Genomic DNA, 57671 nt, shown 5'->3' on the forward strand with positions numbered 1-57671 from the left:
CATCGTCCTGCAACGCAGTGCCGATCGTCACGCCGCGTGACAGGTGCGAGCGGAACTTCACCCACTCGAACAGCGCGCCCGGATTGCTCACGGCCTGACCGGACTGGCTCCGTTCGTTGAATTCGAGCCAGGTGTCGTTGATGGTTTCCCACCATTCGGTCGTCAAGGTGCCGCGTACGGCGCGGGCGTTTTCGCGCGCGGCCTGCAAACACGAGTGAATGCTCGACGGATTGGTCGCATCGGCCACCATGAAATCGAGCACATGTTCGCGGGTCGGTTCGTCGTAGCGCTGCGCGAACGCGCTTTCGAGCTCGGAAATGCGCAGCACCGAGCGTTGCGCGCGCGCTTCCTGTTCGGGCGTTTGCGGCAACAGCAGCGCCTTCAGGTTGATGTCGAGCATGCGGGCGGTGTTCTCCGCGCGCTCCATGTAGCGGGCCATCCAGAAGAGGTGATCGGCGGTTCGGCTTAGCATGACGGCGTTCCGTATCTGATGACGCGAGACCCTGGTAAAAGTAAAAAGGCTCGCGCTGGTTATCCGTGTGCACCGGCGGCGGTTCGACTACTTCGCCGGCACGTTGGGTTGCGGGCGCGGTTGCATGAAATGCTGCAATAACTCCAGCATGAGCAACCGCATTGGCAACCGCGTCAGTCGACCATCCACGTATCTTTGGTCCCGCCTCCCTGCGACGAATTGACGACGAGGGAGCCCTCCTGCAACGCCACGCGCGTGAGACCACCTGCGCACATCGTCACGCTCTTGCCGGACAGCACGAACGGCCGCAAGTCGATATGGCGCGGCGCGATGCCGGATTCGACAAAGGTCGGACACGCCGACAACGCGAGCGTAGGCTGCGCGATATAACCCGCGGGCCGCGCAATCAGGCGCTCCCGGAACGATTCGATTTCGGCTTTCGTCGATGCCGGTCCCACCAGCATTCCGTAGCCGCCCGCGCCGTGCACTTCCTTCACGACCAGCTCGGGCAGATGCGCGAGCGTGTACGCGAGATCGTCAGGCTTGCGGCACTGGAACGTGGGTACGTTGTTGAGGATCGGCTTCTCGCCGAGGTAAAACTCGATCATTTCCGGCACGTACGGGTAGATCGATTTGTCGTCGGCGATACCGGTGCCCATGGCGTTCGCCAGCGCCACACGTCCGGCCCGATAGGCGGTCAACAGACCCGGCACGCCCAGCGCCGAATCGTTGCGGAAAGCGAGCGGATCGAGAAAATCGTCGTCGACGCGGCGATAGATCACGTCGACACGCTTCGGTCCCTGCGTGGTGCGCATGAACACATAGTTGTCGTCGACGAACAGATCCTTGCCTTCCACCAGTTCGACACCCATCTGCTGCGCAAGGAAGGTGTGCTCGAAGTACGCGGAGTTGTACATGCCCGGCGTGAGCACCACCACGACCGGATCGTCGACGCCTTCGGGCGCCACCGAGCGCAGGGTGTCGAGCAGCAGATCGGGATAATGCGCGACCGGCGCAATGCGGTTCTGCACGAACAGCTCGGGGAAAAGCCGCATCATCATCTTGCGGTTTTCCAACATATAGGACACGCCCGACGGCACCCGCAGGTTGTCTTCGAGCACGTAGAACTCGCCCTCGTCGCCTGCGCGCACCACGTCGACGCCGGCGATATGCGCGTAAACACCGAGCGGCACGTTGACGCCCTGCATTTCAGGCCGGTATTGCGCGTTGGTATAAACCTGTTCGGCCGGCACGATGCCGGCACGCACGATGTTGCGATCGTGATAGACGTCGTGGATAAACAGATTGAGCGCCTGCACCCGTTGGCGCAAACCGGCTTCCAGCGTCTGCCATTCGCTGCGCGGAATGATGCGCGGAATCAGATCGAAAGGGATCAGCCGCTCGGTGCCGGACAAATCGCCGTTCACCGCGAAGGTGATACCGACCCGGCGGAACAGCAGGTCGGCTTCCGCACGCTTGCGTGCGATCGCCTCATTGCCCTGCTTCACCAGCCACCGCTCAAAGCGCGCGTAGTGTGGCCGCACGGCATCGTCATGATGACGCATCTCGTCATAGCATCGCATGTCACGCCCCGCTCTTGTTGTCGGATAGAAGGCGAATGCGCTGCGCATTCGGTGTTCGACAATCGTTGAAGCAAGCGCTATGCCATTGAGCTTTTCGCGTGCCAAATACAGTGCATGCACGCCAACAGCGCATCCCGACCGGCATGGCCTCGCTGCCATCGTACTGCGGCGGCTCATGATGCGCTAGTACGGTGCATAAGCGGCACCTTGGCGGGCAGCGGCGAGTTCGCCAAACCACGGCAGGCGCGCATAAAAAATCCCCGCGGATTCGCATCCACGGGGATTCGGACAACTCGCACTGCGGGTCGGCTCAAACGTTAACCAAGGTTAAAAGCGCACGGTTAAAAACGCACCGTTAAACAACCACGCTCAAAAACCGCGGCAACGCATGAAGCACGATTAGCCTGCTGCTGCGTCTTTCAGCTTCTTCAGCGGACGTGCCTTGATGCGCACGCTAGCCGGCTTGGCCGGGAACCAACGCTCTTCGCCCGAGAACGGGTCTTTGCCGAAGCGCTTCTTCTTCGCCGGCACAGCTTGCACGACGATCTTCAGAAGACCCGACAGCGTGAATTCGCCAGCGCCCTTCTTGTGCACAGCGCCGAGGATCGTGTCTTCGAGCGCGGCCAGAACGGCCTTGGCGGTCTTCGGTTCCACAGCAGCGCGTTCAGCGACGTGTGCAGCCAGCGAGGCCTTCGTGAAGGTGTCCTTGATCGGCGACGGAGCGCTGGACGCCTTCACGGCGACCTTCTTAGCTGCGACGGCTTTCTTCGCAGGGACTTTCTTTGCAGCAACCTTCTTGGTCGGTACCGGGGCAGCAGCCTTCTTGGCCACCTTTTTTGCGGAAGTCGGCATGTTTCTCCTACCTGTAGTGGTCAGTAAATTGCACGAAGCGCACACGGTATGCGCACGCTTCAACGCCGGATTCTACAAGCGCTAATACGATTTGCGCGACTCTTTTGTGTATAACAGCGAAGGTTTGTTGCGCGGCGCAGACTGCGCAACACATTTTGATCCTTGTTTTAGCGGGTAAACGTGCGGCGGCGCGCGTCGGACCGGTCTGCAACACGAACACGTAACGTGCGTTACAAGCCATTTCGACGCCTGAATTGAGGCACTTTCGGCACCGGGCGATCGTCGACGGATAGCGACTCGATGGCGAAACCGTGACTCGCCGACGCGTTCGCCACGCCGATTCACGCGACGGAAAAAACACGCCCCCTGCAGCGAAAGTCTCCGCAAGGGGCGGCTAACATTGCTCTGCGACAGAAAATCGCAGGCCGTTTCAAGGATAGGCTTAAGTAATCTTCGAGCGTGTTTTGAGTCGTCAGCGGGCGAGCCGCGGCAGAATGTCGGCGAGCCTGGTAAGGGCCGCGTCGATATGTTCGACCGCAATGCTGCCGTAACCCAACATCAAACCGGGCTGCGGCTTCGCACGCTGATAAAACGGCGCGAGCCCATACAAACCGATCGACGCTTCACGCGCGGCGCTCACTAGCGCCTCCTCGGTCAACGGCGCCTTCAGCCACGTCGCCATATGGATGCCGGCGGTCGGCACAATCGGTTCGAACCACGGCGCGAGGTCGCCCTGCAAATGCTTCAGCAGCATCGCGCGGCGCGCCGCATAGGTCTTGTGCATGCGCCGCAGATGTTTGGCGAAGTCGCCGTTGAGCATGAAGGTCGCGAGCGCGGTTTGCGTGAGGGTGCAGCCGTGACAGTCGGCAATCTGTCGGGCCTTGAGAAGCGGGCCATAGAGGGAGGCCGGCGGCACCACGTAGCCGACCCGCAGTTCCGGAAAAATCGTCTTCGAAAACGTCCCCACGTATGCGACCAGACCGGCGCGGTCGAGACTCTTCAGCGGCTCCATCGGCCGGCCTTCGAAACGGTACTCGCAGTCGTAGTCGTCCTCGATGATCACGGCGCCGCGTTTCTGCGCCCATTCGAGCAACTCGACGCGCCGCTCCAGACTCATCGGCATGCCGAGCGGGAACTGATGCGAGGGCGTCACGTAGACGATCCGCGCCTTGTCCGGGAGCTTGCTCACGATCAGGCCTTCGGCGTCCACCGGCACCGGCACCACGCGTGCGCCCGTAGCCGTGAAGCACGCCTGTACCGGCGGATAGCCTGGGTCTTCGAGCGCCGCGATCTCGCCGGGCCGCAATGTGATGCGCGCGATCAGATCGAGCGCGTGCTGCGCGCCTTGCGTGACGATCACGTCGTCCCAGTTGCTCGTGACCGCGCGGTTGAACGCCAGGTAGCGCGAAATCGCGAGGCGCAATTCCTGTTCGCCGGCCACGTCGCGATACGTGCCTGGGCCGCGCGCCTGCACACGCAATGCGTGGTTCACGCAACGGCGCCAGACGTCGAAGGGGAACAGCGATTTGTCGGTCGCGCCGCCGACGAAATCGTGCGGCGAGGCCACCGTGGGCCGCGGCAATGGCAAAGTCTCGGGCATCTCTTCCCACAGCGGTTGGGCACGCGCTGCCGCTTTCGGCTTCGCCTTCGCCCGCTCGCGCGCCGACTCAACCGCCAGTGCATGCGACGAGCGCTCCGCCGGCAGACGCTCCAGACCATCGGCGACGAAGGTGCCCGAACCGGCGTGCGCGCTCAAATAGCCTTCAGAGAGCAAGCGTTCGAATGCTTCGAGTGTGGTCTTGCGCGAGACGCCCAATTGCGTGGCGAGATCGCGCGTGGACGGCAAACGCGTGCCGCCGGCGAGGCGCCCTTCGAGTATGCCGGCACGCAACTGCCGGTAGATCTGTCCGGACAGATCGTGACGCCCGTCGACCGCGATATGGATGTCCATCCGAGTGGCTACCTTAAATATCCGGGAAATGCTTATTCCGAAAGACCAATACCGACCGTAAGCTTACCTCCGTCGGCGCCATCGGAGCAGAAACGTACCGGACATTTACGACAAGGAACCGCGCATAAAACGCAAAATGGCGCGCCTCTGTAATACGAGGCGCGCCATCTTTGTTGCACTACCGGGAAGCGATTACTCCACCACTGCCCCATTCAATGCAGCCGCTTGCCGCGCGTTCTCACGCGCTTCATCGCCGCAACGCTGATGCTCACGCGAGAGCTTGCGCATCAGCGGCAACAGCAGCACGGCGATCAGCGCGCCCAACGCCGCAAGCCAACCCACGCCGTTAAACAACTTGGTGTACAGCGGCAGCGATTCGAGCGGATCGAGATTGCCCGCAGGCATTTGCGCGAAGTTCGCCACCACGCTGCCCAGATACTGCGAAACACCGGTCGCCACGAAGTAAGCACCCATCATGAAGCCGCTCATCCGCGCCGGCACGTAGCGCGCGATCATCGCGAGGCCGAGGCCGCTCACCAGCAATTCGCCGAGCGAATACAAACCGTAGCCGCCCACCATGAACCACGACGACACGCGGCCGTTCACCGCGTAGTTACCGCTCGCCGCATAGACGAAGAAGCCGGCCGCCACCACCGCGAAGCCGAACGCGTACTTCACCGCGACCGGCACGTCCTTGCCGCTCTTCGCGAGCTTCGTATAGAGCAGCGCGAGCACCGGGCTCAGCAACATGATCCAGATCGGATTGAGCGCCTGGAACTGCGCGGCGCTCCATGTGAACCACGTCTGGCCGAACAGAATGAAACGCGGATCGACGTTGCGCAGCGCGAACAGCGTGAGCGACGTCGACATCTGCACGTAGAACACGAAGAACAGGATCACCTGCGCGGTCAGGATCAGCGCCGCCACCAGGCCCGAGCGCTCTGAGCGTTCGCACTTCACCAGCATGTAGCCGAAGATCGCCAGAATCGCGACGCCCGCCGTGTACACGCAAGCCACCGCAATCGCCTTGTGCTGCAGCACGAACATCGTGACCGTGCCGAGCACGATACCGCCCAATGCAACCGCGCCGACGCGTTTCCAGCGGATCGGTTCGGCGTCCGGCGTGGAGCCGATATGCGCGAGCGTGCGGAACATGATGAAGTAATTCAGCACCGACAGCAGCATGCCGGCGCAGCAGACCGCGAATGCCGTATGCCAGCCCCAATGATCCTTGATCCACGGCGTCGCGAGCATCGACACCGTCGAGCCGATATTGACCGCCATGTAATAGATCGTGAATGCGCTGTCGATGCGCGCGTCGTCGCCTTCGTAGATGCGACGCACGAGATTCGCGGCGTTCGCCTTGAACAGCCCGTTGCCCACCACGATCACGCCGAGCGACGCGTACATGTAGCTCAATTGCTCATTAGGTAACGCCAGCATCAGATAGCCGGCTGCCAGCACGCCGGCGCCGAAGATCATCGTGCGGCGCGCGCCGAGAATCTTGTCGCCGATCCAGCCGCCGATCGACGGCGAGGCATACACCAGTGCCGTAAACGCGCCCCACGTGAGGGTGGCGTGGCTGTCGGTGAAGTTCAGCTTGTCGATCATGAACAGGACCAGCAGCGCGGCCATCCCGTAGTAGCCAAAGCGCTCCCACATCTCGATCAGAAAGACCGTCGAGAACGAACGGGTCTGCGAGACCGGTGCGCTGGCGGGATTGGACGAAGTCATCATGTACCTCATGTTCTTACGGTTGCAGCGGCGCGCGGACAGGCCACGCGGCGCGAAAAACTGGATCTGGGAAAACGGTCGGCGGAGCCCGCGCGACGCGGCACAGGCATTTGCATAGGCATGTGCGTAGCCAGCGGCACGCTCAGCTACGCGCTCATCTGCAAGCCAGGTTGCAAAGTGAGGCGCCTGTACCAGCAGAAAAACCAGGGAATGGGATGGAGGCCCGCCACGCGGGACGTCCCGAAGGAACTGCCCTTGGGGGACGCTGCGCCACATCGGGCTCGGGTTCCGGCAAGCGGAACGGGCTCAATGATAAAGCATTGTGGGGAACGGCTATCCGGCGAGCGGCAGATGACGGCCGCGCCGGGCGGCGGGCACACAGCCCACGGCGGGAAAAATCGGCAGTGATAGTCATGTCCTCATGCCGGCGAGCGTTCTGATGGAACGTGCCGGACAATGCTCCGCCGCGCAGGATCGCTGCGCGCGGAATAAAAAACAGCGGTTGGCGTCGCGTCTGATACAAACACGTGCGCCCATCCGCCAAGCGGGCCTGATTCTGCAAACAGAAACACGGTTCGTCACTCAGGGAATTCACTGATGCCACGCCAATTACCTGTTCTTACGCGCCATATTCCTTCATTCCCCAGTCGGGTGCGGCTGAAAATAGTCTTTGATGTCATGCCTTTAACGTCTCCTGATACTCAATTTGCATCAATGCCGACACCCATTGCATACAGCAGTCTTTACCGCATCCGCTTTCAGTTTCTCGCCGATTGCCGGTCAAAACGGCTGGCGCGGATTTCGGTTCTGGCAACATAGAGCGTTGTCTCGAAATTGCGGCCCCTTGCACGACCGAGCGCTGAACGGCCCGCCACCCCGGCCTGGACCGCAATCAAACCATATTTACTTATATCAAACAAATTTTGACGGGCTAATTTCCTCCTGCTATGGTCACGACAATTCAAAAGAACAACCCGGCACTCGAACTTGGGAGCAAGATCCGCGCGCTGCGGCAACGGCTGAAGCGCACGCTGGATGAAACGGCAACAGCGGCGGGGATTTCCAAACCGTTTTTGTCGCAAGTCGAACGCGGTCTGGCGTCACCGTCCATCACTTCGCTGGCCGGGATTGCCCACGCACTCGGGGTGACGGTGCAGTATTTCGTCGACACGCCAAGCGAAGAACGCTCGATGTGCCGCGGCGATCAGTTGAAGTTTTTCGGTTTTGCAGACTCAGCCAATCTGTTTGCACGGTTGACTAATCTGACGGGCGGCCGTCAGCTCGAAGCGATCCTCGTGAGGATGCCGCCCGGGCAGAAACGCTCGGAAGTCACCACGCATGCCGGTGAAGAGTTTATGTATGTGATCAGCGGCGAAGTGTCGTTGACGCTGGAAGGTAAGACGTTCGTGCTGCACGCGGGAGACAGCGCGCATTACGAATCGACGGTGCCTCATAGCTGGGCGAATACCGCGCGTATCGAGACGGTGGTCGTCTGGGTGGGTACACCGAGACTGTTTTAAAAAGCAGGCACCTTTTCCGGTTGATCCGGCCAGGGTTTGCCTGCATTACGAAATGTAAGGAATCCTGCATGTCGCGCAACCAACACGGGCAACAAGGGCCGCCCTGCCCCGAGCACCGCAGATAACCGGGCGCCCTGGCGCCAGCGCGTTCTTCTCTCGACCTTTCCTGCGACCTCAACCGATGAAAACCCCGTTTGCTTACGCGACGGCGCTGACCGCGCTCGTCCTTACGATTCAGCCCTCCGCCTTCGCCGTCAACGTGCCCGCAGGTGTCACCCTCGCAGCCAGCCAGGAAATGACCCGCCAGGTGCCGTCCGAAACCGAATCGCTCGACCCCGCGCATATCGAATCCTGGACCGGCGACACGATCGCGCTCGACATGTTCGAAGGTCTGACGCGCATCGACGCGGCTGGCGCGATCGTGCCGGGCGTCGCGCAATCGTGGACGCGCACCGGGCCGACTACGTGGGTGTTCAAGCTGCGCCACGACGCGCGCTGGAGCAATGGCCAGCCGGTCACGGCGGCTGACTTCATCTATGCATGGCAACGCGTGCTCGATCCGAAAACCGGTTCGAAATACACCGTGCTGGTCGAATTCGTGAAGAACGCCAAGGCGATCCTCGCCGGCAAGGCGCCGCTGACGAGCCTCGCCGCACGTGCCGTCGATCCGTACACGCTCGAAGTCACCACCGAAGTGCCGGCCGCCTTCTTCCCGCAACTGACCGCCATGCCGGCCATGGCCCCGGTCAATCGTGAAACCGTGACCAAATTCGGCGGCGACTGGACTCGTCCGGGCAACTTCGTCGGTAACGGCCCGTATGTGCTGACCGACTGGCAGCCGAGCAACCGGCTGGTGGCGTCCAAAAGCAGTACGTACTGGAACGCCAGCAAGGTCGTGATCACGAAAGTGACCTATCTGCCGATCGAAAACGACGAAACGGCGATGCGCATGTATCAGGCCGGCCAGTTCGACTACACGTATTCGATTCCGTCGGGCATCTATGCGCAGGTCAGCAAACAGTTCGGCTCCGAACTGAAAACCGGCCTGCAGATCGCCACCTACTACTACAGCCTGAACAACGAAGACCCGGCATTCAAGGACAAGCGCGTGCGCCAGGCGCTGGCGATGGTGCTGGATCGCGACCTGCTGACCAAGCGTATAACGGCCGACGGCGAGGTGTCGATGTACGGCCTGATCGCCAAGGGCACGGAAGGCTCGAACGTCTTCACGCCTGACTGGGCAAACTGGCCGATGGCCAAGCGCGTCGATTACGCGCGCAATCTGTTGAAGGCCGCAGGCTATTCGGACGCGAAGCCGCTGACGTTCACCCTCACCTACAACACCAACGACCTGCACAAGAAGGTCGCGCTGTTTGCCACCTCGGAATGGCGCACCAAGCTCGGCGTGACCGCCAAGCTCGAAAACGTCGAATACAAGGTCCTGCTCAAGCAACGCCACGACGGCAAGGTGCAGGCCTCGCGCGACGGCTGGTTCGTCGATTACAACGACGCCAACTCGTTTTTCGATCTGATACGCTGCAACAGCGTGCAGAACGATCAGCGCTACTGCAACCCGCAAGTCGACAAACTGGTCGATGAAGGCAACCTGCAGCTCGACGACGCGAAGCGCACTGCCCTGCTCACGCAGGCGCACGATCTGGCCATGAACGACTACCCGCTGGTATCGCTCTTCCAGTACTCGGCGGACCGGCTGGTCAAGTCGTATGTCGGCGGCTACACGTCGACCAATTACGTCGACCAGCGCGCCACGCAAGACATGTATCTGATCAAGCACTAAGCGCGGGAGCACCGTCATGCTGGCCTATACGCTGCGCCGCACGCTCTGGGCGATCCCGACGATTCTCGCCGTGATCACCGCGTGCTATCTGCTGCTGCACCTCACCCCCGGCGGGCCGTTCGACACGGAGAAACACCTGTCGGCGGCCGTGCTCGCGAACCTCAACGCCAAGTATCACCTCGACGAACCGTTGTGGCTGCAGTACCTCCACTACCTGGGCTCGCTGCTGCACGGCGACCTCGGCCCGTCGTTCCGCTACGCCGACTGGAGCGTCAACGATCTCGTGTGGAAGGCGTTGCCGGTGAGTCTCGGCGTCGGCGGCGTATCGGTGCCGATCGCACTGGTGATCGGCGTCGCGCTCGGCACGCTGGCCGCGGTGCGGCGTGACCGCTTCGTCGATCACTTCGTGATGGTGCTCGGCAATATCGGCAACGTGGTGCCGCCGTTCGTGCTCGGGCCGGTGCTGGTGTGGATCTTCGCGATCCTGCTGAAGACTTCCGAAGGCCACGGCTGGCTGCCGGCCGGCGGCTGGGGCGAAGGCGAGTGGCGCTATCGCGTGCTGCCGATCGTGCTGCTCGTCATCATCAACGTTGCCGGGATCGCGCGCGTGATGCGCGGCAGCATGATCGAAGTGCTGTCGGGTAACTTCATCCGCACTGCGCGCGCCAAGGGCCTGCCGGGCCGCACGATCGTGTTGCGCCATGCGATGAAGCCCGCGCTGATGCCGGTCGTGTCGCTGCTCGGCTCGATCTGCATCTCGTCGATCACCGCGGCCGTGGTCACCGAATCGGTGTTCGCGCTGCCGGGTCTCGGCCAGCTGGTCGTCAACGGCGCGATCAATCGCGACTACACCCTCGTGCTCGGCCTCGTCGTGCTGACGACCGCCGTCGCCGTGCTGTTCAATCTGCTGGTCGACCTCGCGTATGCATGGCTCGATCCGCGCATCCGGTACTGATCCATGGCCCGCTCATTTCAAACGACTGCCGCGGCGCTCGATCCGCTCGCGGCCATTGCCAACGCGCCGCGTTCGCGCGGCCCGCTCGCCACCGCTGCCGCGCGCTTCGTGCGCAACCGCGCGGCGTTCGCCGGCTTTGTCGTCTTGCTGCTGATCGTGATTGCCTGCGTGGCCGGTCCGTGGTTCCTGCCGAATAATCCGATCGATAGCGACTGGAGCGCGATCAGCCTCGCGCCCACGCTGCAAAACATGCACTGGTTCGGCACCGACGAACTCGGCCGCGACCTGCTCGCGCGCACGCTGCAAGGCGGTCGCGTGTCGCTCGAAGTCGGCTTGCTCGGCACACTGGTGTCGGGACTGATCGGCGTGGCGTATGGCGCCACCGCCGGCTATCTGGGTGGCCGCGTCGACGCGGTGATGATGCGTATCGTCGACATGATGTACGCGATCCCCTACATGCTGATCGCCATCCTGATGATGACGCTGTTCGGCCGCGCGTTCTATCTGGTCGTCCTCACCATCAGCGCGTTTTCGTGGCTCGACATGGCGCGCGTGGTGCGCGGTCAGACGCTGTCGCTGCGCTCGCGCGAATTCATCGACGCCGCCCGTGCGATCGGCGTGAGTTCGCGTTCGATCATCGCGCGCCACATCGTGCCGAATCTGTTCGGCGTGGTGGTGGTGTACGCGAGCGTGACGGTACCGAATATCGTGCTGACCGAATCGGTACTGTCGTTCCTCGGCCTCGGGGTGCAGGAACCCATGACGAGCTGGGGCGTGCTGATCCAGGACGGCGCGCAGAAACTCGATTCGATGCCCTGGCTGCTGCTGTGCCCGGCCGTGATGTTGTGCATCACCCTGTATTCCGTGAATTTCGTCGGCGATGGTCTGCGCGACGCGTTCGACCCGAAGGACCGCTGACATGCCGCTACTCGAAGTCAAAGACCTGAGCGTGCGCTTCACGCGCCGCGAGGGCGCACCCGTCGACGCGGTGCAGCGCGTATCGTTTTCGCTCGAAGCGGGCCGCACGCTTGGCATCGTCGGTGAATCGGGTTCGGGCAAAAGCCAGACGGTGATGGCGCTGCTCGGCCTGCTGGCCGGCAACGGCAAGGTGTCCGGTGCCGCGACCTATCGCGGCGAAAACCTGCTGACGATGAACGAGGCCGAGTTAAACAAGATTCGCGGCGACCGCATCGGCATGATCTTCCAGGACCCGATGACCTCGCTCAATCCGTTCCTGACAATCGAACGGCAGATGACCGAGACGCTGCAACTGCATCGCAAGATGTCGCGCCGCGAAGCGCGCCGCCGCGCCATCGAAACGCTCGAAACGGTGCGTATTCCCGATGCCGCACGGCGCATCAATATGTATCCGCACGAGTTCTCCGGCGGCATGCGGCAACGCGTGATGATCGCCATGGCTCTCCTCTCCGAGCCGGAAATCCTGATCGCCGACGAGCCGACCACCGCGCTCGACGTGACCGTGCAGGCGCAGATCATCGAACTGCTGCGCGAACTGAACCGCGAACGTGGCACCGCGATCATTCTGATCACGCACGACATGGGCGTCGTGGCCGGTTTGTGCGACGACGTGATGGTGATGTACGCCGGCCAAACCGTCGAGCAGGCGAACGCCGCCACGCTGTTCGCCGCACCGACGCATCCGTACACAATCGGTCTCCTGAACGCACTGCCGCGCCTGACCGACGACGATGACCGTCCGCTGCAAACCATTCCCGGCAACCCGCCGTTACCCGGCGAAGTCGGCGAAGGCTGCGCATTCGCACCGCGCTGCACGTATTGCTCCGACCGGTGCCGCGAGTCGCGGCCTGCGCTTATCGCGTCGCCTACGGCTGTCGATGCGTTGCGCGCGTGCCACCGGCCGGTGCAGGAAATCATGGAGGTACAACACGTATGAACGCCACTTCCATTGCAAGCCAGGGCCAAAGTCCGGCAACGCTGTTGTCAGTCGACGATCTCAAGGTGCAGTTCGGCGTGCCGCGCGGCGGCTTTCCATGGTCAGGCAAAGCGACGCTGCGCGCGGTGGACGGCGTGTCGTTCAGCGTGCGGCGCGGCGAAACCGTAGGACTCGTCGGCGAATCGGGCTGCGGCAAGTCCACACTCGCGCGCGCCATCATCGGGCTCGCACCGGTGGCGAGCGGCAGCGTGCGCTGGCTCGACAAGGAAACCGTACTGACGGGCGCGCAGCGCGATACCTCGCGCTTGCGCCGCGACGTGCAGATGATTTTCCAGGACCCGCTCGCCTCGCTCGATCCGCGCATGACGATCGAACAGATCGTCGCCGAACCCTTGCGCACGCATGGCCAGGACATTGCCCGCGCCGACGTGCAACGGCGCGTTCTGACCATGCTCGAACGCGTCGGTCTCAACGCGCAGCATCTGCGCCGCTATCCGCATGAGTTTTCCGGCGGCCAGTGTCAGCGCGTCGGGATTGCGCGCGCGTTGATCGGCGAACCGCAACTGGTAATCTGCGACGAGCCGGTGTCGGCGCTCGACGTCTCGATCCAGGCGCAAATCGTCAACCTGTTGCGCGATCTGCAGCGCGAGTTGTCGCTGTCACTGCTGTTCGTCGCGCACGATCTCGCCGTCGTCAAGGCGATCAGCCACCGCGTGCTGGTGATGTATCTGGGTCGTGTGATGGAGTTCGGCGACAAGCGCGACGTATATGGCACGCCGCGTCATCCGTACACGCGTGCGTTGCTGTCGGCCGTGCCGGTGCCCGATCCGGTGGTTGAACGCGCCCGCCGTCATCTGCTGTTGCGCGGCGAGATTGCGTCGCCGCTCAGCCCACCCTCCGGCTGCGCGTTTCGCACGCGCTGCCCGGATGCGATCGAGGCCTGCGCCAGCGAGATTCCACAGGCTGTCACGCATGGTGCGAGCGCGACACGCGTCGCGTGCATTCGCGTGAACGACGCCCCCATAGCAGTCCCCTTGGGGCATCGCTAAAGAGATCAGTCTGAAAATTTAAACCGTATTCCCCGGCGCGGCGGGCCGCCGCGCCGTTGGATTCGTTCGTCCTGCCATCAGCGGGACAAACGATACGCGTGGAGTGGCTAAACGCCAGCCAAAGACTCACCAAAATAACAGAGACGTACTACATGAAAGATAGCCGAACAAAAAAGTGGTCAAAAAAAACTAATGCAGCCACCTTCTTTTACTGCGCATTCACGCTGCCCGCGCTGACCATCGGCGCGAGTGCCTACGCCGACGACGTCGTACTGGAGCCCACCTCCGATACGACGAAAACTCAAACACTCGCGCAAACGTTTTCCTCTCCTACGCAACGATCGCAAGCAACGCCCGCCTCGCAAAGTTCGCAAGCCAACACGCCCGGCAAGCGCAGAGCCGAACAGGGCGGCCAGGTGCGCAACGATCAACCCGACACCACCAATGCCGTCGTCAATGCGGAAGCCAGCCAGACGGTGACGCCACCCACCCCGCCGTCAAGCCAGGCAGCGAGCAAAGGCTTTATCGCCGATAGCCATCTGAACCTGCAGTTCCGCAACTATTCCGACTACTTCCAGGCGCCCACCTCGATCTATCGTCACGCGTGGGTTCAGGGTGCGCAAGTCAACTACGAATCCGGTTTCACGCAGGGCCTGGTTGGCTTCGGTGTCGACGCGTCACTGTTCGCCGCGCTCAAGCTCGACGGCGGCAACGGCGCCGGCAACATGGTGCACGTCGGCAAGGACGGCGGCGGCTCGCAGCAGCTCGCGTGGGCTTACCCCGGCATGTACGACATCAAGGGACGTATTTCGGAAACGGTCGTGAAGTACGGTCTGCAGACCGTCACCAATCCGTTCCTCGAACCGCATGACAACCGCGCATTGCCGCCGACGTTCCTCGGTGTCTCGATGGTCAGCAACGATCTGGTTCACACGACGCTCGAGGCCGGCAGTTTCACCAAAGTCGATGCACGCGGCCACACGAACCTGACTAACCTGACCACCTCGTACGGCGGCACGCGCATCGACCGCCTGACTTACGTGGGCGGAACGTGGCACTACGCGAAGAACGGCGAAATGGCGCTGTACGTCGACCAGGCGGACGACGTCTGGCGTCAGTACTACGGCTCGGTCGCGCAGTCGTTCGGCGACCCGACCACGATCAAGTGGAGCGGTCTCGCGAATATCTACTCGACGCACGATACCGGCGCATCACGCCAGGGGCATATCAACAGCAACGCGTACAGCCTGTCGGTTTCCGCACAGCACGGCCCACATGCGCTGCTGCTCGGTTACCAGCAGGTGCTCGGCGATCAGTTCTTCGACTACGTCAACGAGACCAACGGTATCTACCTGACCAACTCGATGGACGTCGACTACAACGCGCCGCATGAGCAGTCGCTGCAATTGCGCTACACGTTCGACGGCAAATACGCCGGCGTGCCGGGGTTCAAGGCGATGTTCTGGGGCGAGTACGGCTGGGGTGCGGATGCGTCGGCGGGTGCCGCGGACAATGCTTCGGCGTCCGCGCCGCTGCACAACCTGTACTGGAAGAACGGTGAACCGGTGCACGGCCACCATCACGAGTTCGGTTTCATTCCGAGTTATACGCTGCAAAGCGGCCGCTTCAAGGACACGAAGGTCACGTTCATCGCGATGTGGCACAACGCCTCGCGCTATTACTCCGATGGCAACAATATGGAGTACCGGCTGGTGGTGAATGTGCCGGTGAAGGTGTTCTAAAGCGAGCGGGTTTCTCGCTGTTTTGAAAATCGAAGGGCGTCACATTTCGCCTCAACGTGACGCCCCTTTCGCTTTCAGTTTCAGTTTCAGCTTACCCCGCGATCCGCTCGGTAGTCATCGCCCGCGACAAACCATGCATCGGCCGGCGCAACGCGACATCGAAGGGATTAGTTTGCGGGCCGATCGCATCCGCCTGACGGCGCAGCAATTCGACCACCATCGGCAGGCGATCGTCGCCGAGACGCGCCGCCAGCGTGCCCACGCTCAGCGCCGCCACCGCGACACCCGTGCGATCCAGAATCGGCACCGCCACACCCGCCATGCCGTCGAGTACCCCGCTATTGCGGCCCGCATAACCGAGTTGGCGCACACGCTCGATCTCGGTGCGCAAATACACTTCGTCGAGCACGCCATAGCCGCGAATGCGCGGCACGTTAAAGCGGATGATCTCTTCACGCTCCGCTTCCGGCAGGAACGCGAGAATCGCCAAACTCCCCTGACCGACACCCAAGGCCACGCGTCCGCCAATATCGCCGGTGAACGAGCGAATCGGAAACGGCCCTTCGCAAATGTCGAGACACACCGCGTCGAAGCTGCTTTTGACCAGCAGAAAAATCGTGTCGCCAAGACTCGCGCACAGCCGCAGCAGCGCGGGACGGCATAGCGTGCGCATGCCGCTCGGATTGCCGGCCTGCGCGGCGAGCGCGAAGAAATCGACACTCAGCCGATAAAGCTTTGAGCTTTCGTCCTGCTCGACGATGCCTTCCTCGATCAGCGCGTGAAGAATGCGATGCACCGTGCCTTGTGTGAGACCCACCGCCTTCGCGAGACGCGTGACGCGGCCTCCGTCGGGTTGCGCTTCGGATAACGCACGGATCACCGCGAAGGCGCGCTCCAGCATCCCGGGGCCGGGCGGACTGCCGGTATCGGCCAGTGCGGGATCGGCATCTCGTTTGGTGGCAGCATTCATCTCTGTCGCTCCGATTTATTTCATTGACCGGAACACTATAGAGGGAATTATCCATGAATGGAATATTCCCGGCACGCCCGTTCCATTTGCACTTTATTCTGATTCATAGGGATTTTCCGGACGTCATGGAACGGAATGATCGATGCCAGTCTTGCCGAATCTATTCCGCTTATCGGAATTTTTTCTAAACTTATACCGTCAAACGGAATTTGAAATTGACGCCATGCAATTTGGCTGGATAGAGTCGGCTCCATCGAGGCAGTAGCCGATTGAACCGGTGTCGATCCATCCAAAGGCCAGATCATGTCGTTCCTCACACTCACGGACGTAGCGAAATCGTTCGGCGATCTGCAGGCAGTCGCCGACGTGAACCTGTCGGTTGAGAAAGGCGAGTTCGTTTCGCTGCTCGGACCGTCGGGTTGCGGCAAGACCACCACGTTGCAGATGATCGCGGGCTTCGTCGAAACGACGCGCGGCCGCATCACGCTCGACGGCCGCGACATCACGCACATGAAGCCGAACAAACGCGGTCTCGGCATCGTGTTCCAGAGCTACGCGCTATTTCCGCATATGAGCGTCGCAGAAAACGTCGGCTTCGGTCTGGAGATGCGCAACATCGACAAGGCCGAACGCAAGGAGCGAGTGCGCGAAGCGCTGGCACTGGTGCGGCTCGATGCGCTCGCGCACCGCTTTCCGCGCGAGTTGTCCGGCGGCCAGCGGCAGCGTGTGGCGATTGCTCGCGCGATCGTGATCGCGCCGCCCGTGCTGCTGCTCGACGAGCCGATGTCGAACCTCGACGCCAAGCTGCGCGAAGACATGCAGTTCGAACTGCGCGCCATTCAACGCAAGATCGGCACGACCACCATCATGGTCACGCACGACCAGTCGGAAGCGCTGTCGATCAGCGACCGCGTGGTGGTAATGGAAGCCGGCCGCATTACGCAGATCGACACGCCGTACGAAGCGTACGAACGGCCTGAAAACAAATTCGTCTCGCAGTTCATCGGCAAGGCGAACATGCTGGCAGGCACCGTGGTGGCGCGCGACGGCGACGCGATCCGTATCGACCTCGGACACGATCTCGCCGAGACGGGCCACACCGCGCAACTGCCGATGCGCGAACGCGTGATCGGCGTCGGCGATGCGGTCACGTTGTGCATTCGTCCGGAAAAACTGCGCCTGTGTGCGCCGAACGCGGGACGTCTGGCTGCCACCGTGACGAGCCGCTTCTTCCTCGGCAGCCAATGGTTGTACCGCGTGGACAGCCGGCTCGGCGAAGTGCTGGTGTGCTGCCAGAACGAAGGCACCGAACCGTTGCCGGAAGGCGCGGCGGTTGGCGTCGACTGGAACAGCGAGGCGATCCGCTTCATTCAACGGGATGCGCATCATGGCTAGTACGCTGCCCGCTTCGAACAACGACAGCATGAAGACCGGCAATGCGCGCCGCGCGCCGTGGCAGGCGTTCCTGCCGTTGTGGCTGATGTGCGCGCCGGCTTTCCTGCTGTTTGCGACGCTCGTGCTGGTGCCGCTCGTGATGACGCTGGTGCTGACCTTCTACCGCTTCGATCCGTCGAGCGGCCCGCTCGCCGCATTCCAGTTCGGCAACTATGCGGAAGTGCTGCAATCGTCGTATTTCCACACGATCTTCCTGCGCACCTTCGGCATTGCCTTTCTGACCACCCTGCTGTGCATCGTGATCGGCACGCCCGAAGCCTACGTGCTGTCGCGCATGCGCGATCCGTATCGCTCGATGTTCCTGTTGATCATTCTCGCACCGCTGCTGGTCTCGGTCGTGGTGCGCGCGTTCGGCTGGAGCATGCTGCTCAACAGCAACGGCCTCGTGAATCAGGCGTTCGGTCTTATCGGGCTCGGACCGTACAAGCTCGAATACACCACCTTCGCGATCGTGATTGCACTGGTGCACGTGATGTTGCCGTTTATGGTGATTCCCGTGTGGACCGCGTTGCAGAAGCTCGACCCGCAAACGGAAAATGCCGCGCTTTCGCTGATGGCCTCCCCCGCCACCACGCTGCGCCGCATCGTGTTACCGCAACTCACGCCGGGCATTTTGTCGGGCAGCCTGATGGTGTTCGGCCTGTCGGCGAGCGCGTTCGCGATTCCCGGACTGCTCGGCGGACGGCGCCTGAAAGTCGCCGCAACCGCCGTCTATGACGAATTCCTCGGCTCGCTGAACTGGCCGCTCGGCGCGACCATTGCCCTCCTGCTGCTGGTCGCGAATCTGATCGTGATGCTCACTTACTACCGGGTTCTGGAACGCAAGTACACCAGAAGCCTCGGCTAAACCTCCCGAGATCATCATGAGAAAAAACGGCCCCATTGCGCTGATTTTCCACACGCTCGTCATCGCGTTCGTGCTCGCGCCGCTCGTGATCGTGGTGCTGGTCGCCTTCACGCCTGACGAAACGCTCACGTTGCCCACGCACGGCGTATCGCTGCGCTGGTTCCGCGCGATCCTCAATTACCCGGACTTTATCTCGGCGTTCTTCAACAGCCTGAAGCTGGCGTTTGCCTCGGCAACGTTGTCTTTGATCGTCGCTTTGCCTGCCGCGCTGGCCATCGGTCGTGCGCGCTTTCCGGGACGCGGTTTCCTTAACGGCTTACTGCTGTCGCCATTGGTGATTCCCGGTCTCGTGCTCGGCATCGCACTGCTGCGCTTCTTCGCGCTGATCGGCGCGACCGGTTCGTTCGCGTGGCTTGTGCTCGCGCACATGATCGTCATCACGCCGTTCGTGATGCGGCTCGTGCTGGCCTCGGTCAGCGGTCTCGACCGCAGTGTGGAACATGCCGCGCACTCGCTCGGTGCTGATGCATGGACCACGTTTCGCCGCATCACCTTCCCGATGATTCTGCCTGGCATTACGGGTGGCTGGTTGCTCGCGTTCATCAACAGCTTCGACGAACTGACGATGTCGATCTTCGTCACTTCGCCGCAAACCGTCACGCTGCCGGTGCGCATGTACATGTACGCGACCGAATCGATCGACCCGATGATGGCATCCGTCTCCGCGCTGGTGATCTTCATCACGGCCGGCGCGATGCTGCTGCTCGACCGCGTGTATGGGCTCAACCGGATTCTGATCGGCCAGCACTGATGTCTTCTACTGCCCTCTATCACATGCCGTCGAATTTGCCGTCCTCCGAATCCGCCGCGCCGAAACGCGATGCGCAATTCGTTCGCGTTGCGGAGACGCAGCGTAAGCCGCTTAGCTTTTTTATCGACGGTCATGAAGTCACCGCGTTGCAAGGCGATACGCTGCTCACCGCCGTGCTGATGCAACAACGTCGCGTGCGCGAAAGCGAATTCAGCGGCGCGCCACGCGCCGGCTTCTGCCTGATCGGCGCTTGTCAGGATTGCTGGATGCGTACCGAAGAGGGTCTGCGTTTGCGCGCGTGCTCGACGCTGGTGACGCAAGGCATGCGGGTGGTCACTCGGCTCGCTGAGGCTGCTTCCGTTGCTGCCACTGCTGCTGTCTCTCCCGTCTCTGCTCCGACTGCTGCTACCCCTGCCGCGACGGCAAACGGAGACACGCAATGAGCAACGAACACCGCGTGGTGATCGTCGGCGCGGGACCGGCGGGCGTCCGCGCCGCCGAAACGCTGGTGGCGGCCGACATCAAGCCCATCGTGCTGGACGAAAACGCTCGCTGGGGTGGACAGATCTATCGTCAACCGCCTGCGAACGGCGCGTTCCAGCGCTCGAAGAAAACGCTCTACGGTTTTGAAGCGCACAAGGCCGACGCATTACATACGACGATGGCCTCGCTGCTTCCGCATCTTGACTATCGCCCCGACACACTGGCCTGGGCTTGTGCACCGGGCCGTCTCGATACGCTGCACGCGGGACGGGAAATCAGTGTGCCGTTTTCGCATCTGATCATCGCAAGCGGCGCCACCGATCGTGTGCTGCCGGTGCCGGGCTGGACCCTGCCCGGCGTCTACACACTAGGCGCGGCGCAGGTCGCTTTGAAGGCGCAAGGCTGTGCGATCGGCCGGCGCGTGGTACTCGCTGGTACCGGGCCGCTGCTCTATCTCGTGGCCTATCAGTACGTGAAAGCCGGTGCACAGGTGGTAGCTGTACTCGACACGAGTCCGCTATCGCAGCAGATTGCGGCGGCGCCGAAACTCGCGCGGCAACCTGCAACGTTCGCGAAAGGGCTCTACTACGTCGGCTGGCTAAAGATCCACGGCGTGCGGATCGAACGCGATGTGAACCTGATCGGCATTCGTGGCGACCAAGGTGTGAGTGCAATTGAATGGCGTTCTTCGGCCGACGGTTCGAAAACCGAATCCATCGCATGCGACGCCGTCGGCATCAGCTTCGGCCTGAAGCCTGAAACCCAACTCGCCGATCTCGCCGGGTGCCGCTTCCGCTTCGATACGCACAACCGTTGCTGGCTACCTGAGCTCGACCCCGCCGGCCGCAGCTCCGTGCGCGGCATCTATCTGGCGGGCGACGGTGCGGGCATCGCGGGCGCCGACGCTGCCGAACTCGCCGGACGCCGCACCGCGCTCGCGCTACTCGACGACCTCGGCATCGCTCATCCGCGTGGCCTCGGTATGCGCGACGCGGCTTCCCTCGAGCGCAGCCTGCAACGTATCGCCGTGTTTCGCCAAGGTATCGAAGCGGCATTTGCCCCGCCCGCAAAATGTGCGGCGCAATGGCCCGACGACATGACCGTGTGCCGCTGCGAAGAAATCGATGCAGGCACCTTGCGGCGCTGCATCCGCGGTGGCGAAGCGAACGAGATCAATCGCCTGAAAGCGCTCACTCGTGTCGGCATGGGCCGTTGCCAGGGACGCATGTGCGGCGAAGCGGCATTGACGCTGCTGGCGGAAGAAACCGGCAAACCCCTCGAAGCCGTCGGCCGTTTGCGCAGCCAGCCGCCTGTCAAACCGATTCCGCTATCGCCGGCGATGTATGCCGACGACGTCGTCGAGATTCCCGAGGAGGCGCGCGATGAGTGACACCCTGCACTACGACGTCGCGATTGCGGGCGGCGGACTGGTCGGCTCATCGGCGGCGTTGGCGCTCGCGCGGCGCGGCTTGCGCGTGGGCCTGTTCGAGCGGCGCTATTGCGGCGCACAGGCAAGCGGCGTGAACTACGGCGGCGTGCGCGTCCAGGGACGGCCGGCCGAACAGATGCCGCTTGCGATGCGCGCACGGCGCATCTGGGACCGCTTGCCGGAGCTGATCGGCATCGACGGGGAATTCACCGTGTCGGGACATTTGCGGCTCGCGCGCAGCGAAGCCGATCTTGCCGCGCTCGAAGCATGGGCGGACATGGCGCGCGGCCGCGGACTGCAAGCGCAAGTCATCAGCGGCGCCACGTTCCGGCAACGCTATCCATGGCTGGGCGCTGCAGCGGTCGGCGGCTCGCTTTGTGCGACCGATGGCCATGCGAATCCGCGTCTGGTCTCACCCGCGTTCGCCCGCGCCGCACGCGCCGCAGGCGCGGATGTGCGCGAGCAAACCGAACTGACCGACATCCATCACGACGGCACGCGCTTCCAGCTACGAGCAGGCGACACGCGCATCAGCGCCGACTGGTTGATCAACTCCGCCGGCGCATGGGCGAATACGGTCGCCGGTTACTTCGGCGAAACCGCACCGATGAAACCGATCTATCCGAACATGTGGGTCACCGAACCGCTGCCGTATTTCATCGCACACAACCTCGGCGTGTACGGCGGCGGCATCTACGCACGGCAAGTGGCACGCGGCAATTGCGTGATCGGCGGCGGGCGCGGACATGGCGACGGCGAATACGGTCAACCGTCGACGGAAACCACTCGCGCCGTCATGCGCGATGCGTGCGCCCTGCTGCCCCCGTTGCGCGAGGCGCTGCTGATCCGCACGTGGAGCGGCGTGGAAGGCGAAACGCCCGACAGCAATCCGATCATCGGTGCGAGCCGCACGGTACCGCGTTTGTTGCATGCGTTCGGCTTTTCGGGCGGCGGGTTTCTGCTGGCGCCGGGCGTCGGCGAAATACTCGCGGATCTCGTGATCGACGGCGCCACAACCACACCGCTCGACGCTTTTTCGATCAATCGCTTCGCTGCTGTTGCTGCGCCGTCCGTCGCTTAGTTATCGCTCGGTTATCGCTCGGTTTTCGCTTTCTTATCGCTCAGTCATCGCCTCGTTATCGTTTAATGAAACTCAGGAGCCTCTCAATGAAACTGTTCAAGACGATCGCGGCGCTGGCCGCATTGTGCGCATTCGGTGCGGCCGCGCCGGCATGGTCGGAGACCAAAACCATCTACATCGGCATGAACGGCGGTCCTATGGAAAAGGCCTACACGAGCCAGGTCCTGCCCGACTTCGAGAAAGCCAACAACGTCAAAGTAGTCGTGGTGCCCGGCACCTCGTCGGACATTCTCGCCAAGCTGCTCGCCAACAAGGCCAATCCGCAGATCCACGTGGTGTTTCTCGACGACGGCGTGATGGCGCGCGCGGTCAGCATGGGCGTGTGCAAGAAGCTCGACGACTCGCCGGTACTCAAGGAGCTCTATCCGTTCGCGCGCATGAAGGACGACATGGGCGCGGGCGTGCAACTCGGCATGACCGGCATCGCGTACAACAAGAAGCTGTTCGCTGAAAAAGGCTGGGCGCCGCCCACCTCATGGATGGACTTTGCCGATCCGAAGTACAAGGGCAAGGTGGTGTTCCAGTCCGCTTCGAGCAGCACCTTCGGCCTGCACGGCTTTCTGGCGATCAACCGTTTGATGGGCGGCAGCGAGCAGAACGTCGAACCGGGCTTCACGAAATGGGCCAGCACAGTCGGCCCGAACGTGGTGGAGTACGTGCCGAATTCGGCGAAGATTTCCGAAATGGTCCAGACCGGTGAAGCGGGTCTGTTCCCGTTGACGCCGACTGCCGTCAGCGATCTGCAGGACAAGGGCATTCCGGTCGGCTATGTGAGTCCGAAGGAAGGTCCGGTGTTGCTGCTGGTCGATCTGTGCGTGGTCAACAACAACCCGGATCCGCAATTGGCGCAGAAACTCGCGCAGTTCCTGCTGTCCGCGCCGGCGCAGACCAAAGCCGCCGAGGCCGGCAAGCAGATTCCGACCAATCGTCTCGCGAAGATGACGCCGCCGATGCAGCAAAGCCTGGGTAACGTCGACGATCTGGTGAAGAAGGTGACCGTGGTGGATTGGGACACGATCAATGCGCATCGCGCGCAGTGGGATACGCGTTGGAACAGGCAGATCGAGCGTTAATCAGAAGATCACCGAGATCGCCACGCCCAGCCAGATTGACAGCACGCCGATAAGGAACATGTGCCGCGCAACCCGGATGCGGACGTCGCTGTTTTCCGGTTCAACCGGGCTCGTCGCCATCCACGGCACGAGCCCGAGGCAGCCGAAGCCGATCATCGCAAACACGAAGACAAAGACGTCGGAGACTCGCCATTTGGTCGGCTCGTACAGGCCCCAGTAGCCGAGAAAGACGATGCCGATCGAGAAGATCGTCGCCGAAGCGGCACTGAGCGCGGGTACGGATCCGGTTGGACTCGGCATGCTTCACCTCCGAAACGTTAGGCTGCTGTGACCGTCTCCGTCGCCCGCGTTCCGGTCATTCAGGACGTACGGGTCTGCCTCGCTTCATACGTCTTCAAATGACTATAGGCGATACGCAGCAGCGATAAGCCGTGCTCGCCCTTCTGTGCATCGCCGCCGCGCGAGATCAGATCGCCGAGAATGTGATCCGCCTCGGTATGCGAGTGGTTTTCGACGTCCCGCAGCATTGAAGCGGTTAGCGGCGAAGGCGTGAAGAGCGTTTGGGTAGCTCGGGCGTCGAAGTCCGGGCCCATCGTAAAGCCGTTGTGCTCCGCGACGCCACGGCACTCGCCGAGCAGGTTTTCGACGATGCGCTTGCCGTCAGGCGCAGCCAGAATATCGCCGACCGAACCGCGCATCAAGCACGTACTGGCCGCCAGTGTGGCCAGGAACACCCACTTTTCCCACATGCGCAGCAAGATGTTGTCGCTGACTACGGTATCGAAATTCGCGCCGGCCATCGCATCCGCGATCGCCTGGACACGCTCGGACGCGCCGCCGTCCAGTTCACCAAAGGTGATCGCGTGCGTTTCGTTCAGATGCATGACGTGCTGCTCGGGGCTGAGCGTCGCCGCGATCACGCATTGACCGCCCAGTACGCGTGACGCACCGAACTTTTCCTTGAGCACCTCGATATGGCGCATGCCGTTGAGCATCGGCAGAATCAGCGTGGATTCGCCGACCAGCGGTGCGAATGAATCGATCGCGTCATCGAGACTGTAGGCTTTGCAACTGAGCAGCACCAGATCGAACGGCTCCGCGCCGACACCGGCGAGTATCGTCTTGACGTCGTGCAACGTGAGATTGCCGCGCGGGCTGTTGATGACGAGGCCGTCACGCGCGAGTTTTTCCGCGCGGCCGGGGCGCACGAGGAAGGTCACGTCCTGGCCCGCCGCTGCGAGACGTCCGCCGAAGTAGCCGCCCACGGCGCCCGCCCCTACTACTAGAATTCGCATCTTTTGCCTCTTGATAGATGTGGGTCACGCGCGCCGGATCGGTATACAAAGGCTACGAAGACCGCCTGCGCAGCACGTCTGCAGAAATGTAGCAAAGATTGACGATACGCATCGGCCACAATGGCTGGCCGGTTTGCTGCATTGCACCGCGGCCGCGGTGTTTGCCACGTCGTTTCCGCGTTGTTTCCGCGTTGTTCTTTATGTCAGATCAATCGCGTCGGATCAATCGCCGCGCCGCCAGCCGCCTGCTACGCCCCAGGCTGCACGAAGAGAGAGGTGCTTAAGAGGTGGCGTCCCTTAGCAAACGGCGGCAGCGTCACAAGATCGCCCTACAGCGTGCCGCAAATGGTGCGCTCGTAGAGTGCGAGCATCCCGGGCACATCCACGTCGAGGCAGACCGTGCTGTCGGGCCGGCTGTCCCAGTCCGGCGCGGGCACCGGCATCGTAGAAGGCTTCTGGATGGTTTGGCCCACCGCGATACCGTCCGTCAGCACTCGTACGGGACCACTGCGAGTCGTATAAAGATGCGGCGCCAGCACATAAGTGACTGCCGACGAGTCGTGTACGTAAATGCCCTTGAGTTGCGCGCTTTGCTCATGAAAGGCCTCATAGTGCCGCGACACGTCCCACACGAACCGCCCTGCTGCACCGCCGCGATCGCGCAGCGACGCCAGATAATCCTGGCTCATGATGGTGCGCTGCGTGACGTCGAGCCCCACGATCGCAACCGGCCACGGTGCGCCGAACACGATGTCGGCAGCATCGGGGTCGCCGAGGATGTTCGCTTCGGCGGCCGGCGTCACGTTGCCGAGCACGCCGTCCGTGCCGAACGCGCCGCCCATGATGACCACCTGTTTGACGAGCGGCGCGATCTGCGGATCGTCGGCCAGCGCCAATGCCAGGTTCGTAAGCGGGCCCACCGCGATCAACGTAACTTCGCCGGGACGGGCGCGCACCGTGTCGATGATGAAACGATGCGCGGGACGTGCATCGAGCGCGGCTTCAGGAGCGGCTTCAATCGCGATGTTGCCAAGCCCGTTGTCGCCGTGAATCCAGGCGAGCGGTTCAGGTGCTGCACGCTTGAGCGGTGCCGCGGCGCCCTGCGCAACCGGCACGCCCGGCACGAACCGCCCGGCCAGAAAACGCGCATTGCGCGTGGTGGTCTCGATCGTGGCGTTGCCGAATACGCTCGTCAGACCCAGCAATTCGATGTCCGGATGCAGCGCCTGAAAAACGAGCGCCATCGCGTCGTCCACACCAGGATCGGTGTCGTAGATAACTTTGTGCTTGCTCATAGATAAAACGCGTCCGGCAATTGTTCACGCGCGGTGGTGTCGCGCGTGGCGCCATGCAGATTGCCGAGCCGGATCGGCAATTCGGGGCCGCCCAGTTCGATGATCACCTGGCGGCACGCGCCGCACGGTGCAATAGGTCCATCCGTATCGCCGATCACGGCAAGCGCGGCGAACTGGTCGCGCCGATAGCCCGCGGCAATCGCGCTGAAAAACGCCGTACGTTCAGCACAATTGCACAGTCCGTACGAGGCATTCTCGACGTTGCAGCCGTCGAATACAGTGCCGTCTTTAGTCAGCAGCGCGGCGCCGACCTTGAACTTCGAATAAGGCGCATAGGCCTTTTCTCGCGCGACGCCCGCGCGTTCCAGCAGTTGTTCCATATTCATGCAACGATCCTCGATTCGATTCAATTGAGCGTCAGGAACATGCCCGCAATCGTGGCGCTCATCAGGTTCGAGAGCGTCGCGGCGAGCACGACACGCAGGCCGTAGCGCGCGACTTCAGCGCGGCGTTCCGGCGCGACGGCGCTAAAGCCGCCCGTCAGCACCGCGATCGACGCGAAGTTCGCGAAGCCGCACAACGCAAACGACAGAATAGCAAGGGTACGCGGGTCGAGCGCCTGCAGGCCGGCCGCGCTCACGCTGGCGGCATCTTTCAGATACGGCGACAGCGAAGCATAAGCGACGAACTCGTTGAGAATCATCTTCTGACCAAGGAAATTGCCGGCGATTGCGGCTTCGCTCCACGGCACACCGATCAGATACGCGAGCGGTGCGAACACCGTACCGAGCACCGATTGCATCGACAGTTGCGGATGGCCGAACCAGCCGCCTATGCCGCCCACAATGCCGTTGAGCAACGCGATCAGGCTGACGAAAGCGATCAGCATCGCGCCGACCATCACGGCGATTTTCAAACCCACGGTCGCGCCGGAACTCGCGGCTTCAATCACATTCGCGGGACGCTTTTCGTCGAAGCTGAGGTCCTCGAGGTGCACGCGGCTCGGCTCGGTGGTCGGGTGAATGATCTTGGCGAACAGCAAGCCGCCGGGCACCGCCATGAACGACGCGGCCAGCAGATAGTCAATCCGCACACCGAGACCCGCATAGCCCGCGAGCACCGAACCGGCAACCGCCGCCATGCCGCTCGACATCACCGCGAACATTTCAGCGCCTGTCATGTCGCGCGTGAACGGTTTGACCACGGCAGGCATTTCGCTTTGACCCAGGAAGATCGTGGTCACGGCCGAGAAAGATTCAAGCTTCGATACACCGAGCAGCTTGTGGAATATCGTGCCGAGCACGATCACGATCCAGCGCATCACGCCGATGTAGTACAGCACGGAAATGAGCGCGGTCACGAAGATGATGGCCGGCAACACCCGCACGGCGAAAACGAAGCCGCCGTCGCCGAAGACCTGGAACATCTTTGATTGCACGAGGCCGCCGAACAGGAACTCGATGCCCGCGTTGCCATAGCCGAGTACGTGATTGACGCCGGATGCAGCAGCGGCGAGCACCGTCTTGCCGATCGGCACGAAGAGAATGAAAGCACCAATCCCGATCTGCGCAAGCAGCGCCGCAATTACAGTCCGTAAGCGGATGGCGCGCCGGTTGGTCGAAAAGATGAAAGCGATAAGCAGCAGGACGGCAATACCGAGAATGTTTCGAGCGATCAGTGCCATGTCTCTTGGTGTTCTTGTGAAAGTGGCAATGATGCTAAACGAAACCGATGCTGGAGAAAACTTTAAATATGGTCTTACTCCGGTATCGACGGCCAGGCGGTCCGCGCCGGTGCACCTCGCTGCCATCGTTGTTGGATCGCTCCCGTTCAGGTACCCTCACGCCACAGGCGCTTCTCGCTCGCTCCTTTGCCGCTCCACACGCCGTCAGACGCCTCGTACCGCTATGGCCATCACTCATGCTCAACGAGGTCGCCTATGAACGTCGGTATCTACGGAACGCTCGTCACGGCTTCACTGGTTCTGCTGCTGGGCAACCGGCTAGTCGGATGGATCCCCCTGCTGCGCAGCTATACGATTCCCGAACCCGTCGCCGGCGGGCTCCTTGTGGCAATCGTCCTGTTGATCCTGCGCACGACGAGCCACATCGAAGTACGCTTCGATACAGCGTTGCAAACGCCGCTGATGCTCGCCTTCTTCGCGACCATCGGCCTCAACGCCAACCTCGCCAGCCTCAAGTCCGGCGGCCCGCTGCTGCTGCGTTTTCTCGGTCTCGTGATCAGCCTGTTGATACTGCAGAATGCAGTGGGCATCGCTCTCACTTATGTATTGGGCATCGATCCGCTGTACGGTTTGCTGGTCGGTTCGATCACATTGTCCGGCGGTCATGGCACCGGCGCGGCATGGAGCAAGGTATTCGCCGAACACCACGGGCTTCAGTCCGCCACGGAGGCCGCGATTGCCTGCGCGACTTTCGGCCTCGTGATGGGCGGCATTCTCGGCGGTCCGGTCGCGCGCGTGCTGATGCGGCAAGTCGCCAGGAAGGACGCCGCCCGCGCCGAAAACCATGCAGAGAGCCATGCCGACAGCGCCGCCGAAGCGCCGCTCGCCTTCGAAGAACCGAAGGCGGAACAAGCCACCACACCGGCCGCCTTCATCGAGACGCTGGCGCTGATCGCGATCAGCCTCGCGGCCGGCGACGCGCTCTCACAGGTATTGGCCGGCACGGCAATCGAACTGCCGAGTTTTGTCTGCGTGCTATTCGTGGGCGTGTTGCTAAGCAATATGCTCGGGCTCGCAGGCAAGCCTGTTATCGATCACGCCGTCGCCCTGCTGGGCAACGTGAGCCTCGCGCTATTCCTCGCCATGGCATTGATGACGCTCAAGCTCTGGGACCTCGCCTCGCTGGCGCTGCCGGTCGTTTCGATTCTCGTTGCGCAAACCGTGTTGATGGCGCTCTACGCGATCTTCGTGACATTCCGCGTGATGGGCCGCAACTACGACGCTGTCGTGCTCGCCGCCGGTCATTGCGGCTTCGGCCTCGGCGCCACGCCTACGGCCATTGCGAATATGCAGGCCGTTACGGCCCGCTTCGGCCATTCGCATCTCGCCTTTCTGGTGGTCCCGATGGTGGGCGCGTTCTTTATCGACATTGCTAACGCGATCGTCATCAAGGGCTTTATGGCTTTGCCGATCTTTCATTAGCCGATGCGGCCGCGGCGCCATCGCGGTTCGTGGCACCGCGACGCACCGCAGCGGCCGATCTCAGATCACTTCCAATGCCAGCGCAATCCCCTGCCCGCCGCCGATGCACAACGTGACGATGCCGCGTTTCAGGCCGTCGCGGCGCATCGAATGCAGCAGGCGGGTAGTCAATACCGCACCGGTCGCGCCGATTGGATGACCGTGCGCGATCGCACCGCCCTGCACGTTGATCAGTTCATCCGCGATGCCGAGTCTGCGCGCCACGGCGATCGGCACGGCAGCGAAGGCTTCATTGATCTCGAAGCGTTCGACGTCATCGAGTTGCCAACCCGCGCGAGCCAGGGCCATTTGCACGGCCGGCACCGGACCGAGACCGAACATGCCCGGCTCGACGGCCGCGACGCCAAACGCCACCAGACGCGCGAACGGCTCGATGCCGCGCGCCTCGGCGAACCCACGTTCAGCGACCAGCATGGCTGCCGCGCCGCTGTTCAAGCCCGGCGCGTTGCCTGCGGTAATCGTGCCGTCCGGACGAAATGCCGGACGCAGTTTGGCGAGCGTTTCGACCGTAGTATCCGGGCGCGGCTGTTCATCGCTCGTAAAATGCTGCGGCCCTTTACGCCCCGGAATTTCCACAGCGACCAGTTCGGCGTCGAAATCGCCGCGTGCCTGCGCTTCCGCAAAACGCTGTTGCGAACGCGCGGCCCAACGGTCCTGCGTTTCACGAGTGAGGTCGAACTGTGTGACGAGGTCTTCGGTATGCCAGCCGGAATGCTCGCCGGAAAACGCGTCATTCAGGCCGTCGCGCAGCAGGCTGTCGTGGATTTGCGCGTTGCCCATCCGGTAGCCCCAGCGGCCGCCGTCGAGCAGATACGGCGCGCGGTCCATGTTTTCCATGCCGCCGGCCACGGCTGCATCGCCGAGACCAAGCCAGATTTCCTGGGCCGCGGACGCAATCGCCTGCGCGCCCGACCCGCACACACGATTGACCGTCAACGCCGGCACCGCCACCGGCACGCCGCCGCCAATCGACGCCTGACGCGCCGGATTCATCCGGTTGCCGGCCTGAATCACGTTGCCCAGCACCACCGAGGCCAACGCGGCCGGATCGAGGCCGCTGCGCCGCAGCGTCTCACGTACCGCGACCGCGCCGAGTTCCGTCGCGGGTACTTCTTTCAACGATCCGCCGAATGCGCCGATCGGCGTTCTCACCGGATTGCAGATCACTACTTCACGCGTACTCATCATTCATCTCCAGTTGGACTACTACTTTCAACGCCACATCCACGCGCATCAATTCGCCGATGCGGCCGTGACCGTTTCGGGGACATCCCAGCCGCCGCCGAGCGAGCGGTACAGCGCGACCGCTGCGAGCGCATGCTCGCGTTTGGCCTGATTCAACGATTCCGCATCGCGCAGATACGCCTCCTGCGCAGTGAGCACATCGAGGAAGTCAGTCGCGCCGCCCTTGTAGAGTTCACTCGACAGACGCAGCGCGTGGTTCGACGCATCGAGCGCGCCGCCCAGGCGTTGCACCTGCACCGCGCCGCTCACCAGGTCGCTGCGGTTGTCCTCGATTTCCTTGAGCGCTTGCAGCATGGTTTGCTGCAGGCCGAGTTGCGATTCGCGCATCCGGCTCTCGCTCGCATCGATATTCGCGGTAATGCGGCCGGCGTTGAAGATCGGACTCGTTGCGTTCAATGCCGCGCTGAAGAGGTTATCGGTCAGCGTCGGCAAGCCAAGATACGACGAGGCCAGCAGACCATCGGCAAGATTGAGCCTGAACTGCGGATAGCGTTGCGCTTTGGACACCCCCACTTCCGCCGCGCGCTGTTCGACCGTGGCGTAGGCATTGCGCACGTCCGGGCGCTGCAACAGCGCTTCCGAAGGCAGCATCTGCGGCACGCTTTGCGCGGGCACTGGAATATCGCGAGCGTTAGCGAGCAGCAAGCCATCGACGCTCTCCGGCGTACGCCCCGAATACACCGCGATCAGACTCAGTTGATGCTGCACGGCCGACTGGATACGCGGGATCTGTGCCTGCAAATCCTCCAACTGATTCTGTGCACGGGCGACGTCGAGTTGCGTCGACAGTCCGTAATGCAAACGCTCCTGCGTGAGTTTCAGGGCGCGGGCGCGAATCTGTTCGTTGTCGCTGAGAATCTGCAATTGCGATTGCGCCCAGCGCAGATCGATATACGCCGCGGCTGTGTTCGCCGCGAGTGCCAGGCGCAATTGATTCAAGGCCGCCTGCCGACCCGACACTTGCGCCTCGGCTGCGAGAACAGCAAGACGTTCGCCGCCGAAAACGTCCGGCGTCCAGCTCGCCGTCACGCCGACGCCGGCCTGACGCACATAGCCGAGCGGTGGCGGCGTGTTCTGGCGAGAATCGGATGCGGTCGCGCTAGCGTTCAATTCAGGCAGCAAGGCCGCCCGATTTTGCTTCGCGAGATCCTGCGCCTGCTTGACGCGTTCCACCGCGGCCTGCACATCGAGATTGCCCGTGAGCACCGACTCCACCAGTTGATGCATGACAGGATCGCCGAATTGCGCCCACCACGTGTTGGCGTTGATGCTGTCTTGAGGCGCATCGACATTCCACGCTGTCGGTGCGACGGTCTGAACCGTATGCTGCAGGTCCGCATGCGTTTCCGGCTGCACCGCGCATGCCGCCAGTGTCAGCAATGCCGCGCTCGCGAGTACTTTCATAACGATTGGTTTCATGCTGATTTCCTCAATGAGCATCGGGCGGCGGCGCGGTATTGCCAAACGGGCGCGAGAACAGCACGCTCAACAAACCGACGACGAAACAGAGCGACAGCGCAAAGAACGTGTCGGAGAACGTGAGCACGAGCGCTTCGCGCATCAGCAGCGAATGCAACGCCCCGAGGCCCGCATTGGCCGCATTCAGCGCATCGCCACCGACTGCCGCGAAGTGCGCGCTTTGCTGCTGCAACACCGACTCGATCACCGGACGGCCCGCGCTCAAATGCTCGTCGAGCCGCTCGTAGTGGAGATTCAAACGATCGTTGAGCATCGTGCTGCTCACGGCAATGCCAATCGCGCCGCCGAGATTGCGCATCAGATTGAACAGACCGCTGGCGGATCGAAGCCTCGACATCGGCAATGAACCGAGCGCCATCGTGACGATGGGCGGAATGCAGAACTGCTGGCCAATGCCGCGCAACGCCTGCGGGATCAGCAACTCCTGCCAGCCCCACTGATTGGTCAGCGGCACGTAGAGATAACAGCCAACACCGAACAGCACCAGGCCGAACACCATCAGCACCCGCATGTCGATAAAACGCGCGACTATCGAATAGGCCACCATCGCGAGCAACTGAAAACACCCGACCGACAGCAACGCCACGCCGATCTGCAGTGAATCGAAGCCACGCACACGCGACAGGAACACGGGCGTCAGGAACACCGCGCAGAAAATCCCGATCCCTGTGATGAAGGACAGCAGACTGCCAATGCCGAAGTTGCGGATCGCCAGTGCGCGCAAATCGACGATCGGCTCTTCTGCGGTGAACGCGTGCACGATGAACAGGAATCCACAGATCGCCGCTACCCAGGTACACGTCAGGATCACGTCGTCGCCGAACCAGTTCTTGCGCGGTCCTTCCTCCAGTACGTATTCAAGGCAACCCAGAAAACCGGACATCAACAGGATGCCGAGATAGTCGCCCTTTTTCAGCAGTGAGAGATCGACGTTGTCGAAGTGCACGTACTTCGGCACCAACAGCGTGACGGCGAGACCCGGCACGAGGTTCAGATAGAACAGCCAGTGCCACGACCATTGCGATGTGATCCAGCCGCCGATCACCGGGCCGACCGTCGGTGCGAGCGTGGCGAGCGCGCTGATGGTGGTGGACGCAATCAGGCGCTGCTTGCCGGGGAACAGCACGAATGCCGTCGTGAACACGGTCGGAATCATCGCGGCGCCGAGCGCGCCCTGCAGACCGCGAAACAGGATCATCGAGTTGATGTCCCATGCAAGGCCGCACAGCATACTGGTGACCGTAAAGCCCAGCGCGGAAAATGCGAACACCCAGCGCGTCGAGAACACACGTGTGAGCCAACCGGACATCGGAATCACGAGAATCTCCGCGATCAGATACGCGGTCTGCACCCACGAGAGCTCGTCCTGACTCGCGGACAAGCCGCCGCCGATATCCTTGAGCGAGGACGCCACGATCTGGATATCGAGTGTCGCCATGAAAAAACCGAGGCACATCAGCACGAACGCGAACACTTTGGTGCGCGTCGGCAGGTCGGCGGGATTGGCAAGGACCTGAGTCATGATCGTTTAACCGTGAGCAGCGTCGAGATGCACTTTCACCGTCGCCGATAGGCCAGGGCGCAGCACGCCTTGCATATCCTTCGGCACCTCGAGGCGCACGCGCACCGGCACGCGCTGCACGATCTTCGTAAAGTTGCCCGTCGCGTTTTCCGCCGGCAGTACGCTGAAGGTCGCACCGGTCGCCGGCGCGAGACTTTCGACGACGCCGTGAATCCGTTTGCTCGACGCATCGAGATCGACATCGACACCGTCGCCAACGTGCATCTTCTTCAACTGGTCTTCCTTGAAGTTGGCGTCGATCCACAGTCCGCTTGATGGCACCACGGTCAGCAGCGACACGCCAATATTCGCCAGCAAGCCGACGCGCGCGGTGCGATTGCCGACATAACCGTCGATCGGCGAGCGGATCGTGGTGTACTCCACATTCAATGCCGCGACCCGTTGCGCCGCCTGTGCAGTGGCGATGCGCGCCTCTGCGTCGCCGATCTGCGCGTCGAGCACGGCGATCTGCCGTTGCGCCGCGATCAAGGCCGCGCTGCTGCGGTCGACCGCGGCATGCGCCTTGGTCAGATCGGCATCAGCGCGTTCCACGACCTGGTTCGATACCGCATCGTCCTTCACCAGTTGGCGATAGCGCGTCTGATCGGCGGTGCTGCGCGTCAACTCGGCGCCGGACGCGCGAACTTCGGCTGCCTGCTCGTTGATGGTGGCAAGCTGCAGGGACTTCTTCGCCTGCAACTCGGTGACAGCCGCCTGCGCGCTCTCAACTTCCGCACTCGCCTGCGCGAGACGAGCGTCGTAATCGCGTGCATCGAGCCGGATCAGCACCTGGTTCGCATGGACGAACTGATTGTCCCGCACCAGCACGTCCGTGACGAAGCCGTTCACTTTCGGCGACATCACGGTTACATCACCGCCGACGTAGGCATCGTCCGTCGTTTCGACAAAGCGGCCGACGAAGAACCAGTACGACGCCGCAAGTGCCAGCACCGCAAGCACTGTGATGACCGCGAGCAGCATCCACGGAATGCGCCGTGCCGGTTTGGCGGCGTTCGCCACGCTGGGCGGTGCAATAGTCGAGGGTGTAGTGGACATGATGGCTGTATGTGTGTATGCACTCGTTAAGCTTGAAAAAAAGCGCGTTGCGCTGCGCCGGACTTGACCCGCTTCACGCGGGGCAGATTCAAACGGGGTCTTTTGTGATGGCGAACAACTCCGTACGCAATGCCGCCGCGCGCTGCTCGCCGAAGCGATCCTCGAATTCGGCTTGCGCCGCATGCCAATGCTTGCGACCGGCTTGCAAACGCTCCTCGCCGGCGGCCGTCAGTGCAATCGACAACGCCCGCACATCCGCCCCAAGCGTCTCGCTCGAGACCAGTCCGTTGCGCCGCAGCGGCTGGATCGTGCGGACCAGGGTGGTGCGCTGCATGCGCATAGCTTCCGCCAGTTGCTTCATGGTCATCGGACCCACGCGCTTCAAGCGCCCCATCAGCGAAAACTGCGTGATGGTGAGGCCGACATTCTCCAGGTGACGGTCGTAAATCTGCGACACATAGCGTGCGGCCTGGCGGATCGCAAAGCAGTCGTCGTCGAAAAGCCCGTCCATCGCTGCGCTTCCTTTTCGTGAGTGCGTATGCACATAATCCGGCGTAAAAAAGCTCGTCGGAACGAGCTCATACGCGTTGTTTATCCGGTGATGCTGAAAAGCTCGGAGCGCAGCGCCTTGGCACGTGCGTGACCGAACTTTTCCTCGAACTCGTCCTGCGCGGCACGCCATGCGATTGCCGCCTGATCGAAGGTCGTTTCGCCCTTCTCCGTGAGACTGAACAGAAACGTGCGGCCGTCATGCTCCGCCGATTCAGCGACCACGAGCCCGTCACGCTGCAACGGTTTCATGGCGCGGACCAGCGTGGTGCGCTCCATGACCATGGCATCCGCGAGATCCACCATCGGCAGGTTCGGCGTGCGCGCGAGCTTGGCGAGAATCGTGAACTGCGCAGCCGTTAGCCCTACCTCGCCGAGATGGCGTTCGTAGATTTGCGTGACGTGCCGGGCCGCCTGGCGCAGCGCGAAACAGTTGCATTCGTCGTAAGAGAGAGGACGGGTCATGCTGCGCAGTGTATATGTGCATACGCACTCTGTCAAGTTCACTTTCGCTCTGTAGGTACCTCGCAGGATTCGACAGGGAGGTTTACGGTCTGCTATTGAAAGGGACTAATCAGCCAAACATGACCGACGATTCGGCGAACTATGCTGGCAACGTGAATCCGTTCCTGTCGATTGGGGCGCTCGTGGAGTAAGGGTGCGTCAAAGCAACCGATACGCCAACCGCGCCGCCGCCCTCGCCGTGCGCTTATCCTGATCGAGCGACGGGTTGTACTCCGCGATATCCGCCGCACGCAGCTTGCCCGAAGCACGCACGCGCTGCACCATCGCTTCGACTACCGACAAGGGCGCGCCCAACGCGGCAGGCGCCGATACACCCGGCGCGGTAGCGGCCGGGAGCACGTCGAGATCGATGGTCAGATAGACGTCGTCCGCTGAATCCAGCAATTGCTGGAGGTCGTCCAGACGCTGCGGCAATTGCGGTTCCTGCATGTCGACGTCGAGCACGTAGCGCACGCCGAGTTCCTCCGCATGCGCGAACAGCGAAGCGGTGTTGCCCAGATCGCTGATACCGAAGCAGGCGTAGTTGAACGGCACGCCCCGCTCGGCGCAGTCGTTCGCAATCTGATCGAACGGCGTGCCTGAATTCGCCGGCCGCTTCTGACGCAGATCGAAGTGAGCGTCGAAGTTGATGATGAGTAGCTTGCGGGTTGCGGCTGCCACGATCTCAGCTCGAGCCCCATCCACGCGATCCTGATGCAAGCGCAAACCGCTATACGTCCCCCACGCAACCTCGTGACCGCCGCCAAACACCAACGGCCGGCCGCCGCTCGCGAACACGTCGCTCACTACGTTCGCGAGCTCCGTCTGCGCGCCTTCGAGGTCGCCGTCGTCGCACACCACATCGCCCGCATCGGCGAGCGTCGCCATCGACGTTTTCGCCGGCAGACCGGCCAGCACACGGCGCAATTCCTTAGGTGCGTGAGCCGCGCCAACGCGTCCCTGATTGCGCCGCACACCTTCGTCAGAACCAAAGCCGACGATCACAGTCGCATCGCTTTCAATGCACGATGCAGCGCGCAAAACATCCTCACGCCGCCGCGCGCCGCCGAACGGCACCACCTGATTGAAAATACGCCGGGTGTCGCCGGGTTCACCCTCGTCGGAACGGCCGCTCCATACCTTGTCGTCGAATGGAACTCTCATGCGCGCGACAACACCGCCTGCAGAAAGGCTCGCGTGCGCGGCTGCGACGGCGCCGAGAAAATCTCGGCAGGCGGTCCGGCCTCGACAATCACGCCACCGTCCATCACCACCACCACGTCGGCGACCTCCTTCGCGAAACCCATTTCGTGCGTGACGACCACCATCGTCATGCCTTCGCTCGCTAGCAGCTTCATCACTTGCAGCACTTCGCCGACCAGCTCGGGATCGAGCGCGGAAGTCGGCTCGTCGAACAACATCACGCGCGGTTGCATCGCTAACGCGCGAGCAATGGCAACGCGCTGCTTCTGACCACCCGACAGGCTCGCCGGCATCACATGCGCCTTGTGAGCGAGGCCAACCTTTTCCAGCAATGCAGTTGCAGCCGCTTCGGCCTCGGCCTTGCTAGCGCCACGCAACATCCGCGGACCGACCGTGATGTTATGCAGCACGGACAGATGCGGAAACAGATTGAACGACTGAAACACCATACCCACTTCAGTGCGCAGCGCATTCAGCGAGCGCTCCTTGAGCATCTCCCCATGATCGACCAGCCGGTGCCCGCAGATATCGATCGTGCCGCCTTCAGCCTCTTCAAGCCCGTTGCAGCAACGCAGGAAAGTACTTTTACCCGAGCCGCTCGGCCCGATCACGACCACGACCTGCTGCGGCTGAATGTCGAAGTCGATGCCGTTGAGCACGGTATGCGAACCGAACGATTTGGTCAGCCCACGAATGCTGACGATAGGTCCATCCACTTTGGCCACGGTATTCATTGCACCATCCCTCCTGCACGCAAGCGGCGCTCCACACGATGCAGCGCGTAATTCGTCACCTGCGTCAACACCAGATACACCAGCGCGATGGCCAGATACACTTCGAGCGAACGGTACGACACGCTGATGATCTTCTGGCCTTCATGCATCAGATCGTCGATCGTCAGCAGCGACACCAGCGCCGAGTTCTTGATCAACGCGATGAACTCATTGCCGAGCGGCGGGATCATCCGCACGATCGCCTGCGGCAGAATGATTGCGCGCATGGCCTGCCCCGACGACATGCCGATCGAACGCGCCGCTTCCATTTGCCCGCGATCCACCGACTGAATCGCACCGCGCACGATCTCCGACACATAAGCCGCCGAATACAGGCCAAGCCCCAGCATCCCGCACACGAAAGCCGGCAACAGAATGCCGAATTGCGGCAAGCCGAAGAACAGCAGGAAAAGTTGCACGAGCAACGGCGTGCCGCGGAAGAACGTGAGGTACGCCGTACAGAAGGCGTACACGACGCGCCGCTTCGGCGTGAGCCGGCCGATACCGATCAGCAGGCCCAGCACGCAGCTCAGCGCGAGCGCGGCGGCGGTCACTTCGACCGTCACCAGCGCGCCATGCATGATGTCCGGCCAGCCGGTAATCACCGGCGAAAAGTCGAGTTCCATTGTGTCCGCTCAGCCGGTTATTGCGCGGTGGCGCCGAACCACTTCTTGACGATCGCGGCGTACGTGCCGTCGGCCTTGATCTTCGCCAGTGCCGTGTTGAATGCCGCCTTCAGTTGCGGTTCGTCCTTGCGCACGGCGATACCGTAGGCTTCGGTCGTCAGCGGCTTCTCGAGCACGCGGAAACCGCCGCGCGTCTTCACCAGTTGATAGGCGGCCGGCTTGCCGGTCACGGCTGCATCAGCACGGCCGATGCCCACCAGGTCGAACATTTCCTGATTCTTTTCGACTTCGACGCGGTTGATTTGCGGGTAGTTGTCGCGCAGGAAGTTGACCGACTTCGTGCCCACCTGGACCGAGACTTTCTTGCCGTTCAGGTCGGCGACCGACTTGATCGGCGAATCGCTTTTCACCAACGCGACGAGGCCGCCCGCGTAGTACGAATCGGTGAAGTCGACCACTTTTGCGCGCTCATCGGTGATGTAGATGCCGGAGATCGCCACGTCGAAACGATGCGCGATCAGGCCCGGAATCAAGCCTTTGAAGTCGATATCGGTCCATTGCACGCGTTTGCCCATCGCTTTCGCGAGCGCATTCATCATGTCGACGTCGAAGCCGGTGCGCGCGCCGTTTTCGGTGTATTCCATCGGCGGGAAGGTTGCGTCGGTGGCGACGTTCAGCACGTCCGGCGTTTGTGCGGAAGCCGCGTCGGAAAAGCCGGCAAACGTCACCGCAAACGTGACGCATGCGAGGGACAACAGTCGATTCAGTTTCATGGGAGGGCTCCTTGTGGTTTGTTCGGTTCGTTCGGTTTGTTCAGTTTGTTCAGTTCGTTCGGTATCCAGATCGAATACGGCCGCGAGCGGCCCTGCCCGATCAATCGGTTTGCATATGCTCGGAAATAGCGCGGGCCGTACGTAGCGTCCCGTCGATGAATTGGCTTTCGCGGCCGATGGCGCGCGTGGACGGTGCCATCAGCGTGATCGACGCGCTGCTTCCGGCACCGCGTCCGCTGCGATGAAATATCGGGGCGCTCACGCCCCACACGCCCGGATCGACTTCGCTGTCGCTGACGGCATAGCCCTGAGCGCGAATCTGTTCGAGTTCGGCTTCGATCGCGGCACGGCCGGCGGGGTCGTCGTCGAACAGGTTATCGAGCACTTCGGTGCGCGCCTTGTCGGCCATGAATGCCAGCAGCGATTTCGCAGAGGCGCCGGCTTTCAGCGGTACGGCGCGGCCTTTTTCGAACGAGCAGCGCAATGAGTGCTGGCTGTCGACCATTTCCAGACACATCACCTGATGCTTGACCGCGACCACCAGCCCGATGCTTTCCTGCGACGCGCGCGCCAGTTGCTGCATCTCCGCACGGCTCGCTTCGACGAGCAGCGAATTCACGTCGAAGCCGAGCGCGAGTTGCAGGCTGATCGGACCCGGCGCGTAATGGCCCGCGTTTTCAGCGACGAAACCCCAGCGCTTGAGCAGCGCGATTTGCCGGTACAGCGTGCTTTGCGCGAGACCGGTGACAGCGAGCAGATCCTTGACCGTCATGGCCTTGCCATGACTGGCGAGCGCCGCCAGCACCAGCAGCACCCGTTCAGCCCCTGTCACACCCTGTTCCGCGTTCACGATGAAAACTACCCACAATGAATAACGGAATCAGAATGCCAGAACATTCTCGGATTTCAAAAAATGGATTCCCGACGAGTGGGAATGAGAAGAGAGGGTTTTCCCCGAAAGCGGGATAAAAGAGCGTGCCGCAGCGAACGCGCGGCACGTCGAGCGGATTCGCCCAACTAGAAAGTGGCTTGCTGAAGGGGTAAAGCGAGTAGAAGCGGCCGGTAAAAGCCGCAGCCTAGAGCGCGAGCACCGTCACGCCGACCTCAACCCGATGCGCCCCGCCCCCCAGGATCATCCCGCGCAGCAAGGACACGTCGCTGTAATCGCGCCCAATTGCGAGCGTCACGTGGTCCATGTCGGCGAGTACGTCGTTGGTGGGATCGAGATCGATCCAGCCACTCTCCGGGCAATACACGGACACCCATGCATGCGAGGCATCCGCACCGATCAACCGCGGCTGCCCAGGCGGCGGATCGTTGCGCAGATAACCGCTCACGTAGCGCGCCGGCAAACCCAGCGAGCGCAAACAGCCGATCATCACCTGCGCAAAGTCCTGGCATACCCCGCTCTTCAATTCGAAGGCGCGTTCGGCGGGCGTGTCGAACATCGTCGCCGAAGGTTTGTACGCGAAGTCTTCGTGAATCCGGTGCATCAGATCGATCGCCCCCGCCACGATCGGCATGCCGGGCGGAAAGCTCGGCAGCGCATAAGCGCGCAACGACGGCCGCGGCACGATGTTCGGCGATGCAAAGCAGAACTCCACCTCGGGCCGGAACTCGCCGCCGACCCAAAACCGCAACTCGTCCGCCACGCACTCCCATTCCGGCGTTTCATCGGGGTCGAGGTCGGTCCACCGAGGCATGAGCGCCACGGTGGTTTCGCTGACGAGTTGCAAGCGCTCGTGCGGGGCGTCCAGCGCGAAGTACAGGACGTCGTTGCCGAATGCGTCGAGACGGCTGGTCTGATACGACGGTTCCGGTTCGATCTTTTCGCTGTGCGAGACCACGCGCTGCCACGCACAGGCGATCGGCCGGATCGTCGCGAGATGCTGGGCGGTCTCCACATACGTGGAGTAGTGGTAGGTCGTGCGATGGGAGACGGATAAGACGGTCGGCGCGTGCTTCATGACCACACCTGCGAAGCCACCGTACTGGCATGGCTGAAATAGCGCGCGCTGATCTCATGCGCCGCCGCGCCGACATAGCCGCCAATCTGATCGCACACCGCAATCAGGTCGGCGTATGAATCGTCTTCGTCGATGGCGCACAGCGATTCGAGTGCCGGCAAGGAAGCGGCTGGCGGCATCAATTCCGCAAACGGCCGATGCCGCATGCTGCCCGCCGCCACGGCGATCTCGTCGAGCTTCTTGCGCAGGCGCTCATAGACGCCATAGACGCCGCGCGGATTAGTGGGCTCGATCACCAGCAAATCGAGCAAGGCGGGTACTTCGAAACGGCCCGGATACAGCGAGCGATACGTCAGCGTGCTGTCGAACAATTGCAGCAGCAGATCGAACCCGGCGGGTGTCGAGAGCTGGCCATTATCGGCGACCACTCGCAGGAACGACGTCATCGCCGACACGCGTTCGATGTGCCGCCCGACGAATAGCAGACGCCACGCTTCGTCGCGTGTCATGCGGTCGCCTTGCGCGCCGCTGATCGCCGATAGCTGCACCGACAAACGTTCAAGCGCGTTCATCAGTGTCACACGGTCATAACGATCGTAGCGTTCGCTGCGCTCAGCGCGACCGTTACCATTCGCGCCGCCCTGCGATGAACCACTACCACTGCCGTTACCGTTACCACCACCATTGCCATTGCCGTTGCCCCCCGCAGCCGGCATCAACGTCTGCAATGCATCGCGGAAGTCGTTACGCGCCGCGAGAATCGTGCGCCAGTGATCGTTCGACAAACGCCCACGCACTTCGCCGTTCGAGCGTGCTTGCCATGCGAGGTTCTGGCCAATGCTCGTGGGGCCGGTGCTCTCGCTCAGATTCGCGACCAACGCACGCTCGAACACTTGCGGCGAATTCGGCGCAAACATGTCGCCGGATTGCACGAGACCGCAATGCATGGCGAGCTCGACCAGCGTGGGGAACATCGCATCGGCGTCGTTGCCTTCCAGCGAGCCGAGAATCAGGCGCAACAGCCGCACATTGTTTTCGGCGCGTTCGCCATAACGTCCGGCCCAGAACAGGTTTTCCGCCGCGCGGCTCGACACGGTGCGATGCTTGCGCGCGAGGTCGGCGGGTTGCATCGGCGAGGGCAGCAGCGTGAAGGTCGACGTCGGCTGACTCGACAGCACCCACGTGTCGACGCTACTGCCGCCGTACTGCATCGACACCGTCGCCTGGCGCTCGGCGGCCATCCGCGTGAAACCGCCTGGCATCACATGCCAGCCGCCGTTGACGTCGGCAATCGCATAGACACGCAGTACCGACGGACGGCGGCCAATGGTGCCGTCTTCGTAACGCGGCGTGCAGGAAAAGCGCTGCGGCTGCTGGATCGTATAGGCATCGGGCATCGCTTCGATGCGTTCACGCCATGTCGACAGCCGTTGCCTGCCCTGCTCGATCCCGGGCGGCGCATCGCGTGCCGCGACCGGCCAGGTCGGTACGATGAACGCTTCGTCCAGACGCCCGAATGCGTGGACGCGCGCCGCCTTTTCGCCGCACCACCAGGTGGCCACGCTCGGCAGCACGAGGTCTTCGTCGAGCAAAACTTCGGCGATGCCCGGCAGAAAGCCATGCAAGGCAGGCGATTCGACAAAGCCCGAACCCGGCACGTTCGACACGATCACATTGCCCGCACGCATCACCTGCAACAGACCCGGCACGCCGATGCTCGAATCCGCGCGCAGTTCGACCGGATCGCAGAACGCATCGTCCAGACGCCGCAACACGACGTGCACGCGTTCGAGACCGGCGAGCGTCTTCAGATACAGCATGTCGTCACGCACGGTCAGGTCTTTGCCTTCGACCAGCGTGACGCCGAGATAGCGCGCGAGAAACACGTGCTCGAAGTAGGTTTCGCTAAACGGTCCAGGTGTGAGCAACGCGATATGGGGCAAACCATCGGCGCCCGAACTGTCGTGCGCCATGGTGGCCTGAGCAGCCTGCGCAAGCGTCGCGATCAGTTGCGAATAGGTCGGGGCGAGGCGGCTTACGCGCATCGCGCGGAACGGTTCGGCGAACAGCGTCGACACGATCAGCCGGTTTTCCAGCGCATAACCCAGGCCGGATGGCGCCTCGGTGCGATGCGCCATGACCGTCCAGTTGCCGCCAGGCGTACGCGCCAGATCGACGGCAACCACCTGCAGATATTGCCCGCCAGGCGGTGTGAAGCCCTTCACGGAGCGCAGGTAACCCGGATGCCCGAACACCAGCGCGGGCGGCAACTGCCCCCGATCGAGCAAGGTCTGCGGCCCATAAATATCGGCGACGATGGCATTGAGCAGATGCGCGCGCTGCGTCACGCCACGCTCGATATGCGCCCACTCCGCCTCGCTGATCAGGAACGGCAGCAGGTCGAGCGCCCACGGCCGCGGCTCGCCGTTATCCGCGTAGACGTTGTAGCTGATGTCGTTGTCGCGGATCTGCTGCGCGATCGACGCGCGGTGATCCTCCAATCGCGCGATGCCGTCTTCGCCGAGCCGCTCGAAGAACTGCCGCCACGGCTCGCGCAACACGCCCGAGGCGTCGCGTAACTCGTCCCAATGTCCTTCGTAGGCCGGCAACAGCCGCAATAAGGACGAAGCGTCCGCGCGCGCCGCGGACGTTTCGAAAGGAAAAGTCGATTGAAAGGCCAAGGTCGTGTCGTTCTTAAAAGTATGCTGCCGCTTTCAGTCTACCAGGTTACCAGTAGCGCAGGTCCAACGTAAACGGAAACTCGAGGCTGCGCTGCGGTACACCGACCGTGAGCGGCCCCGGCGTATGACCGGATGCGAAGAAGCGTGCGCGCCGCCGGCTTTCGGCCTCGTAGGCGTTGACCGGGAAGGTCTGATAGTTGCGCCCGCCCGGATGTGCGACATGATACTGGCATCCGCCGACCGAGCGGCCAGTCCATGTATCGAACAGGTCGAAGGTGAGCGGCGCATCCACGCCGATGGTCGGATGCAGCGCCGACGGTTGCGCCCAGGCGCGAAAGCGCACGCCGGCCACATATTCGCTGACGCGGCCCGTCGGCTGAAGCGGCACCGGCACACCGTTGACCGTCACCACATGGCGGTTGTCGTTCAAACCGAGCGCGCGCACTTCGAGCCTTTCCACCGACGAATCCACGTAACGCACCGTGCCGCCCGGCGAGCCCTCTTCGCCCATCACGTGCCACGGTTCGAGCGCGTTGCGGATCGTCAGCGAGACGCCGTTCACCGTGGTCTCGCCGACCAGCGGGAAGCGGAATTCGAAGTGCGGCGCGAACCAGCTGCTCTCGAAGGCGAAGCCCGCCTGGTTGAGTTCGCCGAGCACGTCGTCGAAATCCATCTTCGCGAAGGTGCCGAGCAGGAAGCGGTCATGCAGTTCCGTACCCCAGCGCGTGAGCCGCTGCGTGTACGGCGTGTGCCAGAAGCGCGCCACCAGCGCGCGCAGCAGCAACTGCTGCACGAGACTCATGCGTGCATGCGGCGGCATTTCGAAGCCGCGCAATTCGAGCAGGCCGAGGCGGCCAGTCGGACCATCGGGCGAATAGAGTTTGTCGATGCAGAACTCGGCGCGGTGCGTATTGCCCGTCACATCGATCAGGATGTTGCGCAACGAGCGGTCGATCATCCACGCCGGCAGATTCGCGCTGTCGCGGCCGCCGAGCAGATCGATCTGCCGCTGCAACTCGCGGAACGCCACCTCCAACTCATACACCTGGTCGTTGCGCGCTTCGTCGACACGCGGCGCCTGGCTCGTCGGCCCGATAAAGAGCCCGGAAAACAGGTACGACAGCGACGGATGGTTGTGCCAATACGCGATCAGGCTGGCCAGCAGATCCGGACGGCGCAGGAACGGACTATCGGCAGGCGTCGCGCCGCCGAGCACGAAGTGATTGCCGCCGCCGGTTCCCGTATGCCGGCCGTCGGTCATGAACTTCTCGCTGCTCAGATAGCTCTCGGCCGCGGACTGATACAGGTACTCCGTGTTGTCGACCAGTTGCTCCCAGCTCGAAGCCGGATGAATGTTCACCTCGATCACACCCGGGTCCGGCGTTACCTGCAAGACCTTCAGGCGCGCATCGCGCGGCGGCGGATAGCCTTCGAGCACCACCTGCATCTGCAATTCGGCGGCCGTCGCTTCGATCGCCGCAAGGAGGTCGAGATAGTCGTCGAGTTCGGTGAGCGGCGGCATGAACACATGCAGCAGCGAACGCCCGCTGCCGAACGCTTCGGTTTCCGCCTTCGGACCGGCGGCCCGTTTCGGGTCGCGCGCTTCGACGCAGATCGCCGTACGCAACGTTTCCTTCGACGACTGCCCACGCTCCGGCGGCTGCTGGTCGCCTGACTGAGGCGCAAAGGCCAGCACGCCGCTGCCCGCCATGCCGCTCAACAAATCCGCCGCTGACGACGACAACGCCGCCGCACGCCGCGCATCGGCGGCGCTCAAGGTGCGCTGCTCGCCGTCGTATTGCATGCGCAATTGCGCAGCCGGGCGCAACGGCACCGGCGGAGCGAACGGATCGTGTGCGTGCTGATACGGATAGTCGGTCTTCGACACCCACGGCAGCGAATCGAGCGGCAAGCGATAACCCATTGGCGAATCGCCGGGAATCAGGAACATGCGTTCGTCGCGGAAGAACCAACGGCCGCTAACCCACTTCGGCGGCTCGTTCGGCACGTCGCGTTCGCGCGCGAGCGGCAGCACAAAACCGGTCGCGCCGCCCAGGCCCGCGTCGAACACGCGCCGCAGACGCACGCGCTCCAGCTCGTCATCCAGACGCGCATCGAGCGGATCGACGTTGACCGGCAGACGGCGCTCGCGCCACAGGTAGTACCAGACGTCTTCGAAGCCGGGCTGGATGCAGTCCGTGTCGAGCGATAGCTTGGTCGCCAGATGAGCGAGGAAACGCTGGGCGTCGGCGGCCGTGTAGGTGCCCGGCTCGCGTTCGTCGGCGAAGAGCGTGGGGTCTTGCCAGCACGGCTCGCCGTCGGCGCGCCAGTAGAGCGACATCGCCCAGCGCGGCAACTGTTCGCCCGGATACCACTTGCCCTGACCGATATGCAGAAAGCCGTTTGCGCCGTAGCGCGAGCGCAGCTTGTCCATCAGCGCGACCGCGTAGCCGCGTTTGGTGGGGCCGAGGGCGTCGGTGTTCCATTCGGCGGCGTCGCGATCGCGCACCGACACGAAGGTCGGCTCGCCGCCCATCGTTAGGCGCACGTCCATCTCGGTCAGGCGCTGGTCGACCTGCTCGCCCATTTTGACGACGTCGCTCCACACTTCTTCGGTGAAGGGCTTGGTGACGCGCGGCGTCTCCAGTACCCGTTCGATCGACATGGTGTGCTCGAACTCGACTTCGGACTCGTCGACCGCGCCGGAGATCGGCGCCGCGCTGCCGGGTTCGGGCGTGCAGGCGACCGGAATATGGCCCTCCCCGGCGAGCAGGCCGGAGGTCGGGTCGAGGCCGATCCAGCCCGCGCCCGGCAGGTAGACCTCGCACCATGCGTGCAGGTCGGTGAAGTCGACTTCGGTGCCGCTCGGGCCGTCGATGGATTTGACGTCCGGCGCGAGCTGCAGCAGGTAGCCGGAGACAAAGCGCGCCGCCAGCCCCAGTTGCCGCAACGTCTCGACCAGCAGCCAGCCCGAATCACGGCAAGAACCCGCGGCGCTCACCAGCGTTTCCTCAGGCGTCTGCACGCCGGGCTCCATGCGGATCAGGTAGCGGATCTCGCGTTGCAGCCGCTGATTCAGTGCGACGAGGAAGTCGGCGGTGACCATCGGCTTGCGGTCGATACTCGCGACGAACTCGGCGAAGCGCGGCGTCATGGCCCGCTTGACGAGGTACGGGGCAAGCTCCAGCGCGAGGCCGGGTTCATACTCGAACGGAAACCGTTCCGCCGACGGTTCGAGAAAGAAGTCGAACGGGTTGTAGACCGCCATCTCGGCGACCAGATCCACGGTCACCTTGAATTCGCGGGTCTTCTCGGGGAAGACGAGGCGCGCCTGATAGTTGGCAAACGCGTCCTGCTGCCAGTTGATGAAGTGTTCAGCCGGTTCGACCCGCATCGAATAAGACAGAATGGGGGTCCGGCAATGCGGCGCAGGCCTGAGACGCACGACCTGGGGCGACAGCGCAACCAGCCTGTCGTAGCGGTAATGTGTGACATGATTCAACGCGACGCGTATGGACACACCGGACTCCTGGACAAGGGATGGCAGCCCGCCAAAAAGCAAGCTTCATGCCGTGGATCGAAAAACCGCGTGAACTACCTGTACCACCCGGATTACCGCCTGCTACGAAGTTTGCCGCGTCTGCCGACCGTCCGGTCGATCGATCAGCGCGCCTTTCCACTGCCTTTTCGGCGGCCGCGCACCAAAGCGGCGCAGCGCCAATGCACGATCATGCACGTAATGTGCGTTAAACCAGTGACGTCTGGCAAATGCGGCATGAAGATTGCGCGTCGGCTTCGCTCCACGACTGCCCCCACCACCCAGGCCCGATCGATGAAAACCTTCCACTGCAATCGCTGCTCGCACCTTGTGTTCTATGAAAACGTTCGTTGCGAACGGTGCGAGGCATTGCTCGGATATGTGCCTGAACTGGCCGAAATCAGCGCCTTCGAAGACGCCGGCGAAGGCCGCTGGCGCAGTCTGCATCCGCGTGGCGAGGGTGCGCTGTTCCGGCAGTGCCACAACTACGCGGTCGAAAATGTCTGCAATTGGATGATCCCCGCCGACTCGCCCGACACGCTGTGCCGCGCCTGTCAGCTTACGCGCACGATCCCGAATCTGAGCGCGCCGGACAACCGGCTCTACTGGTACCGGCTGGAGATGGCGAAGCGGCGTCTGCTGTACACGCTGGCCGCGCTCGGCCTCGACGTGCTCTCGCGCAAGGACGATCCCGAATACGGGCTGGCATTCGAATTCCTCGAGGACGGCGACGACGGTGAGCGCGTCATGACCGGCCACGACAACGGCCTGATCACGCTGAACATTGCCGAAGCCGAAGACGCTTACCGCGAAAAGGTGCGCAGCGCGATGGGCGAGCCCTACCGCACGCTCCTCGGGCACTTCCGCCATGAGACGGGCCACTACTATTTCAGCCAACTGGTCGAGAACGACCCGCGCTGGCTCAAGCCCTACCGCAAGCTATTCGGCGACGAGCGCGCCGACTACGGCGAAGCGCTGACGGCTTACTACCGCGACGGTGCACCGAAGGACTGGCAGGCCTCGTATATCAGCGCCTACGCGACGATGCATCCCTGGGAAGACTGGGCCGAGACGTGGGCGCACTACATGCTGATCGTCGACGTGCTGGATACGTCGACGTCGTACGGCCTCGCCTTGTTGCCCGACGACCCGAGCGAGCCGACGCTGACCGACCGCACGCCCGTCGAAGACGCGAGCTTCGAAAATTTGATGAAACGCTGGTTTCCGCTCACGTATGCCTTGAACAGCCTGAACCGCAGTCTCGGCATGCCCGACGGGTATCCGTTCACGCTGGCCTCGCCGGTGGTGGATAAGCTGCGGTTCGTGCATCGGGTGATTGCGGCAGCCGGCGATAAAACGCAACCGCGCGAAGCGGCGAAGCCGGCGCGTAAAGCCGGAACGGGGCAGGCGCCTTTAAAGACGGCGCAGGCTGGCGCGTTGCAACCGGTGGCGGCACAACCGGTCGCGCAGCCGGTGCCACTGGCTGCGCCACAACCGGTCGCACAACCCGTCATGTCACAAGAACCCGTGCAGGCACCTGTCATGGAGACAGCCGCGTCGTCAGCGCCGCCGTTGCAATCCGGACCCGCTGCCGCCAAAGCAGCACCCGCCAAGCGGGCCGCACGCCGGCGTTAGTCCAATTGCAATAACCGCACATGGAACGCTTCGAGAACCCATAAAAAAGCCCGCTGCCGAATCAACCGGCAGCGGGATTTTTTTCATCGGAGCCAAACCTGGCGATCGCTCAATACGCGACGTAAGGCCCCGTACCGCCAGGCGTCGTCTGCTGCTCGACGGCGGCGTACACGTTACGCCCGTAGAAGAACGGCAGGCCCCAGTCGAAAATCGACGACGTCACAAAGGCCGGACCAGCCAGCAGCGGCAACGCTGAATCGCCGCTGTAGGTATGCGAGATCGTCGTGGCATTGCCGACGCTGAAGTTCACCGCGCTCGTCGTGCCGTTCACGCCCTGGATCATTGCACTCAACGATTGGGTCGACACCGGGCAGTAGTACGCGCTATTGGGGCTCGCGCATGTCGGCAACGCACTGGTCTGGAAGAACAGACCCGTCGAGCCGCTGTCCAGAATACTGCTCGAATACGTCGTGCCGTTCTGCACCGTCGTAAAGGTGCCGTTCGACGCACTCACGCCGATCACCTGCGCGCTGCCCAGCGCATTATTGGTCTGCGTGCCGATGCCGAACACCAGTTGCCCGCTGACCGACTGCGCGCCGCCCGACACCGTCGGCAGACTCAACATCGAACCGTTGTTGTCGGTCGCGAAGTACGGAATCGGGTTGGCGACCTGCAGCGCTTCAGCAAGCGGAATCGACGTGCAGGTCGTGCCGCTGCAGCCGTAATACGTGCCGGCCACCGCCTGTTGCACACAGTTCGCGCCACAGTCGTGCTTGAACACGCCGATGCCCAGGATGCCGTTAGCCTGCAACGTGCCCGGCGTGTTGCGCGACGCGCCGACGCTCGCGCAATCGGACGGCACCGAAGCGTAGTTCGGGTCGATCACCTGGATCGGCAGCGAGGCCGCTTTTTCACCGGCGATCTGCAGGTCCGCGAGCTTCACCGAACCCCATGTGTAGCCGTCGAAGAACTGCATGCATTCGGCAACCCGATGGCCCGAGGCGTCCTTCTGCTGCGGCAGCGCCATCGAGGCCGGCAATTGCGAAGCGAACACGCGCACGCCCCACGAACCGGTATCCACCAGGATGTGATCGATGGTTTGACACTGGCTGGTGCCGGGCGCGCAAATCGTGATGCTGACGAACGGCATGTTCGGCACGTTGCTCACGCCGGAGTCGACCGTCACGCGCACCGCGTTGGCGGCCACCACTTGCGGCGATGGCGAGGTATTGGTGACAGTGGGACCGGCCGAAAGGCTCGTCGTGCCGGAACTCGATGAGGAGCTGGAACCGCCGGAGCCACCGCCCCCGCCGCCGCAGGCACTGACGAGCAACGCGAGCAGCGCCGCGCACAACAAGGTAACGAACGAAGACGTATGACGCATGATCCGCTCCGTTATTGAATGACGCCGACATCGACGCCCGCAGGCACCGCTTGCGGCAGATAGGCGTAGCCGGCAAACGCGCGCAGGTGCCCGCCGGAGAACACAACCAGATCGCTGCCGGACACCGCGAGCGGCGTGCCACGCCGGGTTGCGGTGGCGGCGACGTATTGGTCGAACGACGCGCCCAGCATGGTTTTCAGATCGGGCAGCGTCGGGCCCTGCCACGCGACACCGAAGACGATGCCGTTGGGCGCGACGTACTCGCGCACCAGCGTGCCGGACGGCATCGTCACCAGGTGCACCGAATACGCGCTTTGCGTAGTGATCGTATGAGCCACTGCATGAAGGCTCGTCTGATCGCTGTCGACAGAACTGACGTTCTGGCCGAGCGTGGCGTGCGCGGCAAACGACAGCGCGCAGCCTGCCCCGAGCATTGCGCGAGCAATGCTTGTAGAAAGCATCGGTTTCAAGAGATTTCCTTCGAGGTGAAACGCTCGTGGCCGGCGGGTGAGCCGATCACGAACGGGAATCCAGGGGCGCACTCCTGACCGGCGGTGCCGGTTCTGCATTCACACCGGTTGGGTTGCGTGAATGCGTCTACGGAGTGGCAGCGCGAAACTTTAGCGATCGCGCAAGGGCACAGCAATCGTTTGCGGGACGATTTAAACCTTCTTCATGCTCGACGTCGTTTGAACCTGTTTGATATTTGAGGACAGGATCACCAAGGGGCGTCGCTTGAGCGCAGATTTTGCCGACACGCCCTGTTTAAAGCGAACACACGTATTAAATAACGGGGCCACAGCAGAAAAATATCAATGCGTGTCGCATGTTGCGAGTAATGTAAGCGTTCGCTGAAAAATTCGCGTTGATCGGCCTATTTCATCTGATTATTGCGGCACGTGCGGACTGCTCTTGTGTGAAGAGAAAACCGCGTACGAGCGCGCTCCGAGGCGGCAAAAAAAATGCCGCGGACAACCTGGTGGTCATTCGCGGCATCGGGTCTTCATTGCTAATTCATTGCGAGTTCTGCAAGCCGCGCCGGGTTCGAATCGAGCGATTCGAACCCGGCAGCGTCCGTTACTTTTTCTGCTGTTGCAAGAGCGATTTAAGCTCCTGCACATTTTCTTCTACGCGTTTTGCGATCACCGCATACGACTCAGCCTGCGTCTGATACGCGGCTTGCGCCAACTGCTGCATGTCGGCGAGCGACTTATGCAGGCTTTGCTGGATCAGTTCGGCGGCTTTCGCCGGAGGCGCGGCGCCGCCGGCCGACAATTGCCCGGTGAGCGACTGCAATTCGCCCAACGTGGTACGCAGCATCTCGGTCTGTTTCTGCGCAAGTGACTGCATGCCCTGGAATGCCGTCTGATTCGCCTGAACCAGTGCTTCCACGTCCTTGCGTCGCGCTTCCATGATGGCGGGTACGTCGAAGCCGGGAAGCTTGAACTGCTCCAGCATTTTGGTGAAATCGCCAAACGGATTGGCGGCGTCAGGTTGGCTCATGCGAAATCCTCCTTAACGATTGAATACTCGCCCGCAGTGCATCGCCGCGATGGGTTTCTTCGGCATAGGCACCAGTGGCGTCGCGTGCGCCGAGCCTCCCGCAAAAGGCGTGCTGCTTCTGGGGTCGGACGGCACAGTGCGTCAATCATGCGCCATCCGGTTGCATTGCGCCAGCGGGCACACCCTGGCGTCGAGCGTCTCTTTGCCGGAACGTTTTGCGCCTTCGGCCACGAAGCATGCAAGGTCCGGTAAGTTACAGGATAGCTTCAGTAACCCGACGAAACGGCATGTCGACTATCGTTTCCGATGTGCTGGCGCACCGTTGCGCCGGTGCTGTCTCAATGGGAGCGACATCATGAAAAAAGGATTGCTGTGCGCGGCACTGGCCGCCGTTCTGACCGTGGCCGCCACCGGCGCGCTGGCACAGGAAGCGGCAGCGCCGCCGCCCGCTTCGGCCCCCGCGCACGGCGAGCCGCATCACGGCGACGGGCCACCTTCGCCGCACGGGCCGATGGGTCCGGGTTTCGCGGTGGTCAACGACCTCGAACAGTTGCGCCGCCTGTACGCAATGAGCGGGCGTGAGGGCGAGATCGTCGCCGTGTATCACGAGGTGTTGAACAAGACGCAAGATCCGATGCTGCGCCACTACGTGTACGACTCGCTGGCCCGCGAGCAGTTGAAGCCGGCCAATACCGACCAGGCCATCGCTACGCTGCGCACCAGTCTGTCGGAAGATCTCGTGGCGACGAACAGGCCGCCGCGTGGCATGCCAGCAGAGGTGCAACCGCCTGCTCCGCAATAAAGCGCGGACCAGATCGTCCCGCAGTCGAAAGGCCGGTAATTCCAACCCGAAGCGAGGGACACGGCAATTCGTCCCGATACAAAATCGGCTGGAAGCGCTCCCGTCGAAAAGCAACGCAGCCGTTCGGCGCGCTGCGTTAGCTTGCGCACATAGCCGCCTCACTGCCCACTTTTCATCTTCCCTCAGGTGATTAGGATGAGAGCACCGTAACGCTAGTGCCTGGTGAACAATGCGCTATCCGCTCAATATGGCAGTCGCCGCCGCCCTGCTCGTCTTCGTTCTTTGCTGCATCGTCAAACTTGCCTTGAGTTGACACCCCACTGTCGCTTTCACCCCATGCCAAACCCGCTCCGCGGCTGCATGTTTCGCCGTGACATTGCGCGAAATAATTGTTGAATGGAGTTCGGGAAGTGACTCGCCCATACTTCGTTTCGCTGCCGGTGCGTACGAAAAAAGACGCATGAGATCAAGGGTGCTTTGCGTGAAAACGCGCGTGCGAATGCGACCCCGATGATCAACGATCCCACGGTTGCCCGATCATCGGAAGATGCGTTCGAAGCTAACGGCACCGCGTGCCGACGACAGGATGAACATGTTGACTTCAGTGAGTTTCCTCAAAAAGAATGCCGCCCGTTTTGCATGCGTCGCAATGGTCTGCGGCAGTGCGCTCCTGACCGGTTGCGCCGGCGGCAGCATCAACAACGCGACCCAGACCAGCGCACAGCCGCAAGTGCGCCCGGACAATATTTATGTCTACACCTTCGACAGCAATCCGGATCAGGTGAAACTAGACAACGGCGGCATGCTGAAGAAATTGAAGTCGCAACTCGACGGCTCGTCCGCTGCGGAAAAGCAATCGGCCGATGCGATCGCCGTGCGTGAGCAGGTCGCCAACGAAATCGTGCATCAATTGCAATCGATGGGGCTGCGCGCAATTCGCTCGGACGTCCCCGCCCCCGCCGATCAGAACGTCCTGCTCGTGCAAGGCAGCTTCGACAAGATCGACGCGGGTAATCGCCGGCGCCGCGTACTGATTGGACTCGGCGCCGGCAAGAGCGAGGTGAGCAGCTCCGTGCAGATTCTCTACAAACCGGCGGGCGGCACCGCGCGGCTGGTGCAAAGTTTCAATGCCACCGGCGACAGCGGCAAAGCACCCGGCATGGTCGAAACAGCCGGCGTGGGCGCCGCAGCCGGAAGCATCGCGACCTCGGCAGCCGTGGGCGGCGGTTTGCACGCCATGTCCGAAACCAAGAAGGCCGGTGTTTCGGCGGATGCCAAGCGCCTCGCCGACGCGGTGGCCAAACAGGTGGCGCAGATCGGTGTAAGCGGCGGCTGGCTCTCGACGGAGCACGTCAAGGGATAAGTAATCCGCAGCGCTACGAAAACCACACCGCGAAGCGCGTGCCCGATACCAGACTGCTCACGGTCAAGCGCCATTCGTGAGCCGTGGCGATCTCCTTGCAGATCGCGAGGCCGAGCCCGGCGCCCTCATGCCGGGCATCCGGCGCGCGCCAGAACCGCTTGAAGAGAAACGGCAGATACTCCTGCCTGATGCCCGGTCCTTCGTCCTGAACCTGCACCGAGACGGCATCGACGATCAGCACGACCGTGCCATGCGCCGGCGAGGCGTTGATCGCGTTTTCAACGATGTTCTTGAGCAGAATGAACAACGCGCTTCGGTCGGCCCAGATCGACGACGGCGCGACCGTGGTTTCGAGCCGGAGCGTCACCTCCCTGCGGTCGGCTTTGCGCGCAAGATAAGCCACCACGTCCTGCACCACGTCGACGATATTCACCTCGCCGAAGCTGAAGTTCTGCGACTCGCTGACTTCGGCGAGATGCAACAGTTGTCGAACCTGACGCGCCATCAGATCGATTTCGCGAAACAGCAGGTCCTTGTCGTCGATCCCGGGCTGCAGTTCGATCTGGCCGCGGATCAAGGTGAGCGGTGTCTGCAACTCGTGCGCGGCGGATGCGAGAAACTGCTGCTGCACGGCGAAGCCTTTTTCGAGTCTATCGAGTGTTTCGTTGAAGGCATGGATCAACGGTTTGATTTCACTCGGAATGCCCGTGGTGGAAAGCCGCGTGGTGAGGTTGCGCGGCGTGATGCGCGCAGCCGCGCGCGATGCCTCTCTAAGCGGCTTGAGCACCCGATGCACGGTAAAGGGCAAAGACAGGCCAAAAATGATCGTGGCAACGAGAACGATCGTCTTGATGATCGCCGGGATCGGCTTGATCTTGGCGTCGATAATCGCGTTGACGAAGCGCTCCGACGTCGCGGTCTGGGTATAGAAAACCGCCGAACCATGCGGAACCCGTAGCGTCAGGATTTCGAACGGCTTCGCCCCAATCTCCACGCGCTGAACATTGCCGACGGCCCCAGATAGATCGCCGGCAATCCATGCTTCACGCCCCTCGGCGCCGTTCGAAGCCAGCAACACGTTGCCGCGTTCGTCGAGTACCCGGTACTTCAGTTCCGTCGGCGCCACCTCGAAAAGCCAGGCCTTCTCCGAAGGAAGCGCCACGGAAACCAGACGGCCGGTACCGTCGAACCGGAGTCCACTCGCAATCGCCGTGGCGCTTTCCATTTCCTCGTGCAACCCGAGCATCTGCTGAGGGAAGTGACTGAACGCATAGGTAGCGGCCGTCGCCAGCACGGTCAGGCTGATCGCGAGTGCAACAATGCTGGTCACCCAAAGCCGCGCGGATAAACTGCGAATCCAGTGATTGAACATGGTGAGCAATGGGCCGTTGATTTAGTGCTGTCCGGCGGACCCGGCGGCAACCTGGAGCGCGAAGCCCGCGCCGCGAATATTGGCGAGCCGCGTTGTCGCGCCGAGCGCGCTTAGCTTCTTGCGCAGACGATGCAGCGTGACTTCGAGCGCATTGGGCGTGACGGCTTCGCCGAGTCCCCACGCGGCATGTTCGAGCGCCGCGTGCCGGACGGTGGCGCCCGCCGCCTTCACGAGGCACAGCACGATCTGCAACTCGGCAGGCGCCAGCAGAACAGACTGCGCGCCGCAGCGCATGGCGCGTTGCTGCGGATCGACCGTGAGGTCGCCGAACGAAATCACCAGATCCGTCAGCGCCACCGGCCGGCGCATCAGCGTACGCACCCGCGCGACCAGTTCACTCATCGCGAAGGGCTTGGTCACGTAGTCGTCCGCGCCGTTTTCCAGTCCGTCGACGCGGTCATGCAGCGCGTCGCGCGCCGTCAGCATGAGCGACGGCGTCATCTGCCCTGCCGCGCGCAATGTCCGCAGAAAAGTCAGGCCGTCGCCATCCGGCAAACCGCGATCGATGATGAGCACCGCGTAGTCGGCCCGGCTCACGCCATACTGCGCCTCCGAAATGGTGCCGAACACATCGGTCTCGATGCCCGCAGCGGAAAGTGCCTGACGGATCATGCCGGCGAGGCGCTCGTGGTCTTCGATCAGTGCGACACGCGACATGCGCTGGTGCTCAGTTGAATTCGTAAAGGTAGCCGACCCTGGCTTGCGGAATATAGCGCTTGCCCACCAGCGGACTGTCGGTAATGCCGCTACCAAGGTGCTCGACGCCGACGTCGAGGATCAGGATCTGATGGCGCGTGAACTTGTAGTCGATACGCGTTCCGACCGAGATGTCGTAGGTCGCCTTGCCGGTATATTCCGGGCGCCCGGCGCGCACTTCGGATGAGCGCACACCGTAATAGTAATCGACATATTTGTGGCTCAACCAATCCACGCCGGCGTGCGGTTCGAAGTCGAATTTCCCGTACTCGAAGGACTTGCTGAAATCGATCGTGGCTTTCTGGCCCTTGTTGCCGCCTTCCAGAAAATCGCCCGAGAGCGTGCCGTATGCGGTGTGCCATGCAAGCGCCGGGCCGTACCAGAACGCACCGTTGCGGTTCTGCATACCGTTCAGAATCGGCGCATCTGACGCCTTGTAGCCGTCGCCGAGGGCGTACTGTCCACGCAAGGCGAGGCTCACGTTGCTCCACTTGCCGATCTTCAGATCGACAGCCGTACCGAAGACATGCACCCATTTGTTGTCGAACGAGATCAGCGGAATCGGCGTGAATTTCGTGCCATAGCCTTTGTAGGGCGCCTGCTCGATGCCCGCGCCCACGCCCAGGCCCCAATGTGTCACGTTCGTGGAATTGTTCAGCACGGTGAAGCCTGTGTCGTCCGCTGTGGGCGGTTCAGGGCTCAGGCCGTCGGCCAAAGCCGCGCCCGAATACGCGCAGAACGATGCGAACGATGCGATAGCCAGTAACAACCTGCGCTCACGGCGAAGAGTTTTTTTCACGTCGAGTCCTGAGTGGATGGATGAGGCAGCATCGACTCTAGAACCACTGGACTTACTCGTTACTTACTCGAAACGGCGGGAACAGGCGTATTGGGGCACAGCGCACGGGATAGGGAACGATCGCGGCAGCAGATGCCTCGGCAAGGCCCGCCGGCCGTAAGTATCAGGTAAGTCACGCGAGTTCAGCATCGAGACCGCTATCCGATCGCGGGATCTCACTCGATGAAACTCACCAATACAACCGCACTGCGCGCAAACGCCGTGCTCTTCTGCCTCTCGACGTGCGTCGCCATCATTCCGAGCCTGATCCTTTCAGTGCTGTTCGGCCTGTTCGACGACAACGCGCCCTTGCTGCCCTACCACGTGGCCACGATCGGACTGGCTCTGGTCGTCATGCTTTCGTTGAGATGGGCCGCACGCCGCGCGTTCGACGCAGCTTTAGCGGCCCACCAGGTCAGATTGCTCGACGAGCCCGCCGGCCAGGCATCGATCGACGCATATTGCGC

General features: G+C 62.5%; 49 protein-coding genes and 1 pseudogene (2 of these 50 running past the window's edge). 19 read left to right on the forward strand and 31 right to left on the reverse strand.

What is annotated here, in order from left to right; genetic code table 11:
• The 5 genes from P3T25_RS00275 to P3T25_RS00295 form a co-directional block, all read right to left on the reverse strand.
• On the reverse strand, positions 1–472 hold the start of the coding sequence (locus tag P3T25_RS00275; protein WP_154562912.1) for an alpha-E domain-containing protein. The gene continues 479 nt to the left of window position 1, outside the view; the window shows 472 of its 951 coding nt (coding positions 1–472); its start codon is at positions 470–472; its stop codon lies off the left edge, out of view.
• A 173-nt stretch (positions 473–645) separates the two neighbouring features.
• Entirely contained in the window at positions 646–2055 is a 1410-nt protein-coding gene (locus tag P3T25_RS00280; protein WP_154562910.1) for a circularly permuted type 2 ATP-grasp protein, read from the reverse strand.
• 399 nt (positions 2056–2454) lie between these two features.
• Complete coding sequence (locus tag P3T25_RS00285; protein WP_007177969.1) at positions 2455–2907, reverse strand: HU family DNA-binding protein; 453 nt, start codon at positions 2905–2907, stop codon at positions 2455–2457.
• Positions 2908–3379: 472 nt separating this feature from the next.
• A complete protein-coding gene (locus P3T25_RS00290; RefSeq protein WP_266256888.1) occupies positions 3380–4858 on the reverse strand; it encodes a PLP-dependent aminotransferase family protein in 1479 nt (492 codons plus the stop codon).
• Positions 4859–5050: 192 nt separating this feature from the next.
• Complete coding sequence (locus tag P3T25_RS00295; RefSeq protein ID WP_429357345.1) at positions 5051–6592, reverse strand: peptide MFS transporter; 1542 nt, start codon at positions 6590–6592, stop codon at positions 5051–5053.
• Between the two features lie 947 nt (positions 6593–7539).
• On the opposite strand from P3T25_RS00295, the gene P3T25_RS00300 reads away from it, so the two are divergent.
• The 7 genes from P3T25_RS00300 (at position 7540) to P3T25_RS00330 (ending at position 15571) form a co-directional block, all read left to right on the forward strand.
• On the forward strand, positions 7540–8112 hold the full coding sequence (locus tag P3T25_RS00300; protein WP_154562906.1) for a cupin domain-containing protein: 573 nt from the start codon (positions 7540–7542) through the stop codon (positions 8110–8112).
• 181 nt (positions 8113–8293) lie between these two features.
• On the forward strand, positions 8294–9910 hold the full coding sequence (locus P3T25_RS00305; protein ID WP_429357218.1) for a peptide ABC transporter substrate-binding protein: 1617 nt from the start codon (positions 8294–8296) through the stop codon (positions 9908–9910).
• Between the two features lie 16 nt (positions 9911–9926).
• Entirely contained in the window at positions 9927–10865 is a 939-nt protein-coding gene (locus P3T25_RS00310) for an ABC transporter permease subunit (RefSeq protein ID WP_054040391.1), read from the forward strand.
• A gap of 3 nt (positions 10866–10868) precedes the next feature.
• The gene (locus tag P3T25_RS00315; RefSeq protein WP_154562902.1) at positions 10869–11783 is read left to right on the forward strand and encodes an ABC transporter permease; all 915 of its coding nucleotides are present in this window, start codon (positions 10869–10871) and stop codon (positions 11781–11783) included.
• A gap of 1 nt (position 11784) precedes the next feature.
• Positions 11785–12780, forward strand: coding sequence for an ABC transporter ATP-binding protein (locus tag P3T25_RS00320; RefSeq protein WP_429357219.1), 996 nt, complete (start codon positions 11785–11787; stop codon positions 12778–12780).
• Entirely contained in the window at positions 12777–13829 is a 1053-nt protein-coding gene (locus P3T25_RS00325) for an ABC transporter ATP-binding protein (protein ID WP_429357220.1), read from the forward strand. The genes P3T25_RS00320 and P3T25_RS00325 overlap by 4 nt, the downstream gene beginning before the upstream one ends.
• Before the next feature lie 152 nt (positions 13830–13981).
• Entirely contained in the window at positions 13982–15571 is a 1590-nt protein-coding gene (locus P3T25_RS00330; protein WP_429357221.1) for an OprD family outer membrane porin, read from the forward strand.
• Between the two features lie 91 nt (positions 15572–15662).
• Here the strand turns inward: P3T25_RS00330 and P3T25_RS00335 are convergent, their stop codons facing one another.
• Positions 15663–16541 carry an IclR family transcriptional regulator gene (locus P3T25_RS00335; protein ID WP_429357222.1) on the reverse strand — a complete coding sequence of 293 codons (879 nt, stop codon included), beginning with the start codon at positions 16539–16541 and terminating at the stop codon, positions 15663–15665.
• A 303-nt stretch (positions 16542–16844) separates the two neighbouring features.
• Here P3T25_RS00335 and P3T25_RS00340 point away from each other — a divergent pair, with 303 nt between their 5' ends.
• The 7 genes from P3T25_RS00340 (at position 16845) to P3T25_RS00370 (ending at position 23780) form a co-directional block, all read left to right on the forward strand.
• Positions 16845–17936, forward strand: a complete 1092-nt coding sequence (locus tag P3T25_RS00340; RefSeq protein ID WP_429357223.1) for an ABC transporter ATP-binding protein — start codon at positions 16845–16847, stop codon at positions 17934–17936.
• A complete protein-coding gene (locus P3T25_RS00345; protein ID WP_154562890.1) occupies positions 17929–18843 on the forward strand; it encodes an ABC transporter permease in 915 nt (304 codons plus the stop codon). The genes P3T25_RS00340 and P3T25_RS00345 overlap by 8 nt, the downstream gene beginning before the upstream one ends.
• A gap of 16 nt (positions 18844–18859) precedes the next feature.
• Positions 18860–19654: an ABC transporter permease gene (locus tag P3T25_RS00350; protein ID WP_429357224.1), complete on the forward strand. Its 795-nt coding sequence runs from the start codon at positions 18860–18862 to the stop codon at positions 19652–19654.
• Complete coding sequence (locus P3T25_RS00355) at positions 19654–20097, forward strand: (2Fe-2S)-binding protein (RefSeq protein ID WP_429357225.1); 444 nt, start codon at positions 19654–19656, stop codon at positions 20095–20097. The genes P3T25_RS00350 and P3T25_RS00355 overlap by 1 nt, the downstream gene beginning before the upstream one ends.
• On the forward strand, positions 20094–21527 hold the full coding sequence (locus P3T25_RS00360; RefSeq protein WP_429357226.1) for an FAD-dependent oxidoreductase: 1434 nt from the start codon (positions 20094–20096) through the stop codon (positions 21525–21527). The genes P3T25_RS00355 and P3T25_RS00360 overlap by 4 nt, the downstream gene beginning before the upstream one ends.
• Complete coding sequence (locus P3T25_RS00365; RefSeq protein WP_429357227.1) at positions 21520–22647, forward strand: NAD(P)/FAD-dependent oxidoreductase; 1128 nt, start codon at positions 21520–21522, stop codon at positions 22645–22647. Before P3T25_RS00360 ends, P3T25_RS00365 begins: the two co-directional genes overlap by 8 nt.
• 86 nt (positions 22648–22733) lie before the next feature.
• Positions 22734–23780: an ABC transporter substrate-binding protein gene (locus tag P3T25_RS00370; RefSeq protein ID WP_154562883.1), complete on the forward strand. Its 1047-nt coding sequence runs from the start codon at positions 22734–22736 to the stop codon at positions 23778–23780.
• On the opposite strand, the gene P3T25_RS00375 is transcribed toward P3T25_RS00370, so the two are convergent.
• The 5 genes from P3T25_RS00375 to P3T25_RS00395 form a co-directional block, all read right to left on the reverse strand.
• Positions 23781–24080, reverse strand: a complete 300-nt coding sequence (locus P3T25_RS00375; RefSeq protein WP_171927864.1) for a hypothetical protein — start codon at positions 24078–24080, stop codon at positions 23781–23783.
• Between the two features lie 59 nt (positions 24081–24139).
• The gene (gene panE / locus P3T25_RS00380; RefSeq protein WP_154562879.1) at positions 24140–25075 is read right to left on the reverse strand and encodes a 2-dehydropantoate 2-reductase; all 936 of its coding nucleotides are present in this window, start codon (positions 25073–25075) and stop codon (positions 24140–24142) included.
• A gap of 329 nt (positions 25076–25404) precedes the next feature.
• Positions 25405–26370, reverse strand: coding sequence for a nucleoside hydrolase (locus tag P3T25_RS00385; RefSeq protein ID WP_266256901.1), 966 nt, complete (start codon positions 26368–26370; stop codon positions 25405–25407).
• Positions 26367–26756, reverse strand: coding sequence for a cytidine deaminase (locus P3T25_RS00390; protein ID WP_115776755.1), 390 nt, complete (start codon positions 26754–26756; stop codon positions 26367–26369). The genes P3T25_RS00385 and P3T25_RS00390 overlap by 4 nt, the downstream gene beginning before the upstream one ends.
• Positions 26757–26776: 20 nt before the next feature.
• Positions 26777–28054 (reverse strand): NupC/NupG family nucleoside CNT transporter, encoded by a 1278-nt coding sequence (locus P3T25_RS00395; protein ID WP_429357228.1) that lies wholly within the window; start codon positions 28052–28054, stop codon positions 26777–26779.
• Between the two features lie 255 nt (positions 28055–28309).
• Here P3T25_RS00395 and gltS point away from each other — a divergent pair, with 255 nt between their 5' ends.
• Positions 28310–29536, forward strand: coding sequence for a sodium/glutamate symporter (gltS, locus tag P3T25_RS00400; protein WP_429357229.1), 1227 nt, complete (start codon positions 28310–28312; stop codon positions 29534–29536).
• A 60-nt stretch (positions 29537–29596) separates the two neighbouring features.
• On the opposite strand, the gene P3T25_RS00405 is transcribed toward gltS, so the two are convergent.
• The 14 genes from P3T25_RS00405 to P3T25_RS00470 form a co-directional block, all read right to left on the reverse strand.
• Entirely contained in the window at positions 29597–30781 is a 1185-nt protein-coding gene (locus P3T25_RS00405) for a thiolase family protein (protein ID WP_266239876.1), read from the reverse strand.
• A 48-nt stretch (positions 30782–30829) separates the two neighbouring features.
• Positions 30830–32260 carry an efflux transporter outer membrane subunit gene (locus P3T25_RS00410; protein ID WP_171927861.1) on the reverse strand — a complete coding sequence of 477 codons (1431 nt, stop codon included), beginning with the start codon at positions 32258–32260 and terminating at the stop codon, positions 30830–30832.
• A gap of 10 nt (positions 32261–32270) precedes the next feature.
• A complete protein-coding gene (locus P3T25_RS00415) occupies positions 32271–33842 on the reverse strand; it encodes a DHA2 family efflux MFS transporter permease subunit (protein ID WP_266239874.1) in 1572 nt (523 codons plus the stop codon).
• A 6-nt stretch (positions 33843–33848) separates the two neighbouring features.
• Complete coding sequence (locus tag P3T25_RS00420; protein WP_171927860.1) at positions 33849–34937, reverse strand: HlyD family secretion protein; 1089 nt, start codon at positions 34935–34937, stop codon at positions 33849–33851.
• A gap of 88 nt (positions 34938–35025) precedes the next feature.
• On the reverse strand, positions 35026–35448 hold the full coding sequence (locus tag P3T25_RS00425; protein ID WP_097395805.1) for a MarR family winged helix-turn-helix transcriptional regulator: 423 nt from the start codon (positions 35446–35448) through the stop codon (positions 35026–35028).
• Positions 35449–35528: 80 nt separating this feature from the next.
• On the reverse strand, positions 35529–35951 hold the full coding sequence (locus P3T25_RS00430; RefSeq protein WP_154562865.1) for a MarR family winged helix-turn-helix transcriptional regulator: 423 nt from the start codon (positions 35949–35951) through the stop codon (positions 35529–35531).
• A 198-nt stretch (positions 35952–36149) separates the two neighbouring features.
• The gene (gene hutG, locus P3T25_RS00435; RefSeq protein WP_429357230.1) at positions 36150–37154 is read right to left on the reverse strand and encodes a formimidoylglutamase; all 1005 of its coding nucleotides are present in this window, start codon (positions 37152–37154) and stop codon (positions 36150–36152) included.
• Positions 37151–37927: an amino acid ABC transporter ATP-binding protein gene (locus P3T25_RS00440; RefSeq protein ID WP_216674315.1), complete on the reverse strand. Its 777-nt coding sequence runs from the start codon at positions 37925–37927 to the stop codon at positions 37151–37153. Before P3T25_RS00440 ends, hutG begins: the two co-directional genes overlap by 4 nt.
• Positions 37924–38592, reverse strand: coding sequence for an amino acid ABC transporter permease (locus P3T25_RS00445; protein ID WP_266239860.1), 669 nt, complete (start codon positions 38590–38592; stop codon positions 37924–37926). Before P3T25_RS00445 ends, P3T25_RS00440 begins: the two co-directional genes overlap by 4 nt.
• A gap of 17 nt (positions 38593–38609) precedes the next feature.
• Positions 38610–39365: a transporter substrate-binding domain-containing protein gene (locus P3T25_RS00450; RefSeq protein WP_171927857.1), complete on the reverse strand. Its 756-nt coding sequence runs from the start codon at positions 39363–39365 to the stop codon at positions 38610–38612.
• A gap of 100 nt (positions 39366–39465) precedes the next feature.
• Positions 39466–40215, reverse strand: a complete 750-nt coding sequence (locus P3T25_RS00455; protein WP_429357231.1) for an IclR family transcriptional regulator — start codon at positions 40213–40215, stop codon at positions 39466–39468.
• Between the two features lie 226 nt (positions 40216–40441).
• The gene (locus P3T25_RS00460; RefSeq protein ID WP_171927856.1) at positions 40442–41332 is read right to left on the reverse strand and encodes a transglutaminase family protein; all 891 of its coding nucleotides are present in this window, start codon (positions 41330–41332) and stop codon (positions 40442–40444) included.
• On the reverse strand, positions 41329–44013 hold the full coding sequence (locus tag P3T25_RS00465) for a circularly permuted type 2 ATP-grasp protein (RefSeq protein WP_154562851.1): 2685 nt from the start codon (positions 44011–44013) through the stop codon (positions 41329–41331). Before P3T25_RS00465 ends, P3T25_RS00460 begins: the two co-directional genes overlap by 4 nt.
• Before the next feature lie 46 nt (positions 44014–44059).
• Positions 44060–47533, reverse strand: a complete 3474-nt coding sequence (locus P3T25_RS00470; RefSeq protein ID WP_429357232.1) for a DUF2126 domain-containing protein — start codon at positions 47531–47533, stop codon at positions 44060–44062.
• 312 nt (positions 47534–47845) lie between these two features.
• Between P3T25_RS00470 and P3T25_RS00475 the strand changes: the two are divergent.
• Positions 47846–48910 (forward strand): annotated as a pseudogene (locus tag P3T25_RS00475) (zinc-binding metallopeptidase family protein); the annotation flags it as partial.
• Positions 48911–49295: 385 nt separating this feature from the next.
• On the opposite strand, the gene P3T25_RS00480 reads toward P3T25_RS00475, so the two are convergent.
• From P3T25_RS00480 to phaP, 3 genes are all read right to left on the reverse strand, one after another.
• Positions 49296–50570 (reverse strand): DUF3443 domain-containing protein, encoded by a 1275-nt coding sequence (locus P3T25_RS00480; RefSeq protein WP_429357233.1) that lies wholly within the window; start codon positions 50568–50570, stop codon positions 49296–49298.
• A gap of 11 nt (positions 50571–50581) precedes the next feature.
• Positions 50582–51031, reverse strand: a complete 450-nt coding sequence (locus P3T25_RS00485) for a DUF2844 domain-containing protein (protein WP_429357346.1) — start codon at positions 51029–51031, stop codon at positions 50582–50584.
• Between the two features lie 616 nt (positions 51032–51647).
• Positions 51648–52073: a phasin family protein gene (gene phaP, locus P3T25_RS00490; protein ID WP_266239848.1), complete on the reverse strand. Its 426-nt coding sequence runs from the start codon at positions 52071–52073 to the stop codon at positions 51648–51650.
• A 355-nt stretch (positions 52074–52428) separates the two neighbouring features.
• Between phaP and P3T25_RS00495 the strand changes: the two genes are divergently transcribed.
• Both P3T25_RS00495 and P3T25_RS00500 read left to right on the forward strand, forming a co-directional pair.
• Entirely contained in the window at positions 52429–52875 is a 447-nt protein-coding gene (locus P3T25_RS00495) for a hypothetical protein (RefSeq protein WP_429357234.1), read from the forward strand.
• A 592-nt stretch (positions 52876–53467) separates the two neighbouring features.
• On the forward strand, positions 53468–54238 hold the full coding sequence (locus P3T25_RS00500) for a DUF4410 domain-containing protein (RefSeq protein WP_429357235.1): 771 nt from the start codon (positions 53468–53470) through the stop codon (positions 54236–54238).
• Between the two features lie 13 nt (positions 54239–54251).
• Here P3T25_RS00500 and P3T25_RS00505 read toward each other — a convergent pair whose 3' ends face one another.
• The 3 genes from P3T25_RS00505 to P3T25_RS00515 form a co-directional block, all read right to left on the reverse strand.
• On the reverse strand, positions 54252–55568 hold the full coding sequence (locus P3T25_RS00505) for a sensor histidine kinase (RefSeq protein ID WP_408517812.1): 1317 nt from the start codon (positions 55566–55568) through the stop codon (positions 54252–54254).
• A 63-nt stretch (positions 55569–55631) separates the two neighbouring features.
• The gene (locus P3T25_RS00510; RefSeq protein WP_429357236.1) at positions 55632–56327 is read right to left on the reverse strand and encodes a response regulator transcription factor; all 696 of its coding nucleotides are present in this window, start codon (positions 56325–56327) and stop codon (positions 55632–55634) included.
• Between the two features lie 10 nt (positions 56328–56337).
• A complete protein-coding gene (locus tag P3T25_RS00515; protein WP_266256913.1) occupies positions 56338–57165 on the reverse strand; it encodes a MipA/OmpV family protein in 828 nt (275 codons plus the stop codon).
• A gap of 222 nt (positions 57166–57387) precedes the next feature.
• Here P3T25_RS00515 and P3T25_RS00520 point away from each other — a divergent pair, with 222 nt between their 5' ends.
• Positions 57388–57671, forward strand: partial view of a hypothetical protein gene (locus P3T25_RS00520; protein ID WP_429357237.1) — the 5' portion only. Its footprint extends 58 nt past the window's final position; 284 of the gene's 342 nt are visible here — the first part of the coding sequence; the start codon lies at positions 57388–57390; the stop codon falls past the right edge of the window.

It is taken from the genome of Paraburkholderia sp. GAS32, assembly GCF_050434225.1.
Classification (GTDB): domain Bacteria; phylum Pseudomonadota; class Gammaproteobacteria; order Burkholderiales; family Burkholderiaceae; genus Paraburkholderia; species Paraburkholderia madseniana.

Coding starts and splice junctions, on each gene's coding strand:
- P3T25_RS00280 (WP_154562910.1), bottom strand. CDS start 2,055: ATGCGATGCTATGACGAGATGCGTCATCATGACGATGCCGTGCGGCCA.
- P3T25_RS00285 (WP_007177969.1), bottom strand. CDS start 2,907: ATGCCGACTTCCGCAAAAAAGGTGGCCAAGAAGGCTGCTGCCCCGGTA.
- P3T25_RS00290 (WP_266256888.1), bottom strand. CDS start 4,858: ATGGACATCCATATCGCGGTCGACGGGCGTCACGATCTGTCCGGACAG.
- P3T25_RS00295 (WP_429357345.1), bottom strand. CDS start 6,592: ATGACTTCGTCCAATCCCGCCAGCGCACCGGTCTCGCAGACCCGTTCG.
- P3T25_RS00300 (WP_154562906.1), top strand. CDS start 7,540: ATGGTCACGACAATTCAAAAGAACAACCCGGCACTCGAACTTGGGAGC.
- P3T25_RS00305 (WP_429357218.1), top strand. CDS start 8,294: ATGAAAACCCCGTTTGCTTACGCGACGGCGCTGACCGCGCTCGTCCTT.
- P3T25_RS00310 (WP_054040391.1), top strand. CDS start 9,927: ATGCTGGCCTATACGCTGCGCCGCACGCTCTGGGCGATCCCGACGATT.
- P3T25_RS00315 (WP_154562902.1), top strand. CDS start 10,869: ATGGCCCGCTCATTTCAAACGACTGCCGCGGCGCTCGATCCGCTCGCG.
- P3T25_RS00320 (WP_429357219.1), top strand. CDS start 11,785: ATGCCGCTACTCGAAGTCAAAGACCTGAGCGTGCGCTTCACGCGCCGC.
- P3T25_RS00325 (WP_429357220.1), top strand. CDS start 12,777: ATGAACGCCACTTCCATTGCAAGCCAGGGCCAAAGTCCGGCAACGCTG.
- P3T25_RS00330 (WP_429357221.1), top strand. CDS start 13,982: ATGAAAGATAGCCGAACAAAAAAGTGGTCAAAAAAAACTAATGCAGCC.
- P3T25_RS00335 (WP_429357222.1), bottom strand. CDS start 16,541: ATGAATGCTGCCACCAAACGAGATGCCGATCCCGCACTGGCCGATACC.
- P3T25_RS00340 (WP_429357223.1), top strand. CDS start 16,845: ATGTCGTTCCTCACACTCACGGACGTAGCGAAATCGTTCGGCGATCTG.
- P3T25_RS00345 (WP_154562890.1), top strand. CDS start 17,929: ATGGCTAGTACGCTGCCCGCTTCGAACAACGACAGCATGAAGACCGGC.
- P3T25_RS00350 (WP_429357224.1), top strand. CDS start 18,860: ATGAGAAAAAACGGCCCCATTGCGCTGATTTTCCACACGCTCGTCATC.
- P3T25_RS00355 (WP_429357225.1), top strand. CDS start 19,654: ATGTCTTCTACTGCCCTCTATCACATGCCGTCGAATTTGCCGTCCTCC.
- P3T25_RS00360 (WP_429357226.1), top strand. CDS start 20,094: ATGAGCAACGAACACCGCGTGGTGATCGTCGGCGCGGGACCGGCGGGC.
- P3T25_RS00365 (WP_429357227.1), top strand. CDS start 21,520: ATGAGTGACACCCTGCACTACGACGTCGCGATTGCGGGCGGCGGACTG.
- P3T25_RS00370 (WP_154562883.1), top strand. CDS start 22,734: ATGAAACTGTTCAAGACGATCGCGGCGCTGGCCGCATTGTGCGCATTC.
- P3T25_RS00375 (WP_171927864.1), bottom strand. CDS start 24,080: ATGCCGAGTCCAACCGGATCCGTACCCGCGCTCAGTGCCGCTTCGGCG.
- panE (WP_154562879.1), bottom strand. CDS start 25,075: ATGCGAATTCTAGTAGTAGGGGCGGGCGCCGTGGGCGGCTACTTCGGC.
- P3T25_RS00385 (WP_266256901.1), bottom strand. CDS start 26,370: ATGAGCAAGCACAAAGTTATCTACGACACCGATCCTGGTGTGGACGAC.
- P3T25_RS00390 (WP_115776755.1), bottom strand. CDS start 26,756: ATGAATATGGAACAACTGCTGGAACGCGCGGGCGTCGCGCGAGAAAAG.
- P3T25_RS00395 (WP_429357228.1), bottom strand. CDS start 28,054: ATGGCACTGATCGCTCGAAACATTCTCGGTATTGCCGTCCTGCTGCTT.
- gltS (WP_429357229.1), top strand. CDS start 28,310: ATGAACGTCGGTATCTACGGAACGCTCGTCACGGCTTCACTGGTTCTG.
- P3T25_RS00405 (WP_266239876.1), bottom strand. CDS start 30,781: ATGAGTACGCGTGAAGTAGTGATCTGCAATCCGGTGAGAACGCCGATC.
- P3T25_RS00410 (WP_171927861.1), bottom strand. CDS start 32,260: ATGAAACCAATCGTTATGAAAGTACTCGCGAGCGCGGCATTGCTGACA.
- P3T25_RS00415 (WP_266239874.1), bottom strand. CDS start 33,842: ATGACTCAGGTCCTTGCCAATCCCGCCGACCTGCCGACGCGCACCAAA.
- P3T25_RS00420 (WP_171927860.1), bottom strand. CDS start 34,937: ATGTCCACTACACCCTCGACTATTGCACCGCCCAGCGTGGCGAACGCC.
- P3T25_RS00425 (WP_097395805.1), bottom strand. CDS start 35,448: ATGGACGGGCTTTTCGACGACGACTGCTTTGCGATCCGCCAGGCCGCA.
- P3T25_RS00430 (WP_154562865.1), bottom strand. CDS start 35,951: ATGACCCGTCCTCTCTCTTACGACGAATGCAACTGTTTCGCGCTGCGC.
- hutG (WP_429357230.1), bottom strand. CDS start 37,154: ATGAGAGTTCCATTCGACGACAAGGTATGGAGCGGCCGTTCCGACGAG.
- P3T25_RS00440 (WP_216674315.1), bottom strand. CDS start 37,927: ATGAATACCGTGGCCAAAGTGGATGGACCTATCGTCAGCATTCGTGGG.
- P3T25_RS00445 (WP_266239860.1), bottom strand. CDS start 38,592: ATGGAACTCGACTTTTCGCCGGTGATTACCGGCTGGCCGGACATCATG.
- P3T25_RS00450 (WP_171927857.1), bottom strand. CDS start 39,365: ATGAAACTGAATCGACTGTTGTCCCTCGCATGCGTCACGTTTGCGGTG.
- P3T25_RS00460 (WP_171927856.1), bottom strand. CDS start 41,332: ATGAAGCACGCGCCGACCGTCTTATCCGTCTCCCATCGCACGACCTAC.
- P3T25_RS00480 (WP_429357233.1), bottom strand. CDS start 50,570: ATGCGTCATACGTCTTCGTTCGTTACCTTGTTGTGCGCGGCGCTGCTC.
- P3T25_RS00485 (WP_429357346.1), bottom strand. CDS start 51,031: ATGCTTTCTACAAGCATTGCTCGCGCAATGCTCGGGGCAGGCTGCGCG.
- phaP (WP_266239848.1), bottom strand. CDS start 52,073: ATGAGCCAACCTGACGCCGCCAATCCGTTTGGCGATTTCACCAAAATG.
- P3T25_RS00495 (WP_429357234.1), top strand. CDS start 52,429: ATGAAAAAAGGATTGCTGTGCGCGGCACTGGCCGCCGTTCTGACCGTG.
- P3T25_RS00500 (WP_429357235.1), top strand. CDS start 53,468: ATGTTGACTTCAGTGAGTTTCCTCAAAAAGAATGCCGCCCGTTTTGCA.
- P3T25_RS00510 (WP_429357236.1), bottom strand. CDS start 56,327: ATGTCGCGTGTCGCACTGATCGAAGACCACGAGCGCCTCGCCGGCATG.